This window comes from Burkholderia sp. SR8 (genome assembly GCF_052851275.1).
Window position 1 is genome coordinate 1 of the sequence record NZ_JAULUC010000028.1, and the last position, 56886, is coordinate 56886.

Here is a 56886-nt window from a genome sequence, read left to right on the forward strand (position 1 = left end):
ATCAGTCCCATCGCGAAGGAACGGTTTGCGTTCGATCCGGCGAGCAACATCATCGATCCGGTGCGGACGGCGGAGACGCCTGCGTCGCGTCCGAGCCCGGTGCGTCCGGAAAGCACGTTGCCGGTCGAGGTGCCGAAGGTGCTCGGGAACCTGCTGAAGGCGTATGCGGGGATGCACTTCGAGTACGACGCGCGCGGGAATCTGGTACGCAAGCGCACGCCTGCGGGTGAGCAGGAATACGAGTGGGACGGGTTCAACCGCTTGCTGTCCGCGCGGGTTGTCGAGACGTCGCGGCAGAGTCACGCGCGGTATTTCTATGATGCGTTCGGGCGCCGTATTGCGAAGGAGGTGAACGGCGAGCGGACGGTGTTCGGATGGGATGGTGACGCGCTGGCGTATGAGAGCGACGGCGAGCGTGGCACGCATTACCTCTACGAGCCGGGGACGTTCGTGCCGCTGGCGCAGTACGTGGCGGAACCGGTCGAGGGGATCGCGACGCCGGAGTGGAAGAGCACCGATCGCTATGTGCCGGAGGCGGATCCGCTGCAGAAGGTGCCGGAGCGGCGGGGTGAGGCGGCGGTGTTCTATTACCACTGTGACCAGATCGGTACGCCGCAGTTGCTGACCGATGGCGACGGCGACGTCGTGTGGGAAGCGTCGTATAAGGCGTGGGGCGAAGCGCGGGAGGTGATTGCGCGGGCGTCGAAAGCGGCGGGGATTGTGGCGAGGAATCCGTTGCGGTTTCAGGGGCAGCAAGTTGATGATGAGACGGGGCTCGCTTATAACCGATATCGATATTACGATCCAGAAACTGGCCGATTTACTTCGGAGGATCCTATCGGGCTCAACGGCGGGGCCAACGTTTACCAATACGCTCCGAATCCGATTGAGTGGATTGACCCTCTCGGCTTAGCTCGCATTCCGAAATCCGTTAAGGACAAGATTGCGAAAGAAAATCAGGAATTCTTCGGGAAAGGGACTTGTGAATGTTGCGGGGTTGAAGTTGTTCCAGGAAAGAAAAGTCAGCGCGGGATCACCCCGCCGACAAATGAGCGTCAATTCGATCACATCGAGCCGGATGTGCTCGGCGGAGCAAACGATGAAGACAACACGCAAGTTCTGTGTCGCAAGTGTAACAGGCGATTGTGGGATAAAATCAAGGATAATTTCAAGCGACTTAATCGCTTGGGGCGTACGCCGTGTGACAGTTAAGGATGGAATATGCGAGAGCTTAGGAAGATTATTTTTAGATTGAAGAAAGATGGAGACGGATACCCTCCAATGGAATATGAGTCTCTCTGGGGTATATTTTCGGATGATCTTTCTTGTGTGGTTGATAACGTACCGTATTACGTCTGCGGTGTGAGTAAAGGAGACACGGTAGCGGTGAAAGATGTCGACGGAGAACTCTTTGCAACGTCCGTGGTTGCACGAGGAGGCCATTCAACACTGCGAGTTTTTGCCGAGGACCCCGACACCAAAGCATCGATCATTTCCGATCTGAACTCTCTCGGAGCGCAATGTTCCGTCACGCGTGGGCTTTCTCTCTTTGCGGTTGACATTCCTTCCGAGGCTGATTTCGGAAAGATCGACGCGATGCTCGCCTCCAAATCTGATGGCGAGTATGTTGCATATGAGGACGCGTGCTTGCAACACGGGGGCGTCAGCGCCGACCGGGCACTCGAATGTGAGTCGCTCGCGTCGGTTCCTCTACGGCTGCACTAAGGATGAGTGGACTTGATGCGCCAGAAGATGCTGCGCGAGGTAGTCGGTTGTGGGGGGTTACTGCGATTCGCCTGCAGCATCTATTATCGTTACGCAGGGGTTCACGTGACAAACGATGACGGCATATCTAAAGAATATAGAGAACGTGCTGCGACTCGATGCACAGTCCCGATGCGACTATTTCGTCCGCAAGCTCGCTGACTTTGAAGTCGTCTCGGGTCTCTTTGACAAGGAGTGGGCGACTGCCCATACCGGTGCAGCGACAGTGTGCCTTTCTGGCCAGAGGAGGAGTTCGCAAGGTTAAGCGCGACTGATGAATGGCAGGGATTCCTCCCAAAGGAGATTGCTTTAGCCGATTTTCTAGAGCGATGGCTGCCGGGGATGGCGAATGATCAGCAAATTTGTGGTGTCTTTTTGGCGCCGAATGATCACGGAACACTGATGTTGCCGATGGAACTGGACAAACTGATCAGGCAGGAACTCAAGCAATACGAATAAGTATGTGGCGGCGCGGGTGGACGGAATCGTGACGTCGGAGTGTGGGTTTAAAATGAAGGTTAGATAATATGGCTCATGCGATATGCGAAAAACACGGCTCCCAACCTGCAGAGTTGGTAACCAAGAACGTGCTCGATATGATCAGGTCGGGTGCGAAGCCGGACGCAGGGACAGTGTTTCCGGTAACGTTGATTTATGAGGAGCTTGAATACCCCGGTTATGGTGTGACGGAGGACCGGGCTGTTCTTCAACGTCTTGGCGGGATGTGGGAATCGGCAGAAATGTGCAGATTTACCGACGAGCACGCGATGGAGCAGGCGATAGGGCTATTTACTGCAGTTTGTGCCAAGTGTTTGGCGGAAATACTGTGACGCTCCATGCTGAAGCGACGAAAAAGATAGAAAGCCCAAACCACAGATCTATCATCAATCAAGCTAAATCGAGTTGGGGAATTGCGGGTGGCAGCTACGTAGTCGATCGAATCAGGCGGTTTCCGGTGTGATGTGATCGGTGGTTCGCCGACCAAACCATCGGCGGCAATACCACACTGACCGCCGCCATGCTTGATCGCGTCGCGCTCGAGTTCCGCCTGCTCTAGCTCAGAGTAGGCGGTGACGGACAGAATCGGCAATGGCATGCCGATCACGTCTGATCTAACGGCTGGCTCAGTTTGACAAGAGGCAATCCAACGCGGGAAATGGGTGCGCTCTATTGAGATCCGCTTTCCTGCACGTCGCGTGACGACGGGCATCGCTCCCGCTCGTCGTACTGGGGCCCGACCGGCTCGACCGCCTCGGCAAGCGCAATGGATGACCATCCCGCGCTCGACGATGTATATCGGAGAGCTCGACCAGACAACAACCGCCGATCCGCCTCCGCCTCCGAAATTGGCATAATCACGGCTCGCTGCCGCGAGCGCTGCGACGCAGGCGCATTCGTTCCGGTGGCATCACCCGTCTTGCATCGACTTCAGCCTAGTTATAGCCGCAACACCCATGCCACCCATCCCCACGGCCACCGCCTCGCTGAAACACATCCTCGAACACCCTGGCGATTTCCACGGATGGCTCTGCCTGCCGCAGACACCCTGGACCCTCGACACAGAGGGTGCATTCATCGAAGACGCCGCCAACACCGAAGCCACCACACCACCCACCACCGCACCACAACCCGGCTGGCGCGTGACCTTGAACAGCGCGACGATCGAGGACATCGTAATCAACGCACATGACCAGGTCGACGAACCGAGCGTCGCTCAGTTGTTCGATGCATTCGTGTTCTACGTCGACAACGAAGAATTCATCCTTCTCTAAAGACACACACCACGCGCCACAGTAAAAAAGGACCGCCAAGCGGTCCTTTTTTCACGAAGCCGAAGTGCCCGAACGAAGCACTAAGCCGCAGCCCCTCAAGGCAACGAAATCGTCAAATTCGCCGACTCCGGCCCGACCTTGATCACCTGCGAATACGGCGCCAACGCCTGCAGCGTCTTGTCCTTGAGATACGTATTGAGCCCGAGATACCCGAGCAGGCCCACAAGCGCAAACACCGCCCCGATCGCCCAAACCGGCACCTCACGCTTCAACCGGTGCGCAATCTGATCCGGCAGCGGCCAATGCGGCGCAAACGCTGCGCGCTTGCCCTTCATGTGCGCGATCTCGTCGCCGAGCCGCGCAGTGAGATAAGCGAGCTTCTCCGGCCCCTCGAGCAGATACTTGCCCTGGAACCCGAGCAGCAGGCACATGTGAAACACCTCGAGCGACTGCAACCGCGCCGCGCCCTGCGCGCGACATTCCTCGAGATACTGGAAGAACTTCTCCCCCGCGAGCTGCTCGCCGAACAGCACGAGCTGCAGCGGCCGGCGCTCCCAGTCGGTGCGGATCTTGAACTGCGACGACAGCACCATCTCATCGACCGCCGCGCAATAGGCGAACTTCGCGCCATACACGTCTTCGGCCGGGATGTTCAGCTTCTTCGCGCCGCGCTCGAAATCCGACAGGAACTCCTGGATCTTCGTGCTGAATTCGCTCGCGCTGTCCGGCTCGCGGCCGTTCTTGAGCAGGAACAGCATGAAGAACCCGTCATACAGCAGATCGAGCAGCGAACGGGCCTGGAACGCGGCGTCCGTGGACGCCGGCGTATGAATGGGGGCCGGCGCGTTGTCGCCGAACAGGGAAGGCGCGTAGCTCATGATGTGACCGCGATCAGTTCGAATTTCAGGTCATTGATGCCAGTCGGCGCGTAGATCATCGCGGACTGGGCCTGCAGCATGCGTTCGTACAGCGCGCCGCGCGAATCCAGCTGGAAATAGCACGCGCCCGGCCGCACGGGAATCGCGGGCGGCACCTGCGGCGTGTACGACAGCCGCACGCCGGGCATCGCCGACAGCACGAGCTTGTCGACGTCGTCGGGCGCGCCGACCTTGAAGCGGGCCGGCACCGCATCGACGAGTTCGACGCTCGGCATGTCGGCGGACACGGCCAGATAGAACTCGGTCTTGTCGTCGATCTTGCCGGAATCGAGGCGCCCGAGATGGAACGAAGGACGCACTTCGTCGAGCGTGATCGCGAAATAGCGCGTCGAGATCACGGTGTCGAGCAGCTCGCGCAGCATCAGGTCGAGACGCGCGAAGCTCGGCCCCGGATCGTCATGGCGATACACGGGCAGGTCGGCGAGCGTATAGCCCTTCGAGAACGTCATCAACTGCCCGGCCAGGCGCAGCAGTTCCTGGAACAACCGCTCCGGATGCAGCGCCGCGTGCTGGTGCAGATGCGCGAGCGTCGCGAACGCGGCGTTCGCGGTGTGCAGCAGCCAGAACGACGCGATGTCGCCCGAGCGGAACTCGATGATGTTCTTCGACGGCTCGCGGTGGAAACCGTACAGCGCGTTGACCTTCGCCTGCAGCGCATCGACGAGCTGTCGCAGCCGCTGGTGCAGAATCGGCGACGCCTCGATCGCCAGGCACGGCGGCACGAAGCTGTCGTCGATCTCGAAGCCCGACGTCGCGGTGCGGCGCACGCGCACGAGCGGCACGGACAGCAGCTGGTCGCGCGGCTCGCTGTGCGCGATCAGCTTGACCTGCGTCTTCAGGAACGTGATGTCGGCTTCGGCAGCGTCGGTGAAGTTGTCGGCGACGCTCGTCTGCTCGCTGACGAACCGCGTCATGAAACCCGCGGCCGGATCGTCGCTGTAGTTGGTACCGTTCTCGCGCAGCGGATGCAGCGCGAGGTAGAAGATGAATTCGTTGATGCCGTCGGGCAGCGTGTCCAGCGCGATCGGCGGCGGCAGATCGTCGGCCTGCGGCGCCGCATACAGCGCGCCGTCCGGGAACACGAGCGCGAGTTCGGCCACGCGCAGCACGTTGCTGCCGAGCGCATCGCGGTCGATGCGCACCGAACGCACGCCCCAGTTGTACGGCTGGATCGCCTGGATCGATTCGAACAGGCGCGCCTCGTGATAGGCGTCCTGCCGCTGGAAATGTTGAGGCCGGAGGAACAGCCCTTCCCCCCAAAGCACCTTGGCCGAATAACTCATGTCAAATCCGGTTAATGTGGCGTTGCGATGTAATCGATTTGGTCGTGCCCGAATTAATCGCCAATTTGTTAACTCTTGTTAATTGACATTCGTGCGTCATGTTTAACCGCAGGTGACCGACGACAGCATATTCAGCGGTTGCGAAGGCGCGCCCTGTTGCGGTGCGATGACGGTGCCGTCGGTGACGGTCATCGCGCAATTATGCAGGCCGATGATTATGCCGGATTTCTCCGACTTCGCCGGGTCGAACGTCAGTTTCCATCGCTGGATCGCGGGATCGCGGAACAGCGCGACGATGCCGAATGCCTGCGCTTCGCGCGAAACCTTTTCGGTTGCCGTATAGCGCTGGCCCGGAATCAGCGTGATTTCACGCACGTTCAGCAGATCGGCGCCCAGCGCGGCCTTTTCCTTGGTCGGATCGGTGAACGCGTCGAACGGCGCCTGCTGGAACGAAGTCGGATCCTTCAGCGCGTAGAGTCTCACCACTAATGCGAGCGGCTTGCGATCGTTCGCGGCGTTCAGGTTGGGCGCGGCAGCGAGCGTGAGCCCGATGTTGCGCGGCGGCTTCTGCGCGTCGGGCAACTCGGGCTTGCCGACGCCGGCCGCCTGCATCACGGCGCTCGCGGCAGAGCCGAGCAACGGGGCGGCCGCGCATCCGGCCAGGAGCGCGCAGGCAATCAGCGGCAGCGCAAAGCGAATCATGGACGATCTCATCGTGTTTCCGGCGTGCCGCCTTTAACTCCCCTGTCAAAACTGCCGGGTATTTCCGCGTCGAACGCGAATGCCCGGCTTATCTGCCGTTCAACTATTAAGCACGTGTGCGGTGCGTCGCGTCTTCGGAAATTTTTTCCGTCGGCCGGCCCGGGCGCAGCAGAGCAAGTAAAACTTGCGCATTCCGGTCGGCCGGAATGCCGCCGCCAAGCGGCTTCCAGACGCGTTTCGACGGGGTAGCGCACGGTTTTAAAGGGAATTACTCTGCACGCAGCGATTGAATTATGAAAAATTGATCGGTACTATACCCGCGCGCTTCGTGCAAAGCAAAAGAACCAGATTCTCAACGATTTTAATACTCACGCGCCGGTGGATATAACGATGAAAGACCGTCTCTTCGCAAAACTTTCTGGGGTAGTGCTGGCTTGCGGCGTGATCGCCGGTTGTGCGAGCCAGCCGCCGGCGCCGCCGACCGCCGAGGTGTTCAACAAGTCGCTGGCCGATGCGGACGCCGTCGCGAAGGCGGGTGACCAGGACAAGGCGCTCGGCCTGTACCAGCAGCTCGCGAAGTCGGACCCGACGCGCGAGGAACCGTGGTCGCGCATCGCACAGATCCAGTTTGCACAGAACCACTACGGCCAGGCGATCGTCGCCGCGCAGGAAGCGCTGCAGCGCGATGCGACTGACCGCCAGGCGAAGAGCGTGCTCGCCGTCGCGGGCCTGCGGATCGCGACGCAGTCGCTCGGCGAACTGCGTCAGGACGCGTCGCTCGCGGGCGACGCGAAGTCGGACGCGCAGGCACTCGCGAAGCAGCTGCGCGACACGCTCGGCGAATCGGCGCTGTTCCCGCCCGAGCAGCGCGCGGTGAAGGCGCGTACGGCGCGCCGCACGGTTCATCGTCCGAAGACGAGCGCGGCACCGGCCGCCGAAGCAGCAACGACCGCGCCGGCTGCCACGCCGCAGGCCGCGGCGCCGCAAAAGGGTGGCGCCGACCCGTTCAGCGCGCTGCGCTGACCGCAGAACTGACGCGATAACCACAACTAACCTGGGAGCCGTCGAGATGGCCAAGAAAGAAAGCATTCAGAAGAGCTTGCAGAAAATACGGCCGCCCCGCGTCCAGCTGACCTACGAGGTCGAAAAGGGCGATGCGATCGAGGTGAAGGAACTGCCGTTCGTCGTCGGGGTCGTCGGCGATCTGGCGGGCCAGTCGGAAGTCGAGCAGCCGAAGCTGCGCGACCGCAAGTTCGTCAACATCGACCGCGACAACTTCGACGACGTGATGAAGGCGATCGAGCCGCGCGCCGCGTTCCAGGTGGAAAACCGCCTGAGCCCGGAAGGCGGCAAGTTCGCGGTCGACCTGAAGTTCCGTTCGCTGTCGGGTTTCAGCCCGGACGAAGTCGTCGAACAGGTCGAGCCGCTGCGCCGCCTGCTCGAGGCGCGCTCGAAGCTCGCCGACCTGCGCAACAAGCTCGCAGGCAACGACAAGCTCGAGGATCTGCTGTCCGAGGTGCTGAAGAACACGCAGCAGCTGCAGGAGCTCGCGAAGGGCACGGGCGGCGACAAAGACGGCGAATGACGACGGAGTGTTGAGATGAACCAGCAAACGGCTGCGGCCCAAGCGAGCGGCGCGGAATACGCCGCCGGGACTTCGCTGCTCGACGAGATCGTCGAGAAGAGCAAGGTCGCGAAATCCGATTCCGAGCATGCGCGCGCGAAGGACCTGATCGGCGAGCTCGTGCACCAGGTGCTCGACGGCACGGTGATCGTGTCGGACAACCTGTCGGCGACGATCGACGCGCGCGTCGCGGAGCTCGACCGGCTGATCTCCACGCAGCTGTCCGCGGTGATGCACGCGCCGGAATTCCAGCGTCTGGAAAGCACCTGGCGCGGGCTGGACTACCTGGTCAAGGAAAGCAACACGGGCCAGACGATCAAGATCAAGGCGCTGCACGCACCGAAGCGCGACCTCGTGCGCGACTTCAAGGGCGCGAGCGAGTTCGACCAGAGCGCGCTGTTCAAGAAGGTCTACGAAGAGGAATTCGGCACGTTCGGCGGCTCGCCATTCGGTGCGCTGATCGGCGATTACGAGATCTCGCGCCAGCCGGAGGACCTGTACTTCATCGAGCAGATGTCGCACGTCGCGGCGGCCGCGCACGCGCCGTTCATCGCGTCGGCGTCGCCGGAGCTGCTCGGCCTCGAGTCGTTCTCGGACCTCGGCAAGCCGCGCGATCTCGCGAAGGTGTTCGACACGGTCGAATATGCGAAGTGGAAGTCGTTCCGCGATTCCGAGGATTCGCGCTACGTCGGGCTGACGCTGCCGCGCTTCCTCGGCCGCCTGCCGTTCAATCCGAAGGACGGCCAGACCGCGGAGCGCTTCAACTTCGTCGAGGACGTCGACGGCACCGAACACGACAAATACCTGTGGTGCAACGCCGCGTGGGCGTTCGCCGCGCGGCTGACGGCCGCATTCGACGACTTCGGCTGGTGCGCGGCGATCCGCGGCGTCGAAGGCGGCGGCCTCGTCGAGGATCTGCCGACCCACACGTTCAAGACCGACGACGGTGAAATCGCGCTGAAGTGCCCGACCGAGATCGCGATCACCGACCGCCGCGAGAAGGAGCTGAGCGATCTCGGCTTCATCCCGCTCGTGCATTGCAAGAATTCCGATTACGCCGCGTTCTTCGCTGCGCAGTCGGTGCAGAAAGCGAAAAAATACAGCACCGACAGCGCAAACGCGAACGCCGTCCTGTCCGCGCAGCTGCAGTACATCTTCTCGGTATCGCGCGTCGCGCACTACCTGAAGGCGATGATGCGGGACAAGATCGGCAGCTTCGCATCGGCGCAGAACGTGGAAACATTCCTCAACCGGTGGATTTCGCAGTACGTCCTGCTCGACGACAACGCGACGCAGGAGCAGAAGGCGCAATTCCCGCTGCGCGAGGCTTCCATACAAGTGTCGGAGATTCCGGGCAAGCCGGGCTCGTATCGTTCGGTCGCGTTCCTGCGTCCGCACTTCCAGCTCGACGAACTCTCGATTTCTCTGCGACTTGTCGCTGATCTGCCCAAATCGGCAAATTCATAAGCGAGCAGAATCGCCCGGGCGGGCCGCCTGGGTAGGACGTTAAAACCACCTCTTTGGGGAGTAGAAGGACCATGCTACACATTCACTTGCAGTTTGGCAGTCCCGCAATCAAGGGCGAGTCCGCGGACAAGGACCATCAGGGCTGGCTCGAGCTGAAGTCGTGGGACCACTCGATCGTTCAGCCGCGCTCGGCAACGGCGTCGTCGGCCGGCGGCCTGACGCAAACGCGCTGCGAACACGGCGACATGGTGTTCTCGAAGGAAATCGATTCGTCGAGCCCGCTGCTGTATCAGCACGCTTCGGGCGGCACGACGTTCGATGAAGTGACGATCCACTTCTCGCGCGCGGACGGCGAAGGCAAGCGCGTGCAGTATCTGGAAGTCAAGCTGAAGTACGTGATCATCTCGAGCATCGCGCCGAGCGTCCGCGAGGAAGGCCTGCCGATCGAGACGTTCTCGCTGAAGTACGCAGCGGTGCAGTGGAAGCAGACGCAGCAGAAGATCGGCGGCAACCAGGGCGGCAACACGCAAGGCGCCTGGAGCCTGACGAAGAACGACAAGACCTACGCGGTCTAAGGTCGGTCGCGGCAACGGGGCGCTCGGCGTCCCGTTGCCGTTTTCGCTGTGCAGGCCGGCTGATGAAAAGATTCGAACCCAGTTTTCTCGACAAGCTGTTCGACGACGAACCGCACCTGCCGGCCACCGCCGCGATGCGGCAATTGTCGCTGGACGAGCTGAAGAACACGGTCGCCCGCGACGTCGAGGCGATCCTCAACACCCGTATCGCGCACACCGAAATCGAGCTCGAGGCGCTGCCGGAATGCCAGAAGTCGGTGCTGACCTACGGGCTGAACGATTTCGCGGGGCTGAGCCTCGCGAGTCACTACGACCGCGCATTCATCTGCAAGTCGATCCAGCAGGCCATCGCGCGCCACGAGCCGCGGCTGCAGCAGGTCCAGGTGACGTTCGAGCTGAACGAGCAGTCGACCAACGCGCTTTACTTCGCGATCCAGGCGCTGCTCGTCGTGCATCCGGCCGAGGAGCCGGTGAGTTTCGACGCGATGCTGCAGCCGTCGACGCTGCAGTATTCGGTCACGCGCGCACGCGCGGCCCGAATGCTGTGAATCAAGCCGCCGAGCGGGCCGGACCGCCCGGTGGTGGAACAGGGTCCGGCAGGAAATATTGAGGTTCGGGGTCGTCGATGGAAGAATTGCTGCCGTATTACGAGCGCGAATTATCGTTTTTGCGGCGCTATTCGCGGGATTTCGCCGAACGCTATCCGAAGATCGCGGCGCGGCTCGCGCTGTCCGGCGAACATTGCGAGGATCCGCACGTCGAGCGGATGATCGAATCGTTCGCGCTGCTCGGCGCACGCATCAACAAGAAGCTCGACGACGACTACCCGGAATTCACCGAAGCGCTGCTGGAAGTGCTGTATCCGCACTACCTGCGGCCGTTCCCGTCGTGCTCGATCGCGCAGTTCACGCCGGCGTCGCCCGGCCAGCAGACCGAACCGGTCGTGATCGAGCGCGGCACCGAGCTGAAGAGCCGGCCGATCCGCGGCGTGCAGTGCCGGTTCCGCACCGCGTACGACGTGACGCTCGCGCCGATCCGCGTGTCGGAAGCGCGCTATACGCCGGTCGCGCTCGCGCCGAGCGCGACGGTGCTGCCGTCCAACGCGACGGGCGTGATCTCGATCACGTTCGAATCGCTCGCCGCGCAGCTCGATCTCGGCGCGCTGAAGCTGCCGACGCTGCGCGCGCATCTGCACGGCGAGCAGTCGTTCGTCGCCGCGCTGACCGACTGCCTGTTCGTCAACGTGCTCGGCGCGTACGTCGAACCCGAGCGCAACGGCCGCTGGACCGCGCTGAGCAAGCTGCCGATCGCGCAGGCCGGCTTCGGCGAGGACGACGCGCTGATCGATTACCCGGCGAAGTCGCACCCCGCGTATCGGCTGCTCACCGAGTACTTCGCATTCCCCGACAAATTCGATTTCGTCGATTTCGACGTCGCGGCGATCGCGCGCGCGGCCGGCCGCTGCCAGCGCGCGACGCTGCATCTGGTGCTGCAGGACGTGCGCAGCGATTCGCACGTCGCGCGGCTGCTCGAACTGCTGACGGCGAGCCACTTCCGGCTGTTCTGCACGCCGATCGTCAACCTGTTCCGCCAGCACGGCGAGCCGATCCGGATCACGCACCGCGCGGTGTCGTATCCGGTGATCGCCGAGGCGCGCCGCGCGTTCGCGTACGACGTGTACTCGATCGACTCGGTGAAGCTTGTCAGGCAGCAGGCGCACGAAGAGTCGGTGATCGAGTTCCGGCCGTTCTATTCGTTGCATCACGGCGAAGCGGCGCGGATCGGCCATTACTGGTTCGCACGCCGCAACGACTGGGTCGCGCAGAAAAGCCCCGGCTACGAAACCGAGATCTCGATCGTCGACATCGACTTCGAGCCGACCTCGCCGCAGACCGACACGCTGAGCCTCGACCTCACCTGCACGAACCGCGACCTGCCCGCGATGCTCGCGTTCGGGCTCGAAGGCGGCGACCTGTTCCAGGAAGGCGGCGCGCAGACGAGCGGCATCTCGATGCTGCGGCGCCCGACGCAGAGCGTGCGCTTCGAGCGCGGCCGCGCCGCGCACTGGCGGCTCGTGTCGCACCTCGCGCTGAACCACGTGTCGCTCGTCGCGCACGGGCTCGCGCCGCTGAAGGAAATGCTGACGCTGTACGACCTGCGGCGCACCGCCGTGTCGATGCGCCAGATCGACGGCCTCGTCGGCGTCGAGCAGCGCGGCGCCGTGCAGTGGCTGCCCGGCAAGCCGTTCGCGACCTTCGTGCGCGGCATCGAGGTGCGCCTCACGATCGACGAGGAACACTTCGTCGGCGCGAGCCTCGCGTCGTTCGTGCGCGTGCTCGACAGCTTCTTCGGGCTGTACGTCCATCTCAACAGTTTCGTTCAATTGGTCGTCGTGTCGAAGCGCACCGGCGAGGAGATCATTCGATGCAAGCCCCGAACCGGCGAATCGATCCTGGCGTAGTCGACGCGCTGCTCGACGAGCCGCACCGCTTCGAGTTCTTCCAGGCGGTGCGCGTGCTCGAGGGGCTGTTCGCGCGGCAGGCGTCGGATGCGCCCGGCGCGTGGCGGCAGGGCGACGTCGTCGCGCAGCGCATCGAATTCCGCAACACGCTGTCGCTCGGCTTCCCGCCGAGCGAAATCGAGCGCGCGCGCTCGTTCGACGACGACGGCACGCTGCTCGATTCGGGCGACGAGCGCGGCGCCGCGCTCGCGGCCGGCGAGCTCGGCCGCGTCGAGCTGACGCCCGCGTTCTTCGGGCTGCTCGGCGGGCAGGGCGCGCTACCGCTGCACTACACCGAGCAGATCGTCGCGCGCGAGCACCTGAAGCGCGACCACGCGGCACGCGCGTTCTTCGACGTGTTCTCGAACCGCGCGACCGCGCTGTTCTACGCGGCGTGGAAGAAATACCGGCTGCCGTTTCATTACGAACTCGACCGCGACGAGCGCTATCTGCCGCTGTTGCTCGCGATCGCCGGCGTGCCGAGCGACGAGGTGCGCGACAGCCTCGCGGCCGGCGCGGGCGGCGTGCTCGACGAGGCGGTCGCCGGCTACGCGCTTGCCGCGCGGCACCGGCCGATGTCGGCCGCGTACCTGCAGCGCACGCTGTCCGACTACTTCCGCGTGCCGGTGAAGATCGACCAGTTCGTCGGCAAATGGTACGACGTGCCGCCCGACCAGCTGAGCGTGCTCGGCGAGGTCAACGCGGTGCTCGGCGCGACGGCGCTCGTCGGCGAGCGCGTGTGGCAGCGCGACATGCGCGCGCGGATCGTGATCGGCCCGTTGTCGAAGCGCGATTACGAAGCATTCCTGCCCGGCGGCGCGCAGGCCGTCGCGCTCGAACGGATGCTGACGCTGCTCGCCGGCGTCACGCTCGAGTACGAGGTCAAGCTCGTGCTGAAGCGCACCGAGGTCGGCGCGAGCGTGCTCGGCGCGGGCTCGCGGCTCGGCTGGGACGCCTTCCTCTGCACGCGCGACGCGGATGAGGACCGGTCCGACGCGCGCTACGAACTGCACGTGATTCACTGATTCCGAACGACAACAAAGACGCAAACGAACCTGAGATCGACGCCATGAGCACGCCTCTGAAGACCCTGATCACGAAACTGAATCCGCTGTGCCGGCATGCGACCGAGCGTGCGGCGAGCGCGTGCCTGGCGCGCGGCCATTACGAGGTCGATCTGGAGCATCTGTTCCTCGCGCTGCTCGACGAAGCGACGGGCGACCTGCCGCTCGCGCTGCGCGCGAGCCGCGTCGATCCGCATGCGCTGCGTGCCGATCTCGAGCGCGAACTCACGCGCCTGAAGACCGGCAACACGCGCACGCCGGTGTTCTCCGTGCATCTGATCGCGCTGTTCGAACAGGCGTGGCTGATCGCGTCGCTCGATTCGCAGCTCGGCCGCATTCGCTCGGGGCATCTGCTGCTCGCGCTGCTGACCGCGCCGGATCTCGCGCAGTTCGCGCAGCGCATGTCGCCGCAGTTCGCCGAAATGAACGTGACGGACCTGAAGCACAAGTTCGACGAAGTCATGGCCGGTTCGAGCGAAGCCGAGCCGCGCCAGCCCGATGCGGAAGGCAGCGACGTTGCACCAGGCGCCGACGGCGCCGCACCCGCGGCCGGCCCGTCGAAGACGCCCGCGCTCGATACGTACACGACCAATCTCACGCAACGTGCACGCGACGGCAAGATCGATCCGGTGATCGGCCGTGAAGCCGAGATCCGCCAGGCGATCGACATCCTGATGCGCCGCCGCCAGAACAACCCGATCATGACCGGCGAGGCCGGCGTCGGCAAAACGGCGGTCGTCGAGGGCCTCGCGCTGCGGATCGCGGCAGACGACGTGCCGCCGCCGCTGCGCGGCGTCGCGCTGCACGTGCTCGACATGGGGCTGCTGCAGGCCGGCGCGAGCGTGAAGGGCGAGTTCGAGAACCGGCTGAAGAGCGTGATCGACGAGGTAAAGAAGAGCGCGCATCCGATCATCCTGTTCATCGACGAGGCGCACACGATCATCGGCGCGGGCGGCCAGGCCGGCCAGAACGACGCGGCGAACCTGTTGAAGCCGGCGCTCGCGCGCGGCGAGCTGCGTACGATCGCCGCGACGACGTGGAGCGAATACAAGAAGTACTTCGAGAAGGATGCGGCGCTCGCGCGGCGCTTCCAGGTCGTGAAGGTCGAGGAGCCGAGCGAGCCGCTCGCGGCCGCGATGCTGCGCGGGATGTCAGGCCTGATGGAGAAGCACTTCAACGTGCGGATCCTCGACGATGCGATCACCGAGGCCGTGCGCCTGTCGCATCGCTACATCAGCGGCCGCCAGTTGCCGGACAAGGCGATCAGCGTGCTCGACACCGCGTGCGCGAAGGTCGCGCTCGCGCACAGCGCGACGCCGGCGGCGATCGACGACACGAAGAAGCGCATCGAGCGCATCGATGCGGAAATCGCGTCGCTCGAACGCGAAGCGGCAGGCGGCGCGGCGCACGACGAGCGGCTCGGCGAGCTGCGCGGCGCGCGCGACACGGCGCTCGCGCAATTGCGCGACGACGAAGCGCGCTATGAAGCCGAGCGTGCGATCGTCGCGGAGATCGCCGAACTGCGCGAGACGCTCGACAACGCGCGCGGCCCGTCGCAGGACGGCGAGCCGGTCGACGTGCCGGCCACGCGCGAGAAGCTCGCCGAGCGCGTCGCGGCGCTGCATGCGTTGCAGGGCGGCGAGCCGATGGTGCCGCTGCAGGTCGACGGCCACGTCGTCGCCGAGATCGTCGCCGCATGGACGGGCATTCCGCTCGGCCGGATGGTGAAGGACGAAATCGATACCGTCATGAACCTGCAGCCGCTGCTCGCCGCGCGCGTGATCGGCCAGGATCACGCGCTCGAAGCGATCGCGCAGCGCGTGCGCACCGCGACCGCGAACCTCGAGGATCCGAACAAGCCGCGCGGCGTGTTCATGTTCGTCGGGCCGTCGGGCGTCGGCAAGACCGAGACGGCGCTCGCGCTGGCCGACATCCTGTACGGCGGCGAGCGCAAGATGGTCACGATCAACATGAGCGAGTACCAGGAAGCGCACAGCGTGTCCGGCCTGAAGGGGTCGCCGCCCGGCTACGTCGGCTACGGCGAGGGCGGCGTGCTGACCGAGGCCGTGCGCCGCAATCCGTATTCCGTCGTGCTGCTCGACGAAGTCGAGAAGGCGCATCCGGACGTGCTCGAGATGTTCTTCCAGGTGTTCGACAAGGGCACGATGGACGACGCCGAAGGGCGCGAGATCGACTTCCGCAACACGCTGATCATCCTGACGTCGAACGTCGGGTCGGCCGCCGTGATGCAGGCGTGCCTGAACAAGCCGGCCGACGAACTGCCCGATCCCGATGCGCTCGCCGACGCGCTGCGCCCGCAACTGTACAAGACCTTCAAGCCGGCGTTCCTCGGCCGGATGAAGGTCGTCCCGTACTACCCGATTTCCGACGACGTGCTGGCCGAGATCATCGAGCTGAAGCTCGAACGGATCCGCCGCCGCATCGACGCGAACCACAAGGCCGCGTTCGAGTGGGACGAATCGCTCGTCGATGCCGTGCTCGCGCGCTGCACCGAGGTCGATTCGGGCGCCCGCAACGTCGACCATATCCTGAACGGCACGCTGCTGCCGGAGATCGCGGGCCACGTGCTCGGCCGGATCGCCGACGGCGCGGCGATCGCGCGCATCGCGGTGCGCGCGGACGAGGCCGGCGAATTCGCCTATACGGTCGAATGAGCCCCCGCACGCGACATCTCATGCATCAACGGATTCACTGAACCATGCCGATCAATCTCCCCGAGCTGCTGACGCCGATCAGCGACGCATCGCCCAGCGGCGACGACCTGCTGTTCTCGAACGAATTCGACGCGATCCAGGAAGCGCGGCGCCACGACGATCCGACGCTCGACCAGGGCGAGTGGGTGACCGAGATCAAGGAGGCCGACTGGGGCTTCGTCGTCGATCACGCGGGCGAGCTGCTGCGCACGCGCACCAAGGATCTGCGGCTCGCCGTGTGGCTGACCGAGGCGCTCGCGCTCGAGGACGGCATCACCGGCCTCACCGAAGGCTACGCGCTGTTGGAAGGCCTGTGCCGCGACTACTGGGACACCGTGCATCCGTTGCCGGAGGGCGACGACGTCGAATACCGGCTCGGCAACGTTGCGTGGCTGTCCGGGCGTACCGCCGAGCTGCTGCGCGGCATTGCGGTGACGGACGGTTCGTCGACCGCATTTACCACGCTCGACTGGGAAGTTGCGCAGCACGTCGCGCAGGCCGTGAAGCGCGACCCCGATCACGCCGACGACATCGCGCGCGGCAAGCCTTCGGTCGAGCAGGTCGACGCGTCGCGGCGCGTGACGCCGATCGCGTTCTACGCGACGTTGCTCGCGAACCTGAAGGCGTTCGAATTCGCACTCGACGCGTTCGAGGAGCGGCTCGTCGAACGCGCGGGCGATTCCGCGCCCAGCTTCCGCCAGGCCCGCGACGCGTTCGAGACCGTGTACCGGCTCGTCGAGCGCTTTGCGCGCGAGCAGGGCTATACCGGCAGCGCGCCGCATGCGCCGTCGGCGCCGACGGCGCAGCCCGAGCGGGTCGAGCCGAGCTTCGGCGACGCGTTCAATCAACAGGAGACCCATGTGCAGCCGCAGACCGCTCCGCGTCCGCCGGTCACGCAGATGATCGCCGGCATCCAGAACCGTGCGCAGGCCGTCGACCAGCTGCGTGCGGTCGCGCGTTACTTCCGCCAGACCGAGCCGCACAGCCCCGTCGCGTATCTCGCGGACAAGGCCGCCGAGTGGGCCGACATGCCGCTGCACAAGTGGCTCGAGAGTGTCGTGAAGGACGATGGATCGCTGTCGCATATCCGCGAGCTGCTTGGGGTGAGGCCCGACGAGCAGTCGTGAGCGATCGAGTTATGACCTGAGAGCGCGGGCCCGGCGGGCTCGCGATGAACGAGAAGAAGGGTGACGCATGAACGTGACCGAACTGGTGCAGGCGATCCGCGGTGGCCTGATTCAGCAGGACCGCCTGCTGAAGACGGACATCCCGTCGCTGCCGAACAATGCGCTCGTGCCGCGCCGCGCGGTAACGCGCGCCGAGCTCGGCCGCGATTTCAGCGTGGTGCTCGATCTCGTGTCGACCGCGAGCGACGTCGAGCTCAAGACGCTGATCGCGCAGCCGATCACGCTGTGGATCCAGCAGGCGGACAAGTCGTATCTGCCGATCAACGGTTACATCCACACGGCACGGCGGCTCGGCGCCGACGGCAGCCTGTCGAGCTACCAGCTGAGCTTCGCATCGTGGATGCATTTCCTCAGGTTTCGCAGCGACATGCGGTACTGGCAGGACCAGCCCGCCGACGCGATCCTCGCCGACGTGTTCGACATGCATCCGCAGGCCCGCGGCCAATACCGGTTCGCGCTGTCGAAACCGTTGCCGTCCCGGTCGTACTGTCGGCAGAGCGAAACCGACTGGAACTTCGTGCATCGGCTGATGGAGGACGAAGGGCTGTTCGGTTTCTGGCGGCACGGTGAAGACGGGAAGACGCATACATTCGTCATCACCGACGATTTGCATGCGGTCGACGCGCTGTCGCCGAATACCGTGTCGTTCGACCGGTCGGGCAGCGGCACCGAAACGGCCGGTTTCACGCAGTGGACCGCATCGCGAACGCTGCAGAGCACGCAACACACGACGCGCACGTTCGACTACAAGTCGCCGTCGTCCGCAGGCAATCCGAACGGCACGTCGCTGCCGACGAAGGCAGGCCAGGGCGACCTGCCGGCGCAGGCGGAAATCTACGAATACACCGGCGCGTACACGTATCCCGGCCAGGACCGCGGCGAACAGCTGTCGAAGATTCGTCTCGAGGAGTGGGAGTCGCGCGCGAAGCGCTTCTTCGGCGTGGGCGGCGTGCGCGGTATCGACGCAGGCCGGCGCTTCACGCTGACCGACCATCCCGAACACGACCGCGATGCGGCGAGCGAACGCGAATTCGCGGCCATCGGCGTCACGCGGTACATCGAGAACAATCTGCCGGTCTCGGACCACGAAGCGAATTTCCCGCATAGCCTGCAGGAACAACTGGCGCAGGTGAAGGCCGGTCATGGCGAGGCGGCGGCGTTCGAAGTCGGCCATGACGACGGCTCGGCCGGGTTCTATCTCGTCGAGGTCGAGGCCCAGCGCGCGAGCGTGCCGTATCGCAGCCCGTTCGAGCATCGCAAGCCGGCGATGCAGCTCGAGACGGCGATCGTCGTCGGGCCGAAGGGCGAGGAGGTCTACACCGACGCGCTGAACCGGATCAAGGTCATGTTCGTCTGGGACCGGCAGAGCGAAGGCCGCGAGACCGCATCGTGCTGGATGCGCGTCGTGCAGTCGGATACCGGCGGCGGTTACGGCGCGGTGCACATTCCGCGCGTCGGCGAGGAAGTGCTGATCGGCTACATCGGCGGCGACTGCGATCGGCCGATCGTCATGCACCGCGTATACAACGGTGCTGCCAAGCCGCAATGGCATAGCGACGGCATCCTGTCGGGCTTCCGGTCGAAGGAGTATGCGGGATCGGGGCACAACGAGATGGTGCTCGACGATGCGACCGGGCAGAACCGCGCGCGCCTGTTCAGCAGCAGCGCGAATTCGCTGCTTCATCTCGGTTATCTGATCGAGCAGAACGGCAATACGCGCGGCGCGTATCTCGGTTCAGGTTTCGATCTGCGTACCGATGCGTACGGTGCGATGCGTGCGGGCCAAGGCCTGTACGTGACGACGCATCCGAAGCAGGCGAACAGCCAGCCGCTCGACGTCAGCGAGGCCAAGCAGCAGCTTGCCAATGCCGAAGGGCTGATCGAGTCGATGTCGCAGGTCAGCGAGATGCATCAGGCCGAGAGTCTCGGCACCGGGCGCGATGCGCTGAAGCAGTTTGCGGATGCGACGCAGAACAGCGTGGCGGGGGCGACGGCGGGAGGCGGCAGGACCGGCGGCGGCGGGACGGGGAACGCGAACGCGTTCAAGGAACCGGTGATGCTGTTCGCGAGCCCGGCGGGGATCGGGGTGGCGTCGCAGCAAAGTACGCACATTGCCGCGGATCGGCACGTCAATGTCGTGAGCGGTCAAAGCACGCACGTCGCCAGCGGCAAATCGCTGGTGGCGAGTGTCAAGGAGAAGCTCAGCCTGTTTGCGCAGAACGCGGGGATGAAGCTTTTCGCCGGGAAAGGCGCGGTCGAGATACAGGCACAGAACGACAACGTCGAGATGATCGCGCAGAAGGCGGTGAAGCTACTGTCCGCGACCGCAACGATCGAAGGCGTCGCGAAGGAGGAGATTCTGCTGACGTCGGGCGGTGCGTATGTCCGCATCAAGGGCGGCAACATCGAGATTCATGCGCCCGGCAAGATCGACGTGAAGGGCGGGCAGCACGCGTTCAGCGGGCCGACGAGCATGCACAAGACGTTCAAGGCGGAAGGCAAGAAGGCAGATATGCGGATTCGCTATGTGGATGCCGATGGCAATGTGCCGCATGGCGAGCCGATCAAGCTCACGACCGAGGACGGGACCGAGCATAGCGTTGCGCTGGACGCGGAAGGTCGTGCGGAACTGAAGGACATCGATTTTGACGAGTTCGTGGCCAGTCAGGTCAAGCGGATGGGGGAGTGAACATGGGTGGCAAGGCGCTTGTTCAACATAACGTTTGTATTGATCTGCCAGGGGAGCCGGTCAAGTGCGCTGCCGAGACAGAGTTGACGGTGCTGTTGCGCAAGCATCGGGACGTGGTGTTCGACATCAAGCTTCATCCAGGGGCGACGTATACCGTCACCACGACACATCCTGATCGGCCCACTGGGCGCTTTTATGACACCAAGCGGAAAGCGAATGTCGGCAGGACGACCTTCAAGGATGGGGAACCATGCCACATCTGGCTCGGCCGTACTTTCGAAGGAAGTTTAATTCTTACACAGGGCGAGAAAGTACTCGGACGTTATCCGATTAGCAAGCTCGATTGCACGAAGGGTTGCACAGACGATCCGAAGGACAAGCCCGCCCCCATGCTGATCATTCTGCACAATAACCAGAGTCTCGCGAAAGAATTGAGCGCGGTCGCGAACGTGTCCCCTGAGGCTCAACATTCTGCGACATCGATACCGTCAAGTGGGAAAGGTTCCATAGGACTCGGCAATGCCGGGGCGAGGTTACTCAATCCTTCGCAATATGCATCGGCGCCGGTACCATTTTCGGAAGCTAAAGCAACCCGGTCGAGAGACGTATTGCCTACGGTCCATGCGTTCAAAATCAAACAGACCAGTGGGTCGATGGTTCCTCCTGAACTCATCGCGTTCTTTGCGAGCGGGGCGGAGTCATTCAAATGGGATCCGCTCGACACGCTTTCCAGAAATTTCCTTACTGCCCAAATTGCAGGCGGACTAGCGTATGGATGGGATACGTTCGGGCCAAATGGTCCATTGAAGAGATTCTGGAATCGGGTGTTTATCATCGTCCGGAACTCAAATGGGGAATTCACGATGTTCTTCCAGACTTCCAGGAAGGAAAGGGATCTGTTGGGCTTTCTTCTGACTACGTATCGGGCTAGATCGAATGACGTGCAGGTCATGACGCTATTGGGCGGGACGGGATCTCTCTCATCGGGTACGCGTGCAACTTGGGAGGCAGCGAACGCCGCGATCAATCTTAAGACGATGACCGGAAGGGCGATGGGGTTTGCCATCGCCATGGATACAATGGCGTGGATGCAAGACTACGAAACGATAGACAAGAATGGCAAGAGGAAGCAGGATTTTGCGAACCTGCTTGCGACAATCGGGATCGATGTAGCGCAGATGTGGCTTGCGACCGTTGCAGCAACCGCGACGATTTCGTTTGTCTTCGCTGGCGGGGCCATGGTTGCTGGTGCGGCTATTACAGCGCCGGTTTGGATGATCGCAGTGGGAGCCGTCCTGATCACATGGACTTTTAGTTACATCGTCGCTGCGCCGTTTAATCAAAAGGACGAGAACGAGCAAAAGATTGGTGATCATTTTGCCAACGTGATTCGCCGAGTCGGCGCTTTTCTGGAGCAACAGTTGGCGAAAGATTATCCGGCAACCTACTCCGAGTCGAAATGGGAGGTTTTTCCAATGGGAGCGATACCTTGAGGCAGGCTGAGCGGGAACATTTATATGATGGTGGTCCCAAAGTGCAAGGTAGAACGAGAATCGATGATCATGCCAAGCTTGCAATGATTTGTGGGGTTCTTGGTCTTGTTCCATTGGCACTTTACTGGATTGCATTCAAAGCATTTCGTTCCTCGAGCCTTCCCTGGAAAATTGCTTTGGCGGTCGAACTGATCTGTCCGATAGTCGTCTATACACACTATCTACTGAATCGTCGCACGAAGCGATTGTATTGGGAGGGCGTCGCGGCTCTCTTCGGAGCATTGCCAATCTGGATGGTCATGGGGTCCCATTGGCTATTCTATTTCGGCTTTGCTCCGATTCCGACTCGAATTCGTGCAACCACGCTTTTGTTTTGTATTGGTGTCACCGTGATTTCGATGGTGGTGACTTGGAAAAATTATCGACGTGCGACAGAGCAACTAGGCTTGATGCGGCAGATGATCGTTGTTGAGCCGGATACGATCGTATTTCCCGATGCGTTGGATCGTGGCGTCTCAATGTTTCGGCGCTCATGGCATTGGCTGCCGGCTCCCCCTATTTGGCTGATTTCGCTGATCGGCTCGGTCGGGACAGCATATGCCATGTTCGCGGGCCGTTTGTATGAAATATCGGGTGGCCCGCACATACTGTTTATTATGCTCTCCATCATCGGTTTTCCGTTTTCTTGTCTCATAATCGGGCATTTTTTTGTGCGGCTGGCATATTTCCACATTTATCTGCCACTCAAGCTGGAGCGTGAAACCGGAAAAAGGGTCATTCTTGGCCCGTAACCGGGTGGTCATTCGTGACGGGTGGCGCGGGGTATGTCTCTGAACCGCCCGCCTTGAAGCAAGAAACATCAGAGATTGGGCCGGTGGCTATTTGCTGGGAGACAGATTTCGGCAAATACGTCACCTTGGCGCTACCGTGAGGACGACGGGGTTTAGACTAGTCGATATGAAATCGGACGTTGACGACGGCTCGCCGATAGATTTGCACAGAAGTGTGGCGGTGATCGGATTGGCGATCGGGATGCTTGTGGCGGGTATCTATTACGTATTCTCGCAGCTAGGTGTGGTGACGCCCTGGCTATGGAAGGTGATGGTGATCGCACAGTGCTTCGTGTCGATTGCGTTGTATGTCCATTATCTGATGAATCGGCAGTCGCGAAGACTCTGGGTCGAAGGCATCGTCTCAATGATGGCGCTGGTTCCATGGTTGATGATTGCATTCATTTGGTTGTTCTATGTGTCGTATATTCTGATGCCTGCGTTCCTGAAGGTTTCGGTGGTGCTGGTGTGCTTCGCCATTATCGCGTGGCATGCAATCATGATTCTTTCGGATTTTCGGCGCGCCGCGAAGAAAGATGAGGTATTGAATACGATTTATCACGACGATGGCAATAATCTGATTCTGCGTCATTCGTGTGGTGGCTACATTGATCACTTGACGTCGAGGACTCCATTGAAAGGGGCGTTGATGTCGGCGGTCGCGTATTTGATTCCTTTTGCCGCGGCGATCGGATCGAATACGAACCATATCGCAGGCGAAATCGTTGGGCCGCACGTGTTGTGCATAATATTGTCGCTCCTCGGATTTCCGATGTCGGTCTCAATCATCGGTAATTTCTATGTGCGAAATTTATTTTTTCGAGTGTATTTGCCCCTGAAGCTCGAGGGACAGACCGGCAAGAAGGTCATTCTCAGACAATGACCGGCGACTCGTCACTCATCGAGATCTTTCAATTTGCGATTCGCTTGGCACAAACCTGCTCGGAAAATGCATGACTGGAATCGACCGACTGCAGCCAACTGAACCGACGGAGCGAAGCGCCATACGCGAACGGTACCGCGCAATTTTTAAAGCGAATTTAGTCGCCAGTGCTTTCCTGATGGGGTGTACGTATGTGCTCGGAACGCCGCTGTTTCTGGACGATTCGCTCCCGTTGAAGATCGCCGCTGGAGTGGTGCTGTTCACCGTCGTCGGCCAAGCGACCGCGTGGCGAGCGGATGGCGGGCGTGGGCGCCTGTGGCTGTACGGGGTCACCATGGTCCTCGTATGCTGCTCGGTCTATTGCTTGATCGCGGGCATCTCGTGGATGTTCTATTTTGCGTCCGTGCCGATACCGTCGACGATTCGCACCACGTGCGTTGCTGCTGCGGTGTCGGGAACCGTTCTCTGGACGATCATGACAGCTCGCCAGGTATCCGGCGTGGTCGGAAAATCGGAGTTCATCACGCATGCATTCAGGGATGCCGGCAGCGAGATTCAGTACAGCCTGTCCGCAATGCAGCAGTTGGGCGCGTTCTCGGACCCTCGCGGCCTGATCGTCCGGATCGGTCAGGGGCTCGTCGTGTTTGCCGTGCCCGCCGTATTCGTCGCGGCGCAGATATGGACGGCGCTGCCGACGTCTTCGGATTGGCTGTTGTTCTCCACGGTGCTGCTGACACCGTGCGCGCAGCTTCTCGCCGGCCTTGCCGTCACGAGCAGCCTGTTGATGATTGGCATGCCGCTCCGGCTGGAACGCATACACGGGAAACCGGTCGTCCTGACCAATGATTGAAGTAGTGAGGCTGCCAGTCGGCGATGGCGCGACTGCAGTCGCGCGAGGGCGTAGCGGTGCGGCGTGGTGACACGCCGTCCGCATCACGAACCACTGACACGCTTTCGTGCTCGCCGCGCCTTTCGTTTCACCGCGTGCTTCGGGCGATCCTCGATCCACGGCAGCAGCGCAATGCCCACCGCACACAGCATGAATCCGGCGACCAGGGCGAACAGACCGAATCCGATTTCACGTACCCATGCTCCGCCCACAACCGCTTCGTTGCGCCGGGCAATGCCTGGAAACATAGGCGAAACGCGCAGATCATCGTTCGCGGCCGCGCTGCAATACGTCTTCGTGAACGCGGCGAATTGTTCGCGGCTGATAATCGAGGCGGCCGAACGCGAATACACCGGCGACCCGGCGGGCTGCCACGTCGTCTCGTACTGCCGCGTCTGTCCCATGTCATAGCGGAATGCGGCGCGCGCCTCCCATGTCGCATCGGATTTGCCGTATCGCAGAGACAACTCGCATCGCTCGACAACGGCACGGACATGAGGCCACGCGCGAGCGCGAACTAGGATGGCGGAATTGATCGTGCCGGTCATACCCACCAGCACGAAGACAGCCCCGACGACCAGAAGAATGGCCGACCACAAGCAGCGCATTGCGTATGTCACTGGAATGGCTGAATGCAGTCGTCCCCTAATCCCCGTCTACTGCCCCACCCGAAACTCGATCCGCCGATTCCTGGCCCGCCCCTCAGCCGTATCGTTCGGCGCAATCGGCTGATCCGGCCCGACCCCGGTAGTGGTCATCTGCTGCGGCGGAATGCTCTTCGTGATCAGATACCCCTTCACCGCATCCGCGCGCGCCTGGCTCAGCGCGATGTTCGACGTCCGGTTCCCCGAGTTGTCGGTATGTCCGATGATGTCGACCGTGCGGTTCTGCAGCTTCGACAGCGCGGCCGCCATCTGATCGAGAATCTGCTTGCCTTGCGGCGTGAGCGTCGCGCTGCCGGTCTCGAACTCGATCGTGCGATTGGCGAGCGTCTGGTCGAGCAGCCCCTGCTCGGACGCCGACACGCGCAGCCCGTTCTTGATCGTATACGTCGGGTTCAGCGTGTTCGCCATGTCGCTTGCGAGCTGCTGGCGCTGCGCCTCGTTGTGCACCTCGCCCTTCATCTCGATCTGCGTGCCGTTGATCTTCAGCTGACCCTTGCTGATCTGCTTGAGCTGCGCACCGAGCAGCTTCTGCACGTTCGCGCTCCAGTTCGGCGGCGTCGCGACGTCGCCGACCTCGATCTGGTCGACCACGTTCGCCGCGCCGTAGGTGTCGCGCAGCTTCTGCAGCACCGCGGCCTTCGTCGCCTCGTCGGGCACCTTGCCGCCGACCACCACCTGGCCGGGCGTCGCGTTCGCGGGCGGCGGCGTGATCGTGCCGGCCGTGCCGTGCATCACCGTGCCGGACGCCGTGCCCGGCGCGGCACCGGCGTTCGGCGTAGCGGGCAGCGCGGCGGTCGCGACCGTGCCGTTACCGACCGGCGTGACCGTCGCGCCGCCCGTGTTCTGCGCGCAGGCCGCGCCGTTGCCGAAAAGGCCGGCGGCGAGAAGAGCGGCGACGAAGGGCGAGAAGCGCGACAAGCGCATGCGCCGGACATGAATCGTGCGTTGCATCCCGTCAGCCTCCGATGAACGCTTCGCGGAACGCGTCGATGGCGACGCGCAGCGACAGTTGCGGTTGGTCGAGGTAGCTGACGAGCTTGCTGATCTGCGGATCGTTTTGCGCATGGGCGTCGATCCACTCGGGATCGTCGATGTCGATGTTGTGGGCGGCGTAAGTCTGCGGGTCGACGACGCTCAGCAGCGTCTTCGACGACGCGCCGTTGAAGCCGATGATCAGCCGTTCGCGCTCGGCGATGGTGCCGATGAAGATGGCGAGCTCGAAGTCGGCCTGCGCGACGAACGGCGTGATGAGTTCGAGCCAGAACGCGGCGACGAGGCTGCGGTAGAACGGATCGACCGGCAGCGGCAGCGTGAGGCCGCGCTCGATGTGCGACGAGCCGCTCTGCATCACGGGCCGCAGCAGCGAGCCGAGTGCGAGCATCGCGCCGCGCAGCCGCACCGGATGACCGCTTTCGAGCAGCATCTGCTGCAGCCCGTACAGCGATTGATGTTCGACGAAATCGTTGAACGTGCCGTCATGCGACGTGCCGGGGCCGCCGACGTCGATCGGCACCTGCGTGTCGCCGAGTGCCTGCAGCGCGCCGGGCGGCTCGTCCTTTGCGAGCAGCGCCGGCATCTGCGCGGCGACGCGCGACCACAGCCGCGCGAACGCGAGCGGGCTGCGCGCGAGGAACGCGAGCGGCCGGTCGACTTCCAGCGCAGTTGCGCCGAGGAACGGGAAGCGGCGCATCGACACGTCGTGGCTCGCGACCATGTGGCCCGCGATCGCGAGCTTGCTGCGCGAGCCGAGGAACGCGAAATGCATCGGCTTCGCATCCTCGTAGACGATCTTCCAGCGCGGATCTTCCGCGAGGAGTTCGAGCGCCTGCGCGATCCAGCGATCGAGCGTCTGCAGCAGTTGCGGATTGTGCGCGCTCTTCACGAAGTCGCCGCGCGACGGAATCTTGCCGAAGTAGGCGATCTGCGCCTGAACGGTTTGCGTCATTGCGCCCCCTGTGCATTCGTTGCGGTGGCGGCCGTGACGGCCGGTGCGGTGGCCGGCGCGCCGGCGCCGGCCTGCGTCGCGTTCTGAGCGGCGCCCGCGCTCGCGTCGGCGACCGACGACGGCAGCTGCAGCCCGCGCAGGCTTTGCTGCTGCGGCTGGTCGCCGCCGCCCGTCGGTTGCGACGTGCTGATAATGCGCATCGTCACCGATACGTTCACGCTGCCCTGCGCCCACGTCAGATCGAACGTGCCGTCCGGACGCCGCTTGCGCTGCGCCGAGTTGATCAGCTTCTCGAGCCCGTAGCGGCCCGGCTCGTTGACGAGCTGAACGGTGCGGCCGTCGAAGGTCGTCGCGGACAGCGTCGCGCCCGGCGAACCCTGCGGGTTCGGCCACACGAAGTTGGTCCACTGCGGCGGCGTGTTGCGGTAGCGCAGCTGCTGCCCGTCGATCGCGATCGTGTACTCGGTCGTGCCGGTGCTCGGCTGCGGCAGGATCTGGAACACGGTCTGCGGTTCGGCCGCCGCGGCAGCACCGCCCGCGGCGCCACCGGCGAGCGGCGCGACCCAGCGCGCGAAGCCGTTCGTGAAGTCCGGTGTCAGGCCGATGCCCATGTCGCCCCACGTGCGGGCGGCGAGCGTGTCGCCGCGGCGCACCGCGAGCGGGCCCAGCGTCGTGCCGACGAACTTCGCGATCGCGCCGTCCGGACCGAACACCTGCGCGATTTCTCCGGCGCCGGCCTCGACCTTCGCGTTCGCGGCGAACGGGTACTTGGTTGCGAGCGAGCTCTGGAACGGCTGGTAGACCTGCGCGTTCCACACCTTGTTCACTTCGGCGCTGGCCGGCTGGATCACCACCGAGAACGCCTGCATCAGCGGGCGCACCAGCAGCGGACGCAGCGACTTGCGTTGCGAATCGGTGAGGCCGGTCAGCATCTGCTCGTCGACGAACTTCAGCGAATCGGCGAGTTCCGAGCCGTTGCCGTCGAGCGTCTGCTGCATCAGCTGGCGCGCGCCGGGGCCGGGGTCGCCCTGGTTCTTGATCACGTTGAAGCGCGTGCGAACCTTCGACAGCGAATCCATGTAGCCCTTGAGCATCGACGTGCCGTCGTGCGTCGCGACGATTCGCGCGAGCCCGATGAACTCCTGGCCGATCGGACCCATCGGCACCTCGGCCGGATTGCCGTTGATGTCGATGTTCGCGGCCGCGACCTGGCCGGCCTGCGAGCGCGTGAACAGCTGCTTCACCCAGTTCACGACGCCCGTCTGCGCCTTCTTGATCGCGACGTTCGCGAGCGACGGGTTGTCCCACGACGTCTGGTCGTACGCGGTCTCGAGCACCTTGCGGATCGGCGAATCCTGCGGATCGCCGAGGCGGTTCATCCCGTCGACGGCCTGGCCGAAGCTCGTGAAGCCCTGCACCGCGATGCCCTGCATGAACTTCTGCCAGTGCTGCGCGTACTCGGTCTTGTACATGCCGACGAGCGTCTTCTGGATCTGCTCGGGGCTGCCTTCGAGCGTCAGGTCGTCCTGCGTCGACGTGTTCAGCACCCAGTCCTTCGCCTGCAGTTCCTTGGTCGCCGCGTCGCGGATCGCCGGCTGCACATAGTCGAACCACGCTTCGCGCGTGAACGTGCCGGGAATCGCGTAGCTGCCGGCGATCAGCCCCTGGTTGCCGTCGCCGACGATGCGCGCGATGGTCATCGGCGCGAAGCGGGTCGATGCGCGCGCCTTGATTTCCTCATAGACGCGCTGACGGGCCGGCATTCCGCGCACGACGCGGCGCAGGTTCTCGCGGGTCTGATCGACGAGCGCGAGGTTCGCGTCGATCATCGGCCAGTCGTTGTCGTTCACGCGCGACAGATAGAACGAGATCATCCGCTCGGCGCTCTTGATCATCTCGTCGCGCGGCATGTTGCCGCGATTCGTCTCGAGCCAGCCGCGCCAGAAGCGGGCGAGCTGGTCGGTCAGGTGCGCCTGTTCGACGTGACGCTTGTCGGACAGCATCAGGTAGGTCTTCAGCGCGTTGTACGCATCCTGCACGTTGGTCGGCGACGCGTCGCTGTAGAGGCCGCCCTGCGGCGCCGCCGGTTGTTGCGGCGCGGCCGCCGCCGCGGCCGATGCGCCTTGCGCGGCGCCGGCGAGCGGGGCGGCGCCCGGCGGGTTCGTCGACACGGGCATCGCGCCGCCCTGCACCGCGCCCGATTCGGGCGGGCGCGTCATCGGCACGAGCTGCTCGGGGTGCGCGTTCACGTCCTTCATGAACGACGCGAGGTTCTGCGAGACCGGCGCGAGCAGGATCTGGCGCACGCCGTTGTAGTACTCGGTCAGCAGGTGCTGCTCGAGCCGGTCGCCCTGATACAGGCCGAGCGACACCGACATCGGCTTGTCGCGGCGGAATTGTTCGAGCTGCTCGATCCGGTCTTCCAGGATGTCCATCGCCTGCAGGCGCGACTGCAGGTCGTTGCGGCCCTGCTGCAGGCGCGTGACGTTGTCGAGGTCGGCCTGCACGTTCGCGACGAGCTGCTGGTTGCCGATCGTCGACCACGTCCAGCCGCCGAGCGCGAGCGCAAGCGCCGCGACGAAGCCGAAGAACGTCGCATAGCGCAGCCGCGTCTTGGTCGGGCTCGCGAACTGGCGCACGGTCTGGCGGTCCGCGAAGATCACCTTCGAGAACAGGTCGCGCAGGAAGAAGCCGTTCTTCGAGAACGCACTGTGCGGTTTCGGCAGCGCGCTCGCGTCGAGGCCGAAGCGGCTCGCGATGCGCTGCGCGGCCGCGCTGTTGGTTTCGCCTTCCTGCAGCGCGCTGGTGAAGTAGAAGCCGCGGAAGATCGGCTTGTACTGGAACGGGTTGTTCTCGAACAGCGTCGCGAGGAACGCGCGCAGCGACGGCTTGATCGTCGAGAACTCGAGCGGGAAGCTCAGCTGGCCCGGCGACAGCTGGTTGCCGCGCGACAGCGACAGCTGCGCGACGCTGATCTCCTTCAGGCCTTCGTAGAGTTCCTCGAAGTGCGTATCGAACTGCGCGACGACGTCACGCTTGTCGTCGGGTTCGTAGGGCAGGGTGGCGCCCCACACGCGGTCGTACTCGTGCTTGTCGCTGCTGCTGAAGAATTCGGTGAAGCCGGTGATCAGGTCGGCCTTCGTGAACATCACGTAGACCGGCGCGAACACCTCGAGCTTTTCGGTCAGCTCCTGAACGCGCTGACGGAGGTTTTTCGCGAGGTTGATCGCGAATTCGGGGCGGTTGCCGGTGAGTTCCGCGATGCTCGCGGTGACGATGATGCCGTTGATCGGCGCCTTCGGCCGGTAGCGCTTCAGCAGGCCGAGAAAGCCGAGCCATTCGCTGCGGTCTTCCTCGTGCACCGAGTAGCGGCCGGCCGTGTCGAGCAGGATGCCTTCCGTCGTGAAGAACCAGTCGCAGTTGCGCGTGCCGCCGATGCCGTGGATCACGGCGCTGTTCTTGTCCGCGAACGGGAACTGCAGGCCGGAGTTCAGCACCGCGCTGCTCTTGCCCGCGGCCGGGTTGCCGATCACGATGTACCACGGCAGTTCGTACAGCGCGGAGCCGCCCGACACCTGGCCGATCTTCGACGTCTTGATCGTCTTCACCGCATCCGACAGGCGCGTGCGCAGCACGTCGAGGTCGGCGGTCTTCGCGTCGGGCGCGACGGCGGCCGCGGCCGGCGCGGCGATCTTGCCCGTTTCGGCCTGTTCTTCCAGCACCTGGCCGAGCTGCCGGTTCGCGCGCTTCACGCGCCAGCGGCGCCACAACGCGACGCCGAGCCACAGCACGAGGATCGCCGCGAACGCGATCGCGGCCCACAGGAGCGGCAGCTGCAGCATGTCGGCGACGATGAAGAGAATCGCCGCTAGCGCGACGATCCCGACGATCGAGAGCGTACGCGGATGAGTCAGCACGTTGAGGATGCGTTGCATAGGACGTTCAGGTTCCGGTGCGTGTTCGGTGAGGCGACGCAGGCGCGCCGAGCGGCAAGCGTCGCGCCGGGATGTGTCGCCATGCTGTCAAACAGGAAGAAGGGGCTGGCATCAGTGCGCACGCGGCATCGGAGACGGCGCGCGCAATAATGAAAGGACGCTGTGAGAATTAAAACGGAAGCGGCAGCCTGAAAAAATCGCGCAACGAAATGCCCGATCGATTGCGCCGCCCAAATCGTTTCCTGCCGGGTGAATAAAAAGCCCCATGCCGCCCTCATTATTTCTTGTCCGGCAGCCGTGTCTAGCTGCCGCGTCCCAGTTTAAAACCGGGTTTATGGTATTCCACGTGCCCGAGATCCATCATTTTCCATCGGCCTCCCCAGGTCAGGCCGACTTGCTCGGCGACCTGTCCGTACAACTGGTAGCCGCGCATCGCCCAGGGATCTTTCTCGGAAATGACCAGCTTGCCGTCGCGCAAGAACGCGTTGTCGGCCGCGAGCCCGAACTGGTGATAACTCTGGAAAGCCGCCGCATTGGTCACGTTGGTGCCCATCTGCGCGAGCCGGTTCTGTCGTTCCGGGCTCCGGTAACCTTCCAGCAGCGCCATTTCATAGCCATATTGTTCGTGCATGATCTTGTAGACCAGCAGCAAACGCGTTCGGAAATCGGGATCCAGCAGATTCCAGTCGCGGCTCGCATCTCTCAGCGCAGGCCGCACCTGTTCGACTTCCTTCGTGGCAAAGACTTCAGGCGGCAACGGCGGGGGCGGGACGAGCTGCTCGCCCTGCAGCAGCGCGGCGATCTTCTCGTCCGGCACGCGCGCCGTGTCGTCGTACTGAAACAATTGCCGACCGCGTAACGCAATGGCCACCAATGGCGGCGTCGCAAGAATACCTGCCGACACCATAATCATCAAGCGCCGCCGGATCAGTAAATTTTGCACGTCGCTTAATGCGCCGCGCGTAACGGTTGCCGATTTAACAATTTGACTGCGCGTGCGGGCGGCGCGATCGTTCGCACGGCGCGTCAGGCGGCCGTGAAACTGCGCGACGGATTCGAAAACGGTCGCGCGGATACCCGGTAAAAGCAACAGGGCTGCAACCGCGACGGCAACGGCGAAATAGGCGACGAGTGCGACGGCAATCAACGAAATCCCCGGAAATTGGAATTGATTGTGTTTTGCAATGCTTGCTCTTAGAATCAGGCTGCTTTGAGAGGCCGGGCTATATTATCGCGGTGAATTAAACCAGGATTCAATGAGACGCTGAATGAGTGCGCCGGAAAATTCAAATTCGAAAACCCCGCCGAGCCTGTTGTCCGATAGCAAACCGGCAGGCCAGGGTGGACCTCAGCAGTCGCGCATTCTCGCGAATCTGGAAGGACGCGTCACGCCGCCGGCCGAAGCGCCGCGCCGTTCGCTGAAGGCGCCGATCGCGGCCGTCGTCGCGCTCGTGGTCGCCGTCGGCGGCTGGGGCGCATGGCGCTGGCAGCAGCAGGCCGCCGAGCCGGCCGTCGTGGCCGCCGCACCCGCGCAGGCCGCCGCGAAGGCAGAGCCGGCCAGCGCCGCCACCGTGCAGGTCGCGCAGAATGCCGCGTCCGCCGCACCGGCCGCGCAACCGGCGACGATCGTCAACGACGACGCCGCATCCCGGACCGTTGCGTCCGCATCGTCCCCGTCGTCCGCGCCGGGCGCCGACGACAGCCGCCTGTCGCGTGCGCTCGCGAACGGTGCCGACGACGCGTCGGGCGCAGCCACGGCAGGCGCCGTTGCCGCGACGGCTGCGGCGGCGGCAGCGACGAAATCTGCGAAGGCCGACGCCGCGAAGGGCGACAAGGTCGCCGCACGCAGCAAGGCCGATGCAAAGGCCGATGCGAAGGCGGAAGCCCGCAAGCATCACAAGGAACAGCAGGCTGAGCTGGCCCAGGCGAAGAAGCAGCGTCGCGAAGCGGCGACGCGTACCGCGAGCGCGAAGGCAACCGGGAAGGACGATCCGGATGCGGATCTGCTGGCCGCGCTCGTCGCGCGCACGAAGCCTGCCGACAAGAAGGCCGCTGCGCAGAAGGCGCAGGCCGTGCCGACCAAGGCCGCGGCCGCGACCGGCGGTTCGCTCGCATCGCGCGTGAAGGATTGCTCGGAGCGCGGTTTCTTCGAGGACCAGCTGTGCCGCTGGCGCGTCTGCGACGGCCACTGGGGCAAGGATCCGGCATGCCCGAGCGCCGCGCAGTCGGAGACGCGCCAGTAACCGGCGTCACGCCGTCCCGCTCGCCGTACATGCGCCGCCCGAGGGGCGGCGCGTTGTTTTTCGGCGGCCGCCGACGCGCAGACGGCCGTATGTGACGGTGTCACGAGAGCGTCACACGGGTCGGGCATACGTTTCCTTTCATTTCCCGGCGTGGCGCCGCGACGCGCGGTGCGCGGCACGGTGCGCGCCGCACGACCTTCGACACGATGGACCTGATCGTACAGACTTACGGCGCCGATACGTCCGGCATGGTGTGCGGATTCCGTTTCGTCCCCGGCGGATCGGGCGCGATGCTCGACGCCGACGCGGCCGCCGCATGGCTGCGCACGTGCCGCGACGGCGATGCGACGGCATCGGACGACTTCGTCTGGCTGCACTTCAATCTCGCGCACGGCGCGAGCGAGCGCTGGATGCGCACGCACCTCGGCTTGCCGGACAGCTTCTTCGAATTCCTGCACGAAGGATCGCGCTCCACGCGCATCGAGCAGGAAGACGGCGCGCTGCGCGCGATCGTCAACGACGTGATGTTCAACCTCGAACTGACGCCATCGGAAATCGCGACGCTGTTCGTGCACGTCGAGCGGCGCATCATGGTCACCGCGCGGCTCAAGCCGCTGCGCTCGGTCGACACGCTGCGCGCCTGCGTGCGTGACGGCGAACGGTTCCGCTCGCCGGCCGAACTGCTCGTGCATCTGCTGCGCGACCAGGCCGACCTGCTGATCCAGATCATGCGGCGCACGAGCGTCGACGTCGACCGCATCGAGGATCGCTTCCTGTCGCAACGGCTCACGTCGAACCGCATCGAGCTCGGCGCGATGCGCCGCACGCTGACGCGGCTGCAACGCATGCTCGCGCCCGAGCCCGGGTCGATCTTCCGGCTGCTCGCGAAGCCGCCCGCGTGGCTGCATCCGGAGGACGTGCAGGAGCTGCGCGAATCGACCGAAGAGTTCTCGCTGGTGCTCGCCGATCTGTCGGGGCTCAACGAGCGGATCAAGCTGTTGCAGGAAGAAATCGGTTCGCGGCTCGACGAGCAGAACAACCGGACGCTGTTCACGCTGACGCTCGTGACCGTGATCGCGCTGCCGATCAACATCGTCGCGGGCTTCTTCGGGATGAACGTCGGCGGCGTGCCGTTCTCCGAGAACAAGCACGGGTTCTGGCTGATGGTGCTGCTGGTCGCCGGCTTCACCGCGCTTGCCGCGTGGTGGGCGTTCCGCCGGCGCGAGGATCGCTAGCGCCGTTCGCAAAAAAACGGGCCCCGCATGCGAGGCCCGTCGAAGGACGTGATGATTCGAACACCCGCCGGCGCCGCGACGCGCGCGGAACCGGCCGGCCGGAACGACGTTACTGGATCAGCGTCTTGCGCGGCTTGAACATGCCCTGATAGCGCAGCGACGGACGCTCCTTCACCGCCGGCGCGATACCGCCGAAGCTCGGCGTCTGACGCAGCTTCATCGCAGCCGGCGAGGCAACCGAGCCGATCGACGTCGAACGCGAAGCCGGCGCGAGGTTGTTCGCGACGAGCAGCGCGGCCTCGCTCTTCAGGTTCGCGAGCAGCACCGGATCGGTCGAGCTGTTGACCTGCGTGAGCAGGCCGCTCCACGCGGCGTCGCTGTAGTTCACGACGTAGTAGTCGAGCCCGCTCGGATCGGCGACCACGCCCGTGCAGCCGTCGATCCGCGTCTGCGTCTGCGTATCCTTCAGCGCGAGCGTCGTGTGTTTCGCGAGACCCTGGCCGTACGCGAGCGTGATCGGCACCGTCCATTGCAGGCCCGGATACGCGTTCTTGTTCGGGAACGGCTGCTGTTTCAGCGTGACGATCGTCTGGTTCTTCGTCATGTCGCACTGTGTGTCGAGCGAGATCAGCGGCACGCCCGTCTGACGCACGTAGCTGTCGCCGATCGGGCCGACCGGCTGGCCGCTCGCCTTCGACAACGCATCCCACAGGCGCTTCGGCGTGCCGTTGCCGAACGAGTAGTCGACCAGGTACTGCTGCAGACCCTTGCGCAATGTCTGTTCGCCGAGATAGTTCTCGAGCGTCTTCAGCACGTGGCCGCCCTTGTCGTACGTGAACGCGCTCGCGCTCAGCACGAAGTCGTTCGACGCCCAGTCGTTGAAGTTCGGCGCGACCGGGAATGCGTTCGGGCCGATGTCGCGGTTGATCACGCGGTACTTGTTCTTCACCTGGTCGAGCCAGCTGAACTCGTCGGGGAAGAACTGGATCGTCGTCTTCGTCTCGAAGAACGTCGCGAACGACTCGTTGAGCCACACGTTGTCCCACCAGTCGGTCGTGACGAGATCGCCGAACCACTGGTGCGCGACTTCGTGCGTCAGCACCTCGTTACCGTAACGCGACATCGGCTGGCCCGGCTGCGGCAGGATGTCGTCGGCGAACTCGAGGATCGAGCCCCAGTTCTCCATCCCGCCGAAGTTCAGGTCCTTCTGCTCCTTGAACGCGTCGTTCGCGGCGACCGTGTCGAACTTCGTCAGCGGCAGCGGGATGCCCGTGTAGCGGTAATAGTAGTCGAGCGCCTGCTTGGTGCGGTCCATCGCCGGCTTCGCCCAGTCGCTCATGCCCGGCGGCGTGAACACGCGCAGGTGCAGGCCGCCCTTGCCGCCCGGCAGCGGGCTCGTGAAGTCGTCCTCGTAGGTGTCGAACATGCCGCCGCCGAAGAACAGCAGGTACGACGGCATCGGCGGGGTCTTCTCGAACTGAACGAGCTTGTAGCCGCCGCCGACGTTCGTCGACGGCTTCTCCGCCGCGTTCGACACGACGCGCCAGTTCTGCGGCACTTCGGCCGTCACTTCATAGGTCGGGCGGAACGCCGGCTCGTCCCAGCCCGGGAACCACTGGCGCGACAGGTTGGTTTCGCCCTGCGTGAGGATCGCGCCGCTCGTCGTGCCGTCGGTGCCCTTCAGGTCGACGCGGAACACGCCTTCCGCGGCCGAGCAGCCCGGATATGGATCGTCGCCGCAGCTGCCGCCCGTCTGATTGACCGGATCGTCATACGACTTGAAGTTGATGATGCCCGACCACTCCATGTGCAGCGAGTAGTTGCCCGGCGCGATCGTGCCGGCGACGGGGCGCAGCTGGTAGAAGTCGCCCTTGTCCTGCGGCGTCGCGATCAGCTGGATGTTGCCCGGCTGCAGCGTGATGCGGCCGTTCGTGAACTTGATCCGGTGGCCGGCGACCACGATGTTGTTGACCGGCTTCAGCACCTTGATCTCGACGTCGGCGCGCCCGTCGAACGCGTTCAGCGCGTCGTTCGGACGGAACCACAGCCGGTAGTTGACCGGCACGACGGTGTCCGGCAGCTCGACCGGCGACACGCTCTTGTCGACGTTGGAGGCACTCGGCGGCGTGTTGGCGGCGGGCGACGAACTCGAATGCGGCGCGCCGGCGGAGCTGAGTGCGGAAGCCGAGCCCACGCCGCCGTCGTCGCCGCCGCACCCGGCGAGAGCGAGCGCGGCGACCAGCGGCAGATAACGCATCTTGTGAATGTTGATCGACATGACTGAAACCTCGATTGTTGAAGGAATCGTTCAGTGCTGCGAAAACGCCGGCAAAAGGAATCCCTCGCCGTTAATCAACGGCGACGAGAAATGCCAATGACGGTTTATTCGAAAAGACGGCGGCCGACTACGTGAAGGTAATCATGGTTTACTGCCCCCTCTGTGTTTCCGGATGTCGGTTAACTTGCCGGTTCAAAATGGCCGGGCGCGGGTTGTACTGAATTGATTTCGCGCGCACGACACCGGGCCGCCCGCCCTGCGCGGGCATGCATTCCGTTTGAACCGACGACCCACGGGGCTGGCCGTACCAGGCCGCAGGACGGAAGGACGGCGTGTCGCCGTTCCGTAAAATCGCCGTCATGCGGCTTGAAGGTTTGTCGGCCTGCTCGAAGGATGCGTAAATATACTTGATGGTTTTGGGTAAAGGAAACGAAAAAATTAGAAAGTGATTCGATTGCGTTTTGCGTGGGCCATTGAATGCCGGAAGGCATTAATTCGCTTTTTAGTTCAGCCTTTGTTTCCGTAGTTTTAATCTATTAACGATCTCGGCGGTGCGCTGAAACTACGAATCGGCGCGTTGCGGGTTCGGTCGGTACAATGCATCGACGCCCTGACGATCGATTCCCGCTAGGAGGCCATCGATGCCACGCAGCCTGTTCCGAATCGCGCCGCTGCGCGCCGCGCTGTTGCTGTTCGCCGCCGTGCTGCTGCTCGGCGGCTGCGCGGGCCTCGCGCGCGAACCCGTGAACGTGACCGTGGCCGGGCTCGACCCGCTCGTCGGGCAGGGGCTCGAGATGCGCTTCAGCCTGAAGCTGCGCGTGCAGAACCCGAATGACACGCCGATCGAGTACGACGGCATTTCGGTTGCGCTGGACCTGAACGGGACGCAGTTCGCGAGCGGCGTCAGCGACCGCTCCGGCGTCGTGCCGCGCTTCGGCGAGGCAGTGATCGACGTGCCCGTTTCGGTTTCGGCGTTCGCCGCCGCGCGGCAGGCGTGGAACCTGCCCGGCGCGGCGGCGAACGGCGAGCTGCCGTATGCGCTGCGCGGCCGGCTGGCGGGTGGCGTGCTCGGCAGCGTGCGGTTCAGCGACGCAGGCACGTTGCGGATGCCGACCGCGCCCGGATGGGGTGGCTGACGCTGCGAGTTGCGGAATCGCGTCGGTGCGGGAGCATGCGCCGCTGCACGCGCGTGATGAGCGCAAGGCCGCGCGCAACGGCGAACCCAGGTTCGACCTGAAGGGAAGGCGGCGAACCACGAGATGATCGGCACGAGCGAAACGTACACGAGCGCGCAAGGCCGCGTGAACGGCGGCGCGGCCGTCAAGCGCCACGCTTCGGGCGGGACACCCACGATCTCGCCCGACGGACGCGTGCGCCGGCGCGAGCGCTTGCAGCCGGTGCCGGGGCGCGCGTTTTGCCGGGGCGGGCAAAGCGCGGTATGGTGTCGTCCGCGCGGTGGGTTTCCACCGCCTGTCTGAAGCCAACCGTAGCCGAGCTCGCGTGACCGATTTCCCCGTTTTCCACTGGACCGACGCCGACGGCGCCGAACATGCCGTGCGCTGGCGCTCCGAAGCCGGCGTGCCGCCGCCCAAGCGCGCCGTACCCGCCGACGACCGCGTCAGCGCCGACGCCGCATACCGCCTCGCCTGCGAGGGCACCGCGCTCGTCTGGCAGGGCGATTTCCAGAATGCGCGTCAGCTCGTGCAGGCGATGGCGCGCCGCGTCGAACGCAAGCCGAAGAAGGCGAAGGCCGCGGCCGGCGTCGACGCGTTCAACCTGCACCGGCTCGCGCAATCGCAGCGCGCGCGCACGCTCGGGATGCTGCTGATCCCGCTCGATGCCGACTACACGATTCCGCTGCGCCGCGCGCCGGACGTGCGCGCCGCGTGCGAGGAAGCGTACGGCCCGGGCGGCGCGCCGTCGGTCGTGTCGCTGCGCGAACTGCTCGGGCTCGTCGGCGCGCACGAATGGCGCAAGAAGGGCGTGCCGATTCCGGCGCTCGGCGGCGCACCGATCCATCCGCATTACGGCGTGTTCTCGCCGGTGCGCGGCGAATACGTCGAGCTCGTCGCACGCGCGCCGCTGCCCGCGACGTCGCTCGCGTTCGACATCGGCACGGGCACCGGCGTGCTCGCGGCCGTGCTCGCGTCGCGCGGCGTCGAGCGCATCGTCGCGACCGACCAGGATCCGCGCGCGCTCGCCTGCGCGCGCGAGAACGTCGCGCGGCTCGGCCATGCCGATCGTGTCGAGGTCGTCGAAGCCGACCTGTTCCCGGCCGGCCGCGCGCCGCTCGTCGTCTGCAACCCGCCGTGGGTGCCGGCCCGTCCGAGTGCGCCGATCGAATACGCGGTCTACGATCCCGACAGCCGCATGCTGCGCGGCTTCCTCGCGGGGCTCGCCGACCACCTGGAGCCGGGCGGCGAAGGCTGGCTGATCCTGTCCGATTTCGCGGAGCACCTCGGCCTGCGCCCGCGCGACACGCTGCTGCAATGGATCGACGCAGCCGGTCTCGTCGTGCTCGGCCGCGACGACATCCGGCCCGCGCACCCGAAGTCGGCCGATGCGGACGATCCGCTGCACGCGGCGCGCCGCGCCGAGGTCACGTCGCTGTGGCGGCTCGGCGCGCGGGCCTGATCGCGCATTTTCGGTAAACTGTCGCCATTCCTCACGAATTCCCGCCGCCGGGCCGTGGTCGACCGACCGTGGCCCGGCGCCGCTGCACGATGTCCAACAAGACCTACGAAATCCGTCCGGAGCAGTCCGTCGAGCTGCTGAAGGAACTGCATATCCTGACCCGCGACGGCAAGCTGAACCAGGACAGCCGCCGCAAGCTGAAGCAGGTCTATCACCTGTTCCAGTTCATCGAGCCGCTGCTCGCGAGCGTGCAGGCCGACAAAGGCGCCGTGACGCTCGTCGATCACGGGGCCGGCAAGTCGTATCTCGGCTTCATCCTGTACGACCTCTTCTTCAAGCAGCAGCCGGGGCACGGCACGCCGGCATTCGCGTCGCACGTGTACGGGATCGAGACGCGCGAGGAACTCGTCGCGCGCTCCACCGAGCTCGCCGCGCGACTCGGGTTCGGCGGCATGTCGTTCCTGAACCTGTCGGTCGCCGATTCGATCACGTCGCCGCAGTTGCCCGAGACGGTCGACGTCGTTACCGCCCTGCATGCGTGCGACACGGCGACCGACGACGCGATCCGGTTCGCGCTCGCGAAGCGCGCGCAGCACATCGTGCTGGTGCCGTGCTGCCAGGCGGAAGTCGCGGGCGTGCTGCGCAAGAACAAGGGCAAGTCGCTCGCGAATGCGCTGACGGAAGTGTGGCGGCATCCGCTGCACACGCGCGAATTCGGCAGCCAGATCACCAACGTGCTGCGCTGCCTGCAGCTCGAGGCGCACGGCTATCAGGTGAGCGTGACGGAGCTGGTCGGCTGGGAGCATTCGATGAAGAACGAGCTGATCATCGCGCAGTACAAGAACCTGCCGCGCCGCAAGCCCGGCGAGCGGCTGAACGAGATCCTCGCGATGTTCGGGCTTGCCGAGCTGAACGAGCGCTTCTTCGTGCCGGCGCCCGCGGCGGCGTCCGGCGCGGCCGTCGAGCCGGCTGCGGACTGAGCGGAACGGGCCGGCCGAGCGGCCGAACTGATCGCGGCGACTGAGTCGACCGAACCGGCCGAACCCCGACCGAACCCCGACCGTACCCCGACCGTACCCCGACCGAACCGGCCGTGCGAGCGAGCCGACCGAACCGACCGAACCGACCGTGCGATCGCGCTGATCGAATCGACCGCGCGGAGCGGCCGAGCCGACCGAGCGGCCAATGCGTCTGTCGCGCATTACCAGGCCGCCGCGCGATGCCTCACACGTCGTCGCCCGGTCGGCGCATCCATTCGCGCCAGCCGTCGTGCCCCAGGCGGCGCAGCGTTTCCTGGTTTTTCTCGTAGATCGCGGACGCGTCCGGAAACGCGTCGACCGCGCGCGCGATGCTGTCCTCGCGCAGCAGGTGCAGGATCGGGTACGGCGCGCGGTTCGTGTAGTTCTCGATGTCGTCGGCTTCGCTGCCTTCGAACCGGTACTCGGGATGGAAGCTCGCGATCTGCAGCACGCCGTCGAGCCGCAGTTGCTGCACGAGCCGGTCGGCGAAGAACAGCGCGTCGTTGTAGTCGACGAAATCCGCGAAAACGCGCGGATAGATCACGAGCGTCGTGTCGACCTGCTGCGCATCCGCGGCCTCCAGCGTGCGCAGTTCGGTCTCGAGATCGGCGAGCGCGTCTTCCAGTGTCGTCGCTTCGCTGATCGCATAGCGCACCTGTTCCTTCACATAGACGCTCTTCGCGAACGGGCACAGATTGAGCCCGATCACCGCGCGCGCGAGCCAGTGCCGGGTGGCGGCGAGGATGTCGTCGTGCGAGTCGGGGCGGGGGTCGGTCATGGCGAAGGCTATCGGGCGGAACGGCGGCGAGGGCCGCATTGTAGCCGGCGCGCGCACGCCGGGCTTTGACATGCGCGGCCCGTCACGCGCATGCCGCTTCGATCAGCTGCGTCACCAGCGCCGGGGCGGTGCCGATCGGCGTTTCACCATGCCGGTAGGTCTGGCTGGCCGCGTAGATGCCTTCGACGACGAGCGCGAGTGCATCGGCGAGCGCCTTCGGCTGCCGCGCGCCCGCGCCTTCGCACAGCGCGACGAGCCGCTTCATCAGCTGTTCCTTGTTCTGCGCGACGCGCTCGCGCGCCGGATGCGACGCATCCGGGAATTCCGCTGCGACGTTGACGAACGGGCAGCCGCGATAGTCCTTTTGCGTCGCGCGCTCGGCGAGGTCGACGAAATACTGGATCAGCTGCGCCTTCGGCTGGCCCGGATGCTTCGCGACGCTCGAGTCGAGCCGCTCGAAGAAGCACGCGTCCATCCGCTCGAGATACGCGAGGATCAGCTCGTCCTTCGACGCGAACTGGCGGTACAGGCTCATCTTGTTGACGCCCGCGCGTTCCACGACCGCCTCGACGCCCACTGCACGCACGCCTTCCTTGTAAAACAGCTCCTCGGCGGCGCGCAGCAGGTGTTCCTGCGCGGCGGCCGCGGCGATCGGCCGGCGCGTGCGGCGTGCTGGCGGCTTGTTGGCGGCCTCGATGCCCGACATGATGACCCTCGACTGCGTGATGAATTGCTTGACATGTTACCGACTGGTCACTACGATCGCAACACACTTGTGACCGAGCGGTAACAATGCCGCCGGATCGACGGAAAAAGCCAGGTATCGGCCCGGGTCAGCCGATGCAGCGTGCGGCGGAGGTGGCCTGGTGGTGAGGCGGGGCAGGCGCGCGGGCGCCGGCCCGCAAACTGGAGAGCGACAACATGAACTGGGCAGTGACACGAATCGGCGGGCGCTTCCACTATGGATGGCTCGCGGCGGCGGTGGTTTTCCTGATCCTGCTGGCGGCGGCCGGCACGCGCGCGACGCCGAGCGTACTGATGGTGCCGCTCGAGCGCGAGCTCGGCTGGAGCCGCGCGGCGATTTCGCTGGCGATTTCGGTGAACATCGCGCTGTATGGGCTGACGGGGCCGTTCGCGGCCGCGGCGATGCAGCGTTTCGGGCTGCGGCCGACGATCCTGACCGCGCTGGTGACGATGAGCGCGGGCGTCGCGCTGTCGTCGATGATGACGCAGAGCTGGCAGATGGTGGTGATCTGGGGCCTGATGGTCGGCTGCTCGACCGGCGTCGTTGCGCTGACGCTGTCCGCGACGTTCGTCACACGCTGGTTCCATGCGCGGCGCGGCCTCGTGATGGGCATCCTGACCGCGAGCACGGCGACCGGCCAGCTCGTGTTCCTGCCGATGCTCGCGGCGATCGCGCAGCGTCATGGCTGGCGGCCCGTCGTGCTGGTCGTCGCGGTGGCGGCCGCGATCGTGATTCCGCTGGTCGCGTTCCTGCTGCCGGAGCGGCCGGCCGACGTGGAGCTGCGTCCGTACGGCGAGCCGGACGATGCGCCGGCGGCACCCGACGCGACGAAGGAGAACCCGCTCGCGGTCGCGTTCCGCACGCTGCTGACGGCGAGCCGCTCGCGCGATTTCTGGCTGCTGTTCTTCAGCTTCTTCATCTGCGGCGCGAGCACCAACGGCTATGTCGGCACGCACCTGATCGCGATGTGCAGCGACTACGGGATGACCGAAGTGCAGGGCGCGTCGCTGCTCGCGGCGATGGGCGTGTTCGACCTGTTCGGCACGACGCTGTCGGGCTGGCTGTCCGACCGCTACGACAACCGCGTGCTGCTGTTCTGGTACTACGGGCTGCGCGGGCTGTCGCTGATCTACCTGCCGCATGCGTTCGGCATCGATTTTTTCGGGCTGCCGCTGTTCGCGATGTTCTACGGGCTCGACTGGATCGCGACGGTCCCGCCGACCGTGCGGCTCGCCACCGACGTGTTCGGCAAGGCCGCGGCGCCGGTCGTGTTCGGCTGGATCGTCGCCGGCCACCAGCTCGGCGCGGCGTTCGCGGCGCTCGGCGCGGGGCTGCTGCGCGCGAGCCTCGGCACCTATACGATCGCGTCGATGATCTCGGGCGGACTGTGCATCATCGGTGCGCTGATCGTGCTGCGGATCAACCGCGGCCCGTCGCGCGCGGCCGCGCAGCCGGCCTGAGCGCGCCGCTCCCGCCAGCCTGCGCACGCGGGCGGCCGGCCGGTGCGGCCGGTCAACGCAGGATCGGTGATTTGCATTGCGCGGGACGAGCGGGCGCGTCGCGGCGCAAGCGGTTATGCTTGCGGTTCGCCGGGGCGTTCGCGCCCCTTCATCGATGTCAGCGAGGAACCGCATGTCCGTCAAACCTGCTCCCACCACTGTTTCGATTCACGAACTGATCGCGGGCCGCTGGAGCCCGCGCGCGTATTCGGACGCGCCCGTGAGCGCCGCCGATCTGCACGCGGTGCTCGAAGCCGCGCGCTGGGCGCCGTCCGCGTACAACGCGCAACCGTGGCGCTTCATCGTGTTCGACCGTACGCAAGACGAAGCAGCGTTCAAGCGCGCATTCGCGACGCTGGTCCCGTTCAACCAGGGCTGGAACGCGCCGGCGCCGGTGCTGATCGCCGTGACCGCGCACACGCTCACGCCGAAGGGCGAGCCGGCACCGACCGCGCTGTACGACGCGGGTGCGGCGGCGATGTCGCTGGTGCTGCAGGCCCATGCGCTGGGCCTTGCCGCGCATCAGATGAGCGGCTTCGACGCGAAGGCGTTCCGCGACGAATTCCAGATTCCGGCCGACGTTGCGATCCCGGCGATCATCTCGCTCGGCCACTACGGCAACGTCGACAAGCTCGATCCGGTGCTGCGCGATCGCGAAAAGGCGCCGCGCACGCGTCATCCGATTGGCGAAGTCGTCTATGCGGGCGCGTGGAAGAAGGGCTTCGACGCCGCGGCCTGATTTCGCAAGCGGACGCGCACGCGCGACGCGCGCCGTCCGCCTCCGTACCGGTTGCCGGCGCGCGGGATGCGCGCTTGAGCGAACGAGTGCCGCCGCCGGCCGGCGGCGCGGCACCGCTGCCCGGCCCGGTTGTGATCCGGCGGGCTTCATGTTAAAAAGCCCGTCCTTTCCGTTTTCGCGCCGGCCATGCTGCGGCACCTTCCCATGACTTACTGCGCGATCGATTTCGGCACGTCCAATTCCGCCGTGGCGCTGCCCGGCGGCGACGGCATGCGTCTCGCGCCCGTCGAGGGCGATCACCTGACGCTGCCCACCGCGATCTTCTTCAACAACGACGAGGAGACGGTCGAATTCGGCCGCGCGGCGCTCGCATCCTATATCGACGGTTTCGACGGCCGCCTGATGCGGTCGATGAAGAGCATTCTCGGCTCGCCGCTCGCGGAGACCACGACCGATCTCGGCGATGGCAGCGCGATGGCGTACACGGAGATCATCGCGCGCTTCCTGACGCACCTGAAGCGCAAGGCGGAGGCTCACGCCGGCGCGCCGATCGGCCGCGCGGTGCTCGGCCGCCCGGTGTTCTTCGTCGATGAAGATCCGCGCGCGGACCGCCTCGCGCAGAACCAGCTGGAAGCCGCCGCGCGCTCGGTCGGCTTCACGGACGTGCATTTCCAGTACGAGCCGATCGCCGCGGCGTTCGACTACGAGTCGCGCCAGCAGGCCGAGCGGCTGGTGCTGGTCGCCGACATCGGCGGCGGCACGTCGGACTTTTCGCTGGTCCGGGTGGGGCCGGAGCGGATGGCGCGCCTCGAGCGCAAGGACGACGTGCTCGCGCACCACGGCGTGCACGTCGCGGGCACCGATTACGACCGGCGCGTCGAACTGGCGGCGATCCTGCCCGCGTTCGGCTACCGTTCGCTCGATCCCGAGGGGCGCGAACTGCCGAACCGCATCTACTTCGACCTGGCGACCTGGCACCTGATCAACACGGTCTACACGCCGAAGCGGCTCGGCGAACTGAAGCTGATGAAGCACCTGTACCAGGACGTGCGGCAGCACGACCGGCTGACGCGCGTGGTCGAGCAGCGGCTCGGGCACGCGCTGATGGCGCGCGCGGAAGAAGCGAAGATCGGCGTGGCGGCGGGCGGCGAGACGATGATCGACCTGAACGACGTCGAAGAGGATCTGCAGATCGCGTTCGACGCGAAGCGCCTCGTCGACGCGAGCGTCGACGATACCGCGCGCATCGTCGAAGCGGCGCGCGAAACGGTGCGGCTTGCGGGCGTGGCGCCGCGCGACCTCGGCGCGCTGTATTTCACCGGCGGCTCGACCGGCCTTGCGTTCCTGTCGGGCGCGCTCGCCGGCGCATTCCCGGACGCGCAGCCGGTGTTCGGCGATCGCCTCGCGAGCGTCGCGACCGGGCTCGGCATTCACGCGCAACGGCTGTTCGGCTGAACGGCCGAAGGCCATCCGGCCGGCGCCGGCCGCCTGCATGCCGCGCCGGAAAACAAAAAGCCCCGCCGAAGCGGGGCTTTTTTACACGAAATATCGCGCCGAACTTAGACCGGACGGATGTTCGCAGCTTGCAGACCCTTCGGGCCCGTCTTCACTTCGAATTCAACCTTCTGGTTTTCTTGCAGCGTCTTGAAGCCTTCGACGCGGATTTCCGAGAAGTGCGCGAACAGATCGTCGCCGCCGCCTTCCGGGGTGATGAAGCCGAAGCCCTTTGCGTCATTGAACCACTTGACGGTACCGGTTGCCATGTTACTTGTTCCTAAAAAGATAAAACGGGGCCGAAGCCCATGGGGTGCGGAAAATCAAGGAAGGGGGTAATGGGACCAACCGGAGTACCGTTGATGGGCGAACTACGAAAGAACCAATTCACTCGCCGCTTGAAATCCTGCAACGTTGTTTATACGGCTAATCGGTCCTGCGGTCAACCGGATTTCCATGCACTCAGGGTTATTGCGGAGTTCAGGTTTACAAAGCTTGCAAGCGATGCGAATTTTTTGTAGGGGCCGAACGATTTTGGCGCCAACTTGCAGGTGCAACCGTTAAACTACGCGCCGCGTGGACGGGTTGCCCCGATCGGGTGACCCTCCCCCCAAAATGGCATGCGCGGCGCTGTCCGAGCCGATCCCGGGCAGCAGGCCGACCGTGCTTTTTGAGACACAGGAGAGGATGTGAAGAGTTCTATTCAACGGAACATCGGCCCGTTTGCACTGATGCTGACGGGGCTGGGTTCGATTATCGGCTCGGGCTGGCTGTTCGGCGCCTGGAAGGCCGCGAAGATCGCCGGTCCGGCGGCGATTTGCGCATGGATCATCGGCGCGGTCGTGATTCTCGCGATTGCGCTGACGTACGCCGAGCTCGGCGCGATGTTCCCGGAATCCGGCGGCATGGTGCGCTACGCGCGCTACTCGCACGGTTCGCTGGTGGGCTTCATCAGCGCGTGGGCGAACTGGATCGCGATCGTGTCGGTGATCCCGATCGAAGCGGAAGCGTCGATCCAGTACATGAGCACGTGGCCGTATCCGTGGGCGCATGCGCTGTTCGTGAACGGCGAGTTGCAGACCCTCGGCCTGCTGCTGTCGGCCGTGCTGGTCGTCATCTATTTCATGCTGAACTACTGGGGCGTCAAGGCGTTCGCGCGGGCAAACACCGCGATCACGATCTTCAAGTTCCTGATCCCCGGCCTCACGATCCTCGGCCTGATGCTGACGAGCTTCCATTCGGAAAACCTCGGCACCGCATCGAGCGCGAGCTTCGCGCCGTACGGCTGGTCGGCCGTGCTGACCGCGGTTGCGACGAGCGGCATCGTGTTCGCGTTCAACGGCTTCCAGAGCCCGGTGAACCTCGCCGGTGAAGCGCGCAATCCGTCGCGCAGCGTGCCGTTCGCGGTGATCACGTCGATCCTGCTCGCACTCGTGATCTACGTGCTGCTGCAGATGGCGTACATCGGCTCGGTGAATCCGGCCGACGTCGCGAAGGGCTGGGCGCACTTCAACTTCTCGTCGCCGTTCGCGGAACTCGCGATCGCGCTGAACCTGAACTGGCTCGCGATCCTGCTGTACGTCGATGCATTCATCAGCCCGAGCGGCACCGGCACGACCTACATGGCGACGACCACCCGCATGATCTATGCGATGGAGCGCAACAACACGATGCCGAAGATGTTCGGCAACGTGCACCCGATCTACGGCGTGCCGCGCCAGGCGATGTGGTTCAACCTGCTCGTGTCGTTCATCTTCCTGTTCTTCTTCCGCGGCTGGAGCTCGCTCGCGGCGGTGATTTCGGTCGCGACGGTGATCTCGTACCTGACCGGCCCGATCAGCCTGATGGCGCTGCGCCGTGCGGCGACCGACATCGAGCGTCCGCTGTCGATTCCGCTGATGAAACTGATCGCGCCGTTCGCGTTCGTGTGCGCGTCGCTGATTCTGTACTGGGCGAAGTGGCCGCTGACGGGCGAGATCATCCTGCTGATGATCGTCGCGCTGCCGGTGTACTTCTACTTCCAGGCGAAGTCGGGCTGGACCGGCTGGGGCGCCGACCTGAAGGCCGCATGGTGGCTGGTCGCGTACCTGCCGACGATGGCCGTGCTGTCGCTGATCGGCAGCAAGGAGTTCGGCGGTTACGGCGTGCTGCCGTACGGCTGGGACATGCTGGTCGTCGCGGCGATCTCGCTGGTGTTCTACTTCTGGGGCGTGAACACGGGCTACCGGACCAAGTATCTCGACGAGCGCGAGTCGCACGACGAGATCCTCGAAGGAGTCGGTGTCTGACGACGCCTGACCTGCCGCCGGAATCGGCGGCGGCAGGAAGTGCAAAAAAGCCCGCCCGAGCATCGCTCGGACGGGCTTTTTGTTTGTGGCGCGCTCGCGGGCCGTGCCGCGCAGCTCAGGCGGCCGCGCTCGCGAACACGTAGTTCGTCATCGCGAGCACGCGCTGATACGTGCCGAGCGACTGGATGCCGAGCCGGTAGTCGTCATCGGCCGCGCCGAGCGCGGTGAACACCGGCAACAGATGTTCGTCGGTCGGATGCATCAGCGCAGCGTGCGGCGCCTGACGGCGATAGTCGAGCAGCGCGTCGACGTCGCGCGCGGCGAGCCTGGCTTCGAACCAGTCGGTGAATTCCGCGACGCGCGGGTCCGCGTCCTCGGGCGCCGCGCCGAAGTCGGCCGCGCGCAGGTTGTGCGTGATCTGGCCCGAGCCGATCACCATCACGCCTTCGTCGCGCAGCGGACGCAGCGCACGGCCGAGCGCGAAATGATGGGCGGCGTCCGCGCGCGGCTGGATCGACAGCTGCGCGACGGGCACGTCGGCCTCCGGAAACATCAGCAGCATCGGCACCCACGCGCCGTGATCGAGGCCGTGCTCGGTCGTCGCCGTCGCGATGCCGGCGTCGTTCAGCAGCGCGGCCGCGCCCTCGGCGACGTCCGGCGCGCCCGGCGCCGGGTAGCGGATGTCGTACAGCGCCTGCGGGAAGCCATAGAAGTCGTGGATCGTTTCAGGGTGCGCGGCGATGCTCGCGACGGGCCGCTGCGTGCCCCAATGCGCGGACAGCATCAGCACCGCGCTCGGGCGCGGCAGTTCGGCGCCGAGGTGCGTGAACGCGCCCGACGGCAGCGTCGGGTCGATCGGCAGCGTCGGCGCGCCGTGGGACAGATACAGCGAGGGCAAGCGATTCATGATGGGAAGCCTGCAAAAGGGTCTGCCTGTGACTATAGGCGCACACCGTGCATTGATAAACAATCGTGTGTGAATTTGATTGAATCGCGTTGGTTGATAATTGTCGCGATTCCAGGCGCCTCCGCGGATTGAATCGCGCGAGCAGTACATCGCGCGGGAAGGCTGCTTGATCGGAGGGGATCGGCGAAGATCGCGGAAGAATAACGCGGAACGCGCCGCATCGAAGCGCTTACTGAGCTGGCCGGATCCCCGTCCACGGCGCCGTCATCGGCGCGCCGAGCGCGAACAGGTCGAGCACGCGCGTGACGGTCTGATCGACGAGTTCGTCGATCGTCTTCGGCATCGCGTAGAACGCGGGCAGCGGCGGGAACACGATGCCGCCCATTTCGGTCACGGCGGTCATGTTGCGCAGATGCGCGAGGTTGAACGGCGTTTCGCGCACCATCAGCACGAGACGGCGGCGTTCCTTCAGCGTGACGTCGGCCGCGCGTGTGATCAGGTTGTCCGACAGCCCGTGCGCGACGCTCGCGAGCGTCTTCATCGAGCACGGAGCGATCACCATCCCGTCGGTCGCGAACGAGCCCGACGCGATCGTCGCGCCGACATCGCGCACCGAATGCACGACGTCCGCACGGCTTTCGACGTCGGCCTTCGACAGCTTCAGTTCATGCTGGATATTGAGCCAGCCGGCGTTCGACACCAGCAGATGCGTTTCGACGCCGCCGGCGGCACGCAGCAGTTCGAGCAGCCGCACGCCGTAGACCGCGCCGGTGGCGCCGGTGATCGCGACGATCAGCCGGCGTCGCGGCGCGCTGGGAAATGCCATCGGGAAGGGGGCGTTACGCGGCGGCGAACAGTTGCTGCAGTTCGCCCGACTGGTACATCTCCATCATGATGTCCGAGCCGCCGATGAATTCGCCCTTCACGTACAGCTGCGGGATGGTCGGCCAGTTCGAGAATTCCTTGATGCCCTGGCGGATTTCGTCGTCCTCCAGCACGTTGACCGTCTTGAACTGGTCGACGCCGCAGGCTTTCAGCACCTGCACGGCGCGGCCGGAGAAGCCGCACATCGGGAATTGCGCGTTGCCCTTCATGAAGAGCACGACCTGGTTTTCGTCGACGATTTGCTTGATACGTTGTTGGGTGTCCATGACTGACCTTGCGTTTGCGGGGCGTTAGAACGAAATGATAGCGGATTTCAACCGGACGGGCCGGCCGTCAGCCGGGCAGGCGGCCGCCCGTCGTGCGTTCGATCGCGGCGAGATCGGCGAGCGATTCGACCGCGACGAAGCCGCGCGACTCGAGCAGTGCGCGGACGGCTTCGGCCTGATCGTAGCCGTGCTCGATCCATAGCGTGCCGCCCGGTTTCAGACAGGCGCCGGCGCCCGCGACGATCGTGCGGATCGCGCTCAGGCCGTCGGCGTCGTCGGTCAGCGCGCCGCGCGGCTCGAAACGCAGGTCGCCCTGCTCGAGGTGCGGATCGTGCCGTGCGATGTACGGCGGATTGCTGACGATCGTGTCGAATGCGAGCGCGGGATCGAGCGCGGCGTACCAGTCGCTCTGCAGCCACTGCAGCGGGCCGCCGGGGCGGCGCGCATCGAGCAGCTTGTCCGCGTTGCGCCGCGCGACGTCGAGTGCGGCAGCGGACCGGTCGAGCGCCCACACGCGCGCGTCGGGCCGTTCGGCCGCGATCGACACGGCGATCGCGCCGCTGCCGGTGCCGAGATCGAGCACGGCCGGATGCGGGCGGCCATCGATCGCGTCGAGCGCCGCTTCGACGAGCAGTTCGGTTTCGGGGCGCGGAATCAGCACGTCGGGCGTCACGTCGAACGGCCGGCCGAAGAATTCGCGCATCCCGACGAGCTGCGCGACCGGCTCGCCGGCCACGCGGCGCGCTTCGAGCGCGCGGTAGCGTTCGACTGCGGCCGCCTCGAGCGGCGCGTCGCCGCGCGTGATCAGCTGCGTGCGGGTCCAGCCGAGCGCGTACGCGAGCAGCACGCGTGCATCGACCGGGTCGAGCGGCGACGCGCGCAGCAGATCGTCGGCGGTGGTGTCGTGCATCGCGGCCTCAGTCGGTGTCGCCGAGCGACGCGAGCAGTTCGGCCTGGTGCTCGCTGACGAGCGCACCGATCAGTTCGTCGAGATCGCCGTCCATCAGCGCTTCGAGCCGGTACAGCGTCAGGTTGATCCGGTGGTCGGTCATCCGGCCCTGCGGGAAGTTGTACGTGCGAATCCGTTCCGAACGGTCGCCCGAGCCGATCAGGCTCTTGCGCGTCGCCGCTTCCTTCGCGTGCTGCTCGTGATACTGCTTGTCCTTGATGCGCGCGGCGAGCACCTTCAGCGCGCGATCCTTGTTCTTGTGCTGCGAGCGATCGTCCTGGCACTCGACGACGATCCCGGTCGGGATGTGCGTGACGCGCACCGCGGAATCGGTCTTGTTGATGTGCTGGCCGCCCGCGCCGGACGCGCGGAACGTGTCGATCCGCAGGTCGGCCGGGTTGATCTCGACCTCGCCGATCTCGTCGGCTTCCGGCATCACCGCGACCGTGCACGCGGACGTGTGAATGCGCCCCTGCGTCTCGGTGGCCGGCACGCGCTGCACGCGATGGCCGCCCGATTCGAACTTCAGGCGCGAATACGCGCCCTGGCCCGCGATCCGGACGATCACTTCCTTGTAGCCGCCGAGATCCGACGGACTTTCCGACATCATCTCGACCTGCCAGCGCTGGCGCTCCGCGAAGCGCAGGTACATGCGCAGCAGGTCGCCCGCGAACAGCGCCGATTCGTCGCCGCCGGTGCCCGCGCGGATTTCGAGGAAGATGTTGCGGTCGTCGTTCGGATCCTTCGGCAGCAGCATCTTCTGCAGCTCGCCTTCGAGGCGCGCCATGCGTTCGCGTGCGCTGCGGATCTCGTCTTCCGCGAAATCGCGCATCGACGCATCGGCGAGCAGTTCCTGCGCGGCCGTCTCGTCATTGCGCGACTGGCGCCACAGCGCGTACTGCTCGACGACGGGGCCGAGCTCCGCGTGTTCGCGCGTCAGCTTGCGGTACTGGTCGAGATCGGCCGTGACGTTTTCGCGGCTCAGCAGGTCGTTCAGTTCGGCCAGCCGGGTGGACAGCTGGTCGAGCTTGCGTTGCATGCTCGTTTTCATGGTGTGGAGCGGCGCTCCCGGGCAAGGGTATTCGAAAAGGATAGGCCGGCTCGCGGCCGGCGGCAGGGCAGCCGGCCGGCGCTAGTGGCCGGACGGGTCGTTCGAGCGCGGCGCGTGCTGGTAGAAGCCGCGCATCAGGTCGATCAGCGAATCGCGGTCGGCGCCGTTCACGCGGTTGAGCGCGCTCGTCGGGCCATGGATCAGCTTGTTGGTGAGCGCCTGCGACAGCGCTTCGAGGACGGCGGCCGGATCGTCGCCGCGTGCGAGCAGCTTCTGTGCCTTCTCGACTTCCGCGCGGCGCAGCGCGTCGGCCTGCGTATGCATGTGACGGATCACCGGCACGACGCTGCGCGTGTCGAGCCATTGCATGAAATTCTGTACGCGCGTCTCGATGATCGTCTCGGCCTGCGCGACCGCGGCCTGGCGCGATGCGTTGCCTTCGCGCACGATCGCGCCGAGATCGTCGACGGTATAGAGGAACACGTCCTTCAGCTTGCCGACCTCGGGCTCGATGTCACGCGGCACCGCGAGGTCGACCATGAAGATCGGCCGGTGCCGGCGCGCCTTCACCGCGCGCTCGACCGCGCCGAGGCCGATGATCGGCAGCGTCGACGCGGTGCACGACACGATGATGTCGAACTCGTGCATGCGGGCCGGCAGGTCCGACAGCGGCATCGCACGGCCGTTGAAGCGTTCGGCGAGCCGCTGGCCGCGTTCGGCCGTGCGGTTCGCGATCACGAGCTCGCGCGGGCTTTGCGCGGCGAAGTGCGTTGCGCAAAGCTCGATCATCTCGCCCGCGCCGATGAACAGCACGCGCTGATCGGACACCTTTTCGAAGATGCGCTGCGCGAGGCGCACCGCGGCGGCGGCCATCGACACCGACTGCGCGCCGATCTCGGTCGTGCCGCGCACTTCCTTCGCGACCGCGAACGTGCGCTGGAACAACTGGTTCAGATAGGTGCCGAGCGCACCGGCTTCGGTGGCCGTGCGCACCGCGTCCTTCATCTGGCCGAGGATCTGCGTTTCGCCGAGCACCATCGAATCGAGGCCCGACGCGACGCGGAATGCGTGACGGACGGCTTCCGACTGCGGCAGCGCATAGACGTGCGGCGCGAGTTCTTCGACCGGAATCTTGTGGTACTCGGACAGCCAGCGAATCGCGCCTTCGCGCGCGGCCCGATCATCGGTCGCGCAATAGAGCTCGGTGCGGTTGCAGGTCGACAGGATCGCCGCTTCGGGCGCATTCGGCGCCTGCGGGCCGAGGAACACGTTCTTGAACGTGACGAGAGCCGGCTTGATTTGCTCGAGCGGAAACGCCACGCGTTCGCGCAAGGCGACAGGCGCAGTGTGGTGATTGATTCCGATCGTGAGGAGTTGCATATCGAGGGCTATCGTTTAGCCCCATATTATAGCGTTTCAGCGATTTCCTCACTCGCGGCATACCGGGCATCAGCGTGGCGCGGCCTCGAATTTGGGGGCTCGATCGGCACGCGATCGAGCTGGTAGCCGTAGCCATAGAGCGGCAGGAGCCGGTATCCGCGCTCCGGAAGCAGCTGCAGCTTGCTGCGCAGCCGCGATGCGTGGGTGTCGAGCGTGCGCGACTTCATGTCGCGGCGGCGTGCCCAGACCGTCTCCAGGATATGGGCGCGCGACACGGGCCGCGACAGGTTCGCGAACAGCAGTTGCGCGAAGCGGAATTCCTTCGGCGTGAGCGCGACGACCGAGTCGCCGAAGCGCACGAGGCCATGGGTCGCATCGAACGCGTATTCTCCATACATTTCGCGCGAGCGATTCGGCGGCCGCCGCACGCCGGCGCGCCGGCTCAGCGCCGTGACGCGCGCGAGCAGTTCGGGGCCGCTCACCGGGCGCACGAGGCAATCGTCGGCGCCCGCGTGCAGGCACGATACGACTTCGCTTTCGCGCGGCAGCTGCATCACGGCGATCGCCGGCAGACCGGGCAGGATCGCCTGCGCGCGCGGAATGACTTCCTCGGCCGGCTGATCGCCGGCCCAGTTGCCGGTGATCAGCATGTCGCAGGTATCGGTGGCGAGCCACTCGAAGAACGCCGCGCTGGACGCAAACGCGTGGCACACGTGACCGCCGGCGAACAGCAGGCGGTTCAGGAGCGCAGCATGACGTGCCTCCGGATCGATCAGGGCGATTCGCATGAGGATTTCTTCAATACGGCTGCCGGTGCGCGCTTGCCATAACGTCGGGTCGGCCCCTACACTCGAATGTTCGCGGCGCCCGGCTGATCTCGGGTTCGATGGATGAATCGATGCTAGCCGCTGGCAACGTTCACGCCTATGGGACGAATCTGAATTTATAGAAGGCGTCGAATGAACTGGTTTGGAATCCTTGTCCTGGGAGCGGCCGTCGGGCTGTTCGGCCGGTGGCTGCATCCGATGCGGCGCACGGGCCGGCCGGCATGGTGGATCGTGGTGCTGGTCGGCATCGCAGGCGCTGCCGCCGCGCGAATGGCCGGCAATCTCTCTGGACTGTTTTACGATGGCGAAACGCTCGAATGGCCGGTCTGCACCGGTGTCGCGTTCCTCGCCGTGGCCGTGACGGTCGCCGTGTCGGCGCGTCGCTGAAAGCTCTCAGGTGAAATCATGAATGCCCGTCTCCCCGAAGTCTCGTCGGTGCCGGCCCGCCTCGCGCTGCTGCGCGGCGCGATGGTCCGCGAGAACCTGGCCGCCTATCTGGTGCCGTCCGCCGACCCTCACCTGTCCGAGTACCTGCCCGAACGCTGGCAGGCGCGCCGCTGGCTGTCCGGTTTCACGGGCTCGGTCGGCACGCTGGTCGTCACCGCCGATTTCGCGGGCCTGTGGGTCGACAGCCGTTACTGGGTGCAGGCCGAGGCCGAGCTCGCCGGCACGGGCGTCCAGCTGATGAAGATGACGGGCGGGCAGCAGAGCGCGCCGCACGTCGACTGGCTCGCGCAGAACGTGCCGGCCGGCGCGACGGTCGGCGTCGACGGCGCTGTGCTCGGCGTCGCCGCGGCACGCGCGCTGACAGCCGCGCTGACCGCGCGCGGCATCGCGCTGCGCACCGATCTCGATCTGCTCGACGCAATCTGGCCGGAACGTCCGGGGCTGCCCGACGACGCGGTATTCGAGCACGTCGCGCCGCAGGCCGACACGACGCGCGCGAGCAAGCTCGCCGAGGTGCGCCGCGCGATGCACGCGCAGGGCGCGCAATGGCATTTCGTGTCGACGCTCGACGATCTCGCGTGGCTGTTCAACCTGCGCGGCGCCGACGTCAACTTCAACCCCGTGTTCGTCGCGCACGCGATGATCGACGCCGATCGCGCGACGCTGTTCGTCGCCGACGGCAAGGTGCCGCCGGCGCTGGCCGCGTCGCTCGCGCAGGACGGCGTCGAGGTTCGCGCGTACGACGCCGCGCGCGCGTCGCTCGCTGCGCTGCCCGACGGCGCGACGCTGCTGATCGATCCGCGCCGCGTGACGTTCGGCACGCTGCAGGCGGTGCCGGCCGGCGTGAAGCTGATCGAGGCCGTGAACCCGTCGACGTTCGCGAAGTCGCGCAAGACGACCGCCGAGATCGAGCACGTGCGCGTGACGATGGAGCACGACGGCGCCGCGCTCGCCGAATTCTTCGCCTGGTTCGAGCACGCGGTGAACCGCGAGACGATCACCGAACTGACGATCGACGAGAAGCTCACGGCCGCGCGCGCACGGCGCCCCGGCTACGTGTCGCCGAGCTTCGCGACCATCGCCGGCTTCAATGCGAACGGCGCGATGCCGCACTACCGCGCGACGCCCGAGTCGCACGCGACGATCGCGGGCGACGGCCTGCTGCTCGTCGATTCGGGCGGCCAGTACACGAGCGGCACGACCGACATCACGCGCGTCGTGCCGGTCGGCACGATCAGCGACTTGCAGCGCCGCGATTTCACGATCGTGCTGAAGTCGATGATGGCGCTGTCGCGCGCACGCTTTCCGCGCGGCATCCGCTCGCCGATGCTCGACGCGATCGCGCGTGCGCCGATGTGGGCGGCCGGACTCGACTACGGTCACGGCACGGGCCACGGCGTCGGCTACTTCCTGAACGTGCACGAGGGCCCGCAGGTCATTTCGCATTACGCGCCGGCCGAGCCGTACACGGCGATGGAAGAAGGGATGATCACGTCGATCGAGCCGGGCGTGTACCGGCCCGGCAAATGGGGCATCCGGATCGAGAACCTGGTCGTGAACCGCGCGGGCGGGCAGACCGAGTTCGGCGACTTCCTCGCGTTCGAGACGCTCACGCTGTGCCCGATCGACACGCGTTGCGTGCTGGTGGAGATGCTGCACGACGAAGAGCGCGCATGGCTGAACGCGTATCACGCGACCGTGCGCGAGCGCGTCGGCCGGCACGTGAGCGGCGACGCGAAGGCGTGGCTCGACGCACGCACGCAGCCGATCTGATCCGGCGCCGCGCACGATACCGGCCGCACGACGGCCGGACCATGAACGAGAGGGCAACCGATGGCAGACACCGCAGTGATCGTGATCGACATGCAGCGCGGACTGGTGCAGCGTGCGCGGCCCGCGTACCGTCTCGACGACGTCGTGGCGGGCATCAACCGGCTGACGGCGGCGGCGCGCGCGGCGGGCGCGCCCGTCTGCTTCGTGCAGCACGACGGCGATGCGGACGACGACATCGTGCCTGGCACGCCCGGCTGGGAACTGCATGACGAACTGATCGTCGGTCGCGCCGACTGGCGCATCCGCAAGCAGATGAGCGATTCGTTTCACGACACGCCGCTCGCCGCGCAACTCGACGGCCACGGCCTCCGTTCGGTGCTGATCTGCGGCTATGCAACCGAGTTCTGCGTCGACGCGGCCGCCCGCCGCGCGGCATTGCTCGGCTACCGGACGACCGTCGTGTCCGACCTGCATACGACGAACGAGCGCACGCACCTGTCGGCCGCGCAGATCGTCGCGCATCACCACTT

General features: G+C 65.2%; 51 protein-coding genes (1 of these 51 only partly in view). 31 read left to right on the forward strand and 20 right to left on the reverse strand.

Annotation, left to right across the window (positions count from 1 at the left end):
• The 3 genes from Q3A80_RS26910 to Q3A80_RS26920 form a co-directional block, all read left to right on the forward strand.
• Positions 1–1212, forward strand: a 1212-nt coding sequence (locus tag Q3A80_RS26910) for an RHS repeat-associated core domain-containing protein (RefSeq protein WP_446331857.1), incomplete at its 5' end; no start/stop codon positions are given.
• A gap of 69 nt (positions 1213–1281) precedes the next feature.
• A complete protein-coding gene (locus Q3A80_RS26915) occupies positions 1282–1725 on the forward strand; it encodes a DUF4265 domain-containing protein (protein ID WP_446331858.1) in 444 nt (147 codons plus the stop codon).
• Positions 1726–1992: 267 nt separating this feature from the next.
• Positions 1993–2223: a DUF2750 domain-containing protein gene (locus Q3A80_RS26920; protein WP_446331859.1), complete on the forward strand. Its 231-nt coding sequence runs from the start codon at positions 1993–1995 to the stop codon at positions 2221–2223.
• Positions 2224–2470: 247 nt separating this feature from the next.
• Here Q3A80_RS26920 and Q3A80_RS26925 read toward each other — a convergent pair whose 3' ends face one another.
• Entirely contained in the window at positions 2471–2860 is a 390-nt protein-coding gene (locus Q3A80_RS26925; RefSeq protein WP_446331860.1) for a hypothetical protein, read from the reverse strand.
• Positions 2861–3218: 358 nt separating this feature from the next.
• On the opposite strand from Q3A80_RS26925, the gene Q3A80_RS26930 reads away from it, so the two are divergent.
• Entirely contained in the window at positions 3219–3536 is a 318-nt protein-coding gene (locus tag Q3A80_RS26930) for a DUF7716 domain-containing protein (RefSeq protein WP_446331861.1), read from the forward strand.
• 95 nt (positions 3537–3631) lie between these two features.
• Here the strand turns inward: Q3A80_RS26930 and icmH are convergent, their stop codons facing one another.
• The 3 genes from icmH to tssJ all read right to left on the reverse strand — a co-directional run bounded on the left by icmH (position 3632) and on the right by tssJ (position 6471).
• Entirely contained in the window at positions 3632–4414 is a 783-nt protein-coding gene (gene icmH, locus Q3A80_RS26935; RefSeq protein WP_446331862.1) for a type IVB secretion system protein IcmH/DotU, read from the reverse strand.
• Positions 4411–5757, reverse strand: a complete 1347-nt coding sequence (gene tssK, locus Q3A80_RS26940) for a type VI secretion system baseplate subunit TssK (RefSeq protein WP_446331863.1) — start codon at positions 5755–5757, stop codon at positions 4411–4413. Before tssK ends, icmH begins: the two co-directional genes overlap by 4 nt.
• Before the next feature lie 102 nt (positions 5758–5859).
• A complete protein-coding gene (tssJ, locus tag Q3A80_RS26945) occupies positions 5860–6471 on the reverse strand; it encodes a type VI secretion system lipoprotein TssJ (RefSeq protein WP_446331864.1) in 612 nt (203 codons plus the stop codon).
• A 378-nt stretch (positions 6472–6849) separates the two neighbouring features.
• On the opposite strand from tssJ, the gene Q3A80_RS26950 reads away from it, so the two are divergent.
• From Q3A80_RS26950 to Q3A80_RS27015, 14 genes are all read left to right on the forward strand, one after another.
• Positions 6850–7482, forward strand: a complete 633-nt coding sequence (locus Q3A80_RS26950) for a tetratricopeptide repeat protein (protein ID WP_446331865.1) — start codon at positions 6850–6852, stop codon at positions 7480–7482.
• A 46-nt stretch (positions 7483–7528) separates the two neighbouring features.
• The gene (gene tssB, locus Q3A80_RS26955) at positions 7529–8044 is read left to right on the forward strand and encodes a type VI secretion system contractile sheath small subunit (RefSeq protein ID WP_446331866.1); all 516 of its coding nucleotides are present in this window, start codon (positions 7529–7531) and stop codon (positions 8042–8044) included.
• A gap of 15 nt (positions 8045–8059) precedes the next feature.
• Positions 8060–9550 carry a type VI secretion system contractile sheath large subunit gene (tssC, locus tag Q3A80_RS26960; protein ID WP_446331867.1) on the forward strand — a complete coding sequence of 497 codons (1491 nt, stop codon included), beginning with the start codon at positions 8060–8062 and terminating at the stop codon, positions 9548–9550.
• Between the two features lie 71 nt (positions 9551–9621).
• Positions 9622–10125: an Hcp family type VI secretion system effector gene (locus tag Q3A80_RS26965; RefSeq protein ID WP_446331868.1), complete on the forward strand. Its 504-nt coding sequence runs from the start codon at positions 9622–9624 to the stop codon at positions 10123–10125.
• Positions 10126–10187: 62 nt separating this feature from the next.
• Positions 10188–10673: a type VI secretion system baseplate subunit TssE gene (tssE, locus tag Q3A80_RS26970; RefSeq protein WP_446331869.1), complete on the forward strand. Its 486-nt coding sequence runs from the start codon at positions 10188–10190 to the stop codon at positions 10671–10673.
• Positions 10674–10750: 77 nt separating this feature from the next.
• Positions 10751–12586, forward strand: a complete 1836-nt coding sequence (gene tssF / locus Q3A80_RS26975; protein WP_446331870.1) for a type VI secretion system baseplate subunit TssF — start codon at positions 10751–10753, stop codon at positions 12584–12586.
• Complete coding sequence (tssG, locus tag Q3A80_RS26980; RefSeq protein WP_446331871.1) at positions 12550–13650, forward strand: type VI secretion system baseplate subunit TssG; 1101 nt, start codon at positions 12550–12552, stop codon at positions 13648–13650. The genes tssF and tssG overlap by 37 nt, the downstream gene beginning before the upstream one ends.
• A 44-nt stretch (positions 13651–13694) precedes the next feature.
• On the forward strand, positions 13695–16364 hold the full coding sequence (gene tssH / locus Q3A80_RS26985) for a type VI secretion system ATPase TssH (protein ID WP_446331872.1): 2670 nt from the start codon (positions 13695–13697) through the stop codon (positions 16362–16364).
• Between the two features lie 44 nt (positions 16365–16408).
• Complete coding sequence (gene tssA / locus Q3A80_RS26990) at positions 16409–17530, forward strand: type VI secretion system protein TssA (RefSeq protein ID WP_446331873.1); 1122 nt, start codon at positions 16409–16411, stop codon at positions 17528–17530.
• A 67-nt stretch (positions 17531–17597) separates the two neighbouring features.
• Positions 17598–20279 carry a type VI secretion system Vgr family protein gene (locus Q3A80_RS26995; RefSeq protein ID WP_446331874.1) on the forward strand — a complete coding sequence of 894 codons (2682 nt, stop codon included), beginning with the start codon at positions 17598–17600 and terminating at the stop codon, positions 20277–20279.
• A 2-nt stretch (positions 20280–20281) separates the two neighbouring features.
• A complete protein-coding gene (locus Q3A80_RS27000; protein WP_446331875.1) occupies positions 20282–21772 on the forward strand; it encodes a hypothetical protein in 1491 nt (496 codons plus the stop codon).
• Positions 21739–22563 (forward strand): hypothetical protein, encoded by an 825-nt coding sequence (locus Q3A80_RS27005; protein WP_446331876.1) that lies wholly within the window; start codon positions 21739–21741, stop codon positions 22561–22563. Before Q3A80_RS27000 ends, Q3A80_RS27005 begins: the two co-directional genes overlap by 34 nt.
• A 166-nt stretch (positions 22564–22729) precedes the next feature.
• Positions 22730–23485, forward strand: a complete 756-nt coding sequence (locus Q3A80_RS27010) for a hypothetical protein (protein WP_446331877.1) — start codon at positions 22730–22732, stop codon at positions 23483–23485.
• Between the two features lie 70 nt (positions 23486–23555).
• Positions 23556–24335 carry a hypothetical protein gene (locus Q3A80_RS27015; protein ID WP_446331878.1) on the forward strand — a complete coding sequence of 260 codons (780 nt, stop codon included), beginning with the start codon at positions 23556–23558 and terminating at the stop codon, positions 24333–24335.
• An 83-nt stretch (positions 24336–24418) separates the two neighbouring features.
• Here the strand turns inward: Q3A80_RS27015 and Q3A80_RS27020 are convergent, their stop codons facing one another.
• From Q3A80_RS27020 to Q3A80_RS27040, 5 genes are all read right to left on the reverse strand, one after another.
• Positions 24419–24982 carry a DUF3592 domain-containing protein gene (locus Q3A80_RS27020; RefSeq protein ID WP_446331879.1) on the reverse strand — a complete coding sequence of 188 codons (564 nt, stop codon included), beginning with the start codon at positions 24980–24982 and terminating at the stop codon, positions 24419–24421.
• Positions 24983–25030: 48 nt separating this feature from the next.
• The gene (locus Q3A80_RS27025; RefSeq protein ID WP_446331880.1) at positions 25031–25990 is read right to left on the reverse strand and encodes an OmpA family protein; all 960 of its coding nucleotides are present in this window, start codon (positions 25988–25990) and stop codon (positions 25031–25033) included.
• Positions 25991–25994: 4 nt separating this feature from the next.
• Positions 25995–26984, reverse strand: coding sequence for a type VI secretion system-associated protein TagF (gene tagF, locus Q3A80_RS27030; RefSeq protein ID WP_446331881.1), 990 nt, complete (start codon positions 26982–26984; stop codon positions 25995–25997).
• Positions 26981–30919: a type VI secretion system membrane subunit TssM gene (gene tssM / locus Q3A80_RS27035; RefSeq protein ID WP_446331882.1), complete on the reverse strand. Its 3939-nt coding sequence runs from the start codon at positions 30917–30919 to the stop codon at positions 26981–26983. The genes tagF and tssM overlap by 4 nt, the downstream gene beginning before the upstream one ends.
• A 301-nt stretch (positions 30920–31220) precedes the next feature.
• On the reverse strand, positions 31221–32066 hold the full coding sequence (locus Q3A80_RS27040) for a M15 family metallopeptidase (RefSeq protein ID WP_446331883.1): 846 nt from the start codon (positions 32064–32066) through the stop codon (positions 31221–31223).
• Positions 32067–32187: 121 nt separating this feature from the next.
• On the opposite strand from Q3A80_RS27040, the gene Q3A80_RS27045 reads away from it, so the two are divergent.
• A complete protein-coding gene (locus Q3A80_RS27045) occupies positions 32188–33162 on the forward strand; it encodes a phage tail protein (RefSeq protein ID WP_446331884.1) in 975 nt (324 codons plus the stop codon).
• A 206-nt stretch (positions 33163–33368) separates the two neighbouring features.
• The gene (locus tag Q3A80_RS27050; protein WP_446331885.1) at positions 33369–34397 is read left to right on the forward strand and encodes a transporter; all 1029 of its coding nucleotides are present in this window, start codon (positions 33369–33371) and stop codon (positions 34395–34397) included.
• 109 nt (positions 34398–34506) lie between these two features.
• Here the strand turns inward: Q3A80_RS27050 and Q3A80_RS27055 are convergent, their stop codons facing one another.
• Positions 34507–36675 (reverse strand): M1 family metallopeptidase, encoded by a 2169-nt coding sequence (locus tag Q3A80_RS27055; RefSeq protein WP_446331886.1) that lies wholly within the window; start codon positions 36673–36675, stop codon positions 34507–34509.
• A 641-nt stretch (positions 36676–37316) separates the two neighbouring features.
• Here Q3A80_RS27055 and Q3A80_RS27060 point away from each other — a divergent pair.
• The 4 genes from Q3A80_RS27060 to Q3A80_RS27075 all read left to right on the forward strand — a co-directional run bounded on the left by Q3A80_RS27060 (position 37317) and on the right by Q3A80_RS27075 (position 40289).
• Positions 37317–37811, forward strand: a complete 495-nt coding sequence (locus tag Q3A80_RS27060; RefSeq protein ID WP_446331887.1) for an LEA type 2 family protein — start codon at positions 37317–37319, stop codon at positions 37809–37811.
• A 123-nt stretch (positions 37812–37934) separates the two neighbouring features.
• Positions 37935–38153, forward strand: coding sequence for a DUF1508 domain-containing protein (locus Q3A80_RS27065; RefSeq protein ID WP_446331888.1), 219 nt, complete (start codon positions 37935–37937; stop codon positions 38151–38153).
• A gap of 22 nt (positions 38154–38175) precedes the next feature.
• On the forward strand, positions 38176–39309 hold the full coding sequence (locus Q3A80_RS27070) for a methyltransferase (protein ID WP_446331889.1): 1134 nt from the start codon (positions 38176–38178) through the stop codon (positions 39307–39309).
• A gap of 89 nt (positions 39310–39398) precedes the next feature.
• Positions 39399–40289 (forward strand): class I SAM-dependent methyltransferase, encoded by an 891-nt coding sequence (locus Q3A80_RS27075; protein ID WP_446331890.1) that lies wholly within the window; start codon positions 39399–39401, stop codon positions 40287–40289.
• A 244-nt stretch (positions 40290–40533) separates the two neighbouring features.
• On the opposite strand, the gene Q3A80_RS27080 is transcribed toward Q3A80_RS27075, so the two are convergent.
• Positions 40534–41106 (reverse strand): DUF1415 domain-containing protein, encoded by a 573-nt coding sequence (locus Q3A80_RS27080; RefSeq protein ID WP_446331891.1) that lies wholly within the window; start codon positions 41104–41106, stop codon positions 40534–40536.
• An 82-nt stretch (positions 41107–41188) separates the two neighbouring features.
• Positions 41189–41812 (reverse strand): TetR/AcrR family transcriptional regulator, encoded by a 624-nt coding sequence (locus tag Q3A80_RS27085; RefSeq protein WP_446331892.1) that lies wholly within the window; start codon positions 41810–41812, stop codon positions 41189–41191.
• A 215-nt stretch (positions 41813–42027) separates the two neighbouring features.
• Between Q3A80_RS27085 and Q3A80_RS27090 the strand changes: the two genes are divergently transcribed.
• From Q3A80_RS27090 to Q3A80_RS27100, 3 genes are all read left to right on the forward strand, one after another.
• Positions 42028–43311 carry an MFS transporter gene (locus Q3A80_RS27090; protein WP_446331893.1) on the forward strand — a complete coding sequence of 428 codons (1284 nt, stop codon included), beginning with the start codon at positions 42028–42030 and terminating at the stop codon, positions 43309–43311.
• Positions 43312–43483: 172 nt separating this feature from the next.
• Complete coding sequence (locus tag Q3A80_RS27095) at positions 43484–44089, forward strand: nitroreductase family protein (protein ID WP_446331894.1); 606 nt, start codon at positions 43484–43486, stop codon at positions 44087–44089.
• Between the two features lie 204 nt (positions 44090–44293).
• Positions 44294–45544 (forward strand): Hsp70 family protein, encoded by a 1251-nt coding sequence (locus Q3A80_RS27100; protein WP_446331895.1) that lies wholly within the window; start codon positions 44294–44296, stop codon positions 45542–45544.
• A gap of 104 nt (positions 45545–45648) precedes the next feature.
• On the opposite strand, the gene Q3A80_RS27105 is transcribed toward Q3A80_RS27100, so the two are convergent.
• Positions 45649–45852 carry a cold-shock protein gene (locus Q3A80_RS27105; protein ID WP_006477070.1) on the reverse strand — a complete coding sequence of 68 codons (204 nt, stop codon included), beginning with the start codon at positions 45850–45852 and terminating at the stop codon, positions 45649–45651.
• A gap of 420 nt (positions 45853–46272) precedes the next feature.
• Between Q3A80_RS27105 and Q3A80_RS27110 the strand changes: the two genes are divergently transcribed.
• On the forward strand, positions 46273–47871 hold the full coding sequence (locus Q3A80_RS27110; protein WP_446331896.1) for an APC family permease: 1599 nt from the start codon (positions 46273–46275) through the stop codon (positions 47869–47871).
• Positions 47872–47986: 115 nt separating this feature from the next.
• On the opposite strand, the gene Q3A80_RS27115 is transcribed toward Q3A80_RS27110, so the two are convergent.
• The 7 genes from Q3A80_RS27115 to Q3A80_RS27145 form a co-directional block, all read right to left on the reverse strand.
• Complete coding sequence (locus Q3A80_RS27115; protein WP_446331897.1) at positions 47987–48778, reverse strand: DODA-type extradiol aromatic ring-opening family dioxygenase; 792 nt, start codon at positions 48776–48778, stop codon at positions 47987–47989.
• Between the two features lie 229 nt (positions 48779–49007).
• Positions 49008–49604, reverse strand: a complete 597-nt coding sequence (locus tag Q3A80_RS27120) for a UbiX family flavin prenyltransferase (protein WP_446331898.1) — start codon at positions 49602–49604, stop codon at positions 49008–49010.
• Between the two features lie 13 nt (positions 49605–49617).
• Entirely contained in the window at positions 49618–49929 is a 312-nt protein-coding gene (gene grxD / locus Q3A80_RS27125) for a Grx4 family monothiol glutaredoxin (protein ID WP_011883132.1), read from the reverse strand.
• Positions 49930–49996: 67 nt separating this feature from the next.
• Positions 49997–50839, reverse strand: coding sequence for a peptide chain release factor N(5)-glutamine methyltransferase (gene prmC, locus Q3A80_RS27130; RefSeq protein ID WP_446331899.1), 843 nt, complete (start codon positions 50837–50839; stop codon positions 49997–49999).
• A 7-nt stretch (positions 50840–50846) separates the two neighbouring features.
• On the reverse strand, positions 50847–51929 hold the full coding sequence (prfA, locus tag Q3A80_RS27135; protein WP_446331900.1) for a peptide chain release factor 1: 1083 nt from the start codon (positions 51927–51929) through the stop codon (positions 50847–50849).
• An 81-nt stretch (positions 51930–52010) separates the two neighbouring features.
• Entirely contained in the window at positions 52011–53309 is a 1299-nt protein-coding gene (hemA, locus tag Q3A80_RS27140; RefSeq protein ID WP_446331901.1) for a glutamyl-tRNA reductase, read from the reverse strand.
• Positions 53310–53335: 26 nt separating this feature from the next.
• Positions 53336–54097, reverse strand: a complete 762-nt coding sequence (locus Q3A80_RS27145) for a response regulator transcription factor (RefSeq protein ID WP_446331902.1) — start codon at positions 54095–54097, stop codon at positions 53336–53338.
• A gap of 171 nt (positions 54098–54268) precedes the next feature.
• On the opposite strand from Q3A80_RS27145, the gene Q3A80_RS27150 reads away from it, so the two are divergent.
• The 3 genes in view from Q3A80_RS27150 to Q3A80_RS27160 are tightly spaced (at most 60 nt apart) and all read left to right on the forward strand, a layout consistent with a single transcriptional unit that may run on beyond the window.
• The gene (locus Q3A80_RS27150; protein ID WP_044845896.1) at positions 54269–54523 is read left to right on the forward strand and encodes a hypothetical protein; all 255 of its coding nucleotides are present in this window, start codon (positions 54269–54271) and stop codon (positions 54521–54523) included.
• A gap of 18 nt (positions 54524–54541) precedes the next feature.
• Entirely contained in the window at positions 54542–56356 is a 1815-nt protein-coding gene (locus Q3A80_RS27155; RefSeq protein ID WP_446331903.1) for an aminopeptidase P family protein, read from the forward strand.
• 60 nt (positions 56357–56416) lie between these two features.
• Positions 56417–56886, forward strand: partial view of an isochorismatase family protein gene (locus Q3A80_RS27160; protein ID WP_446331904.1) — the 5' portion only. 82 nt of this gene lie beyond the right edge of the window; only the first 470 of its 552 coding nucleotides appear in the window; it begins with the start codon at positions 56417–56419; the stop codon falls past the right edge of the window.

What these genes read in the sequence shown, in the direction of transcription:
- Q3A80_RS27155 (WP_446331903.1), top strand. Translation starts at nt 54,542, where the DNA reads ATGAATGCCCGTCTCCCCGAAGTCTCGTCGGTGCCGGCCCGCCTCGCG.
- Q3A80_RS26925 (WP_446331860.1), bottom strand. Translation starts at nt 2,860, where the DNA reads ATGCCATTGCCGATTCTGTCCGTCACCGCCTACTCTGAGCTAGAGCAG.
- Q3A80_RS27020 (WP_446331879.1), bottom strand. Translation starts at nt 24,982, where the DNA reads ATGCGCTGCTTGTGGTCGGCCATTCTTCTGGTCGTCGGGGCTGTCTTC.
- tssH (WP_446331872.1), top strand. Translation starts at nt 13,695, where the DNA reads ATGAGCACGCCTCTGAAGACCCTGATCACGAAACTGAATCCGCTGTGC.
- tssB (WP_446331866.1), top strand. Translation starts at nt 7,529, where the DNA reads ATGGCCAAGAAAGAAAGCATTCAGAAGAGCTTGCAGAAAATACGGCCG.
- Q3A80_RS27085 (WP_446331892.1), bottom strand. Translation starts at nt 41,812, where the DNA reads ATGTCGGGCATCGAGGCCGCCAACAAGCCGCCAGCACGCCGCACGCGC.
- Q3A80_RS27000 (WP_446331875.1), top strand. Translation starts at nt 20,282, where the DNA reads ATGGGTGGCAAGGCGCTTGTTCAACATAACGTTTGTATTGATCTGCCA.
- Q3A80_RS26950 (WP_446331865.1), top strand. Translation starts at nt 6,850, where the DNA reads ATGAAAGACCGTCTCTTCGCAAAACTTTCTGGGGTAGTGCTGGCTTGC.
- tssA (WP_446331873.1), top strand. Translation starts at nt 16,409, where the DNA reads ATGCCGATCAATCTCCCCGAGCTGCTGACGCCGATCAGCGACGCATCG.
- tssF (WP_446331870.1), top strand. Translation starts at nt 10,751, where the DNA reads ATGGAAGAATTGCTGCCGTATTACGAGCGCGAATTATCGTTTTTGCGG.
- tssJ (WP_446331864.1), bottom strand. Translation starts at nt 6,471, where the DNA reads ATGAGATCGTCCATGATTCGCTTTGCGCTGCCGCTGATTGCCTGCGCG.
- Q3A80_RS26965 (WP_446331868.1), top strand. Translation starts at nt 9,622, where the DNA reads ATGCTACACATTCACTTGCAGTTTGGCAGTCCCGCAATCAAGGGCGAG.
- Q3A80_RS27065 (WP_446331888.1), top strand. Translation starts at nt 37,935, where the DNA reads ATGATCGGCACGAGCGAAACGTACACGAGCGCGCAAGGCCGCGTGAAC.
- Q3A80_RS26915 (WP_446331858.1), top strand. Translation starts at nt 1,282, where the DNA reads ATGGAATATGAGTCTCTCTGGGGTATATTTTCGGATGATCTTTCTTGT.
- Q3A80_RS27055 (WP_446331886.1), bottom strand. Translation starts at nt 36,675, where the DNA reads ATGTCGATCAACATTCACAAGATGCGTTATCTGCCGCTGGTCGCCGCG.
- Q3A80_RS27015 (WP_446331878.1), top strand. Translation starts at nt 23,556, where the DNA reads ATGACTGGAATCGACCGACTGCAGCCAACTGAACCGACGGAGCGAAGC.
- Q3A80_RS27050 (WP_446331885.1), top strand. Translation starts at nt 33,369, where the DNA reads ATGGACCTGATCGTACAGACTTACGGCGCCGATACGTCCGGCATGGTG.
- Q3A80_RS26995 (WP_446331874.1), top strand. Translation starts at nt 17,598, where the DNA reads ATGAACGTGACCGAACTGGTGCAGGCGATCCGCGGTGGCCTGATTCAG.
- Q3A80_RS27075 (WP_446331890.1), top strand. Translation starts at nt 39,399, where the DNA reads ATGTCCAACAAGACCTACGAAATCCGTCCGGAGCAGTCCGTCGAGCTG.
- tssE (WP_446331869.1), top strand. Translation starts at nt 10,188, where the DNA reads ATGAAAAGATTCGAACCCAGTTTTCTCGACAAGCTGTTCGACGACGAA.
- tssM (WP_446331882.1), bottom strand. Translation starts at nt 30,919, where the DNA reads ATGCAACGCATCCTCAACGTGCTGACTCATCCGCGTACGCTCTCGATC.
- Q3A80_RS27060 (WP_446331887.1), top strand. Translation starts at nt 37,317, where the DNA reads ATGCCACGCAGCCTGTTCCGAATCGCGCCGCTGCGCGCCGCGCTGTTG.
- Q3A80_RS27095 (WP_446331894.1), top strand. Translation starts at nt 43,484, where the DNA reads ATGTCCGTCAAACCTGCTCCCACCACTGTTTCGATTCACGAACTGATC.
- Q3A80_RS27045 (WP_446331884.1), top strand. Translation starts at nt 32,188, where the DNA reads ATGAGTGCGCCGGAAAATTCAAATTCGAAAACCCCGCCGAGCCTGTTG.
- Q3A80_RS27115 (WP_446331897.1), bottom strand. Translation starts at nt 48,778, where the DNA reads ATGAATCGCTTGCCCTCGCTGTATCTGTCCCACGGCGCGCCGACGCTG.
- tssG (WP_446331871.1), top strand. Translation starts at nt 12,550, where the DNA reads ATGCAAGCCCCGAACCGGCGAATCGATCCTGGCGTAGTCGACGCGCTG.
- Q3A80_RS27090 (WP_446331893.1), top strand. Translation starts at nt 42,028, where the DNA reads ATGAACTGGGCAGTGACACGAATCGGCGGGCGCTTCCACTATGGATGG.
- Q3A80_RS27100 (WP_446331895.1), top strand. Translation starts at nt 44,294, where the DNA reads ATGACTTACTGCGCGATCGATTTCGGCACGTCCAATTCCGCCGTGGCG.
- tagF (WP_446331881.1), bottom strand. Translation starts at nt 26,984, where the DNA reads ATGACGCAAACCGTTCAGGCGCAGATCGCCTACTTCGGCAAGATTCCG.
- Q3A80_RS27120 (WP_446331898.1), bottom strand. Translation starts at nt 49,604, where the DNA reads ATGGCATTTCCCAGCGCGCCGCGACGCCGGCTGATCGTCGCGATCACC.
- Q3A80_RS27080 (WP_446331891.1), bottom strand. Translation starts at nt 41,106, where the DNA reads ATGACCGACCCCCGCCCCGACTCGCACGACGACATCCTCGCCGCCACC.
- Q3A80_RS27145 (WP_446331902.1), bottom strand. Translation starts at nt 54,097, where the DNA reads ATGCGAATCGCCCTGATCGATCCGGAGGCACGTCATGCTGCGCTCCTG.
- Q3A80_RS27150 (WP_044845896.1), top strand. Translation starts at nt 54,269, where the DNA reads ATGAACTGGTTTGGAATCCTTGTCCTGGGAGCGGCCGTCGGGCTGTTC.
- tssK (WP_446331863.1), bottom strand. Translation starts at nt 5,757, where the DNA reads ATGAGTTATTCGGCCAAGGTGCTTTGGGGGGAAGGGCTGTTCCTCCGG.
- tssC (WP_446331867.1), top strand. Translation starts at nt 8,060, where the DNA reads ATGAACCAGCAAACGGCTGCGGCCCAAGCGAGCGGCGCGGAATACGCC.
- prfA (WP_446331900.1), bottom strand. Translation starts at nt 51,929, where the DNA reads ATGAAAACGAGCATGCAACGCAAGCTCGACCAGCTGTCCACCCGGCTG.
- hemA (WP_446331901.1), bottom strand. Translation starts at nt 53,309, where the DNA reads ATGCAACTCCTCACGATCGGAATCAATCACCACACTGCGCCTGTCGCC.
- Q3A80_RS26930 (WP_446331861.1), top strand. Translation starts at nt 3,219, where the DNA reads ATGCCACCCATCCCCACGGCCACCGCCTCGCTGAAACACATCCTCGAA.
- icmH (WP_446331862.1), bottom strand. Translation starts at nt 4,414, where the DNA reads ATGAGCTACGCGCCTTCCCTGTTCGGCGACAACGCGCCGGCCCCCATT.
- Q3A80_RS27005 (WP_446331876.1), top strand. Translation starts at nt 21,739, where the DNA reads ATGGGAGGTTTTTCCAATGGGAGCGATACCTTGAGGCAGGCTGAGCGG.
- grxD (WP_011883132.1), bottom strand. Translation starts at nt 49,929, where the DNA reads ATGGACACCCAACAACGTATCAAGCAAATCGTCGACGAAAACCAGGTC.
- prmC (WP_446331899.1), bottom strand. Translation starts at nt 50,839, where the DNA reads ATGCACGACACCACCGCCGACGATCTGCTGCGCGCGTCGCCGCTCGAC.
- Q3A80_RS27105 (WP_006477070.1), bottom strand. Translation starts at nt 45,852, where the DNA reads ATGGCAACCGGTACCGTCAAGTGGTTCAATGACGCAAAGGGCTTCGGC.
- Q3A80_RS27010 (WP_446331877.1), top strand. Translation starts at nt 22,730, where the DNA reads ATGAAATCGGACGTTGACGACGGCTCGCCGATAGATTTGCACAGAAGT.
- Q3A80_RS27025 (WP_446331880.1), bottom strand. Translation starts at nt 25,990, where the DNA reads ATGCAACGCACGATTCATGTCCGGCGCATGCGCTTGTCGCGCTTCTCG.